The following is a 57,671-nucleotide window of genomic DNA, read 5'->3' on the forward strand; positions in this document are numbered from 1 at the left end:
GAAGGGCTGAGTGAATTTCAGTTATCTTTAAATGAATCAGAAGGTACGGAGATAAACCCCTATCCTTCATCGGATATAGAAGATCCAGCGGAAATAGAGGATTTAGTACTTGAACTAGAAGATGATATAAATAATTTAGGAACTGAATTGGGAGATTTAAATGATTTGTACCTGGCAATGGACGAGGGGATGGAAAACGAAAATAAAGGAGGCCTAGATAAAAAGTTAACTATACCGCGATAAATAAAAAAGGGAATCGTTGTTGATTAATCAGCAGAGATTCCTTTTTTTGTAACTATTTTTTATAAATGGAAAAAATTAAATAATATTCCTTTTGATATATTGTTAATCTTTACTAAAATAGATAAATTTTGTATAATTTAAATATAAAATCTGATTATCTTTTGTTATTTCAACAAGGGATATTACAGAAATGAGGGGAGATATTATTGCAACGTTTAGCCTTTAACGAAGGGACGCTGATTTTTGATTCTAATATAAATGTAATCCTTTATCAGATACCCAAAGATCGTACGCAAGTTTTTTCTGCCATTGAGTTAGAAGAGTTAAAACAGGAAAGAGAATATGGTTTTCCTGTGCGTGATATTACTCTCGGAGATAATGCAATTCGCATTGAGTATGAAATCGAAGAAGGATATGAACCTCTTACTGCTATTCGTCGTAAAGATTTAAGTTTAAAAACGAAGTTGAACATTACGCTATCACTAGTTGCCCTTTCTCAAAATCTCTTTAATGATGAGCGTACAGTTACGGTATTAGATAATGTAAATGTATACTTTAACGATGAAGGCGAAGTAAAGCTATTATACAGAGGCATTTCACAATTACTACCACCCACGGGATACCAAAAGGAATTTATTCTAAATAGTACAAAAAAACTTATTTTCTTTATGTTTACAACGGTTAAGTGGAGAGAACTAAGCTTTCATGGAAATGATTTTGTTATACGTCAAGCCCCTGATAATGCTACGCGCAAGCTGCTACATGAACTAGATCAAGTAAGTTCATTCATTGAGCTTAAGGGTTTTGTAGAATCTAAGATTAATGAAATAGAACAGTTAGAGGCTAAAGATGCAGAGAAAGCTTTGAATACAAAGGGAGGACTACTATTGAAGTTAGGTAGTCTTCAAAAAACCGTTACTAGAGTGAAGCTAAAAGTTAAAGAAAAGAAGAAGCCTTCGGCTCCTGAACTTAAAAAAGAAAGAAAACCTTTAAAAATCAGTGGAATGGCTTTAAAGGTTATCGCGGGTGGTCGAGTTGATCCGCATGTTCTGAAGGCTTTGCAATATGCATCGATCCAAAAATACGCTGATGCTGTAAAAGAATTTGAAAAAGGTGATTATAAACATCTAAAGGATGATGATCAAAAGGCATTACTTTTCTCTTACCTAATGATAGGTGAGATTCAGCGTGCTTTGAGTATACAACCTAACTTTGTTAAAGAAGCTTTTGACTTTGCCAAACAGCAAGGTAATAAAGAACTTATGAAAGAAATAAAGGAAGCTGAAAAGCGAATTGTTGATAAGACAGTTCAAAATTCAGACGAGAAAAAAGCTAAAATGGATGCACTCCAGAAAGAAATAGATGAAATAAAATAAAATCTCAATATTACCAAAACAGGGGGTGAGAATATGACGGTTGAAGAGCTTAATAGTAGTGCAGATATGTTGAGAGTACTAGCACATCCTGCGCGAATCGCACTTGTGAGTTTCATGCTTGAAAAGGGGCCGGTAAATGTAACTTCACTTTATGAGGAGCTTAAAATGCCACAAAGTACAGTTAGTCAGCATCTGGCAAAGTTGAAAGCTGCTAAGATTATCTCAGGTACACGAAAAGGTTTAGAGGTTTATTACGAGGTAAAAGATGCAAGAGTAGAAGGTATTCTTAACGCGGTGATTAGTGCTTAATGTGTAAAAAAGATAAATTTTTAAATAAAAAAAGGCCCAAAGGAAGTGCCTTTGCCTTTGGGCTCTTCGTGAACAAGGTTTTATAATTTCACATACCATACGTTCATTGTATTTTAATCTTAATCTGACCATTAGAGGATTGATACTTAGTCGAGGTTGTTCGCTTGGCTTGGTTTATTGCCTGTTGGGGTTGATAATACTTCTGTATTAAGTCTTGAATTGAAGGTACTTGTAAGATTTTGAATGGCATTACAGGAAGGCTATAGTATGTGTCTGTTAATAGCAAGATCAAAGGGAAAACTTTACGCTCAGTTGGCTGCCATTCTAGAGATTTCCAGTGACCGGAATGGTAATAGTCAAGATACCGATTCATTTTATCGTTCATTACATTTTCTGTATAAGTACTTAGTTGTTTCTCGATAAACCAAGGTGAGCCCTTCCAGATAACGAATAAGTCCGGTTCTACTGAACCTTTTTCGGAAAACCTAGGCTCGATTAGTATATGTTTGGGGGTATCATACTTCAGCAAATCAATGTAGGTATCGACTAAGGAGGTAAAGTGAAGGTTTTTTTGTGAGTGTGAGCTTATTTTACTGTCCTTTAAGCTATAAATAAATGGTGTAAAATCTTTATGAGCTCTCAAAAATCCTCGATCTACCAGTCTTTTTAATGTGAGGTTACAGTTAGAGATTTTTGATTGCTCAGTTTTTAGATGGGAAAAATGGAGGGTACAAATTTGATCTCTACTCATAAAGCGAAACCGTCTTATATCATCTAAAATAGCTTTTTGTCGATTGTTCATTAAGATTCCTCCTCTAGTAATCCGAATATTTTTTCCTGATCAGGATTAGGATCATCGATGACTAATTTATTGTTTTTATGCTCCTGATAAGGAGATATAAGTAAAGACAATTCCTCTTCGGTAAGTAATGGAGCCTTCACATCTTCGACTTCATTTGAGTCTATTTTGAAAAGCATCCGCCCTGGATCTTCTCTGAGGATGTTTTCCGCGCCTGGAATACCAGCTATTTCAGAATTTGTTTGATCCTCTGTTTTGAAGACTAGGCGAGCATTCAGTATGCCTCGCAAAGCTGTATCTAAGCTCTTATTACAAGGTCTTTGCATCGAAATGATTGTATAGCAGCCCAACGCCCGACCAAGCGCTGCCCATCTTAATAAGTCTGCATTAATATCCTTGTGACGACTACCGCTTAAAATTAACATTTCGTCAATCGCAAGAAGGATATATGGAGGTCTTCGATCCTTTGGAAGCTTATTAATATGAGCAACCCCATATTTTCGTAGTAAGTTACTACGCTTTTCTAATTGAGTTTTTAATCTACGCATAATTGGACTGAATTGTTCAGGAGTGATACATACGTCTTTTACATGAGCTACATTTTCAAATAAATGAAATTCTGAGCCCTTTAGATCAACTAGGTACATTTCCAATTCTTCGGGCTTATGTCTTAGGATTAGAGTACATAATAGCTGCCGTAGCATAACACTTTTACCGGATCCGGGAATACCAGCTATAAGAACGTTTGGGTTATTAATTAATGAAAAGACAACCCAATCCCTGTTTCTATTTTGTCCTACTACAACTGGCATTTCCATTTCTTGAATAGGAAAGGTGGAGTACTCGAAAGGGACAGAGTCCATTCGGCTAGGAAATAAGCGGATTGTAAAAGCAAGTAAATCTCCTTCTAGTAACGCTTCCTTACCAAGATATTGCTGAAAAATATAAGCTTTATCGTGTACATTTTTAGGATTGATTCCACGAGGGATAGTAAAAGTAATTTTCCAGTATCCTATGTCGCTTGGATGCTCTATATTTCGGATTGTAGGATACACAAATGAGGAGCCGTAATCGTTGGTGATTTTAAGAAATAACTGAGCGGTATGAAAAGCTTTTTTTACGCTATCCTTTATATTATTGATTTCTTGCTTACGTTGTTGTTGCTCTAAATAGTGCTGCCACTTTTCTTTCAACTTACTGTACATACAAATGCCTCCCTCTAAGATGTTTGAAAATATTTGCAATAAAAACATTTTGTTTTTATGCATAAAAAATTTAAAGGCGGGGCATCTGGTCGCATCCGGCGTTCCCGCCTCCTTGCTCCCAGAAACAAATTTTAATAATCTCTTTATTTTCAAGTATATGAAGGGAAAACATGTGTAATGATGCATATGTAGAAACACATGTAGCAGAATATGTAGGAAACATGCAACTACATAGCATTTACACATGTAGAATGTATGTAGAAGAGGTGGGAAAACATGATAGGACTTGCTGTTATAGTGGGGTCTGTGCTGCTTTTTTATGTGTTGGCCAATATTTTCTCCGGTAATTCAAATGATGAATCTATATCTTATAACCGTAATCGGTGTAAAAATAAGCTGGAAAGAAGAGTGTTTGATTACTTAGTTCGTGTTGGAGTGCTACCTGTGGCTCAAGAGAAAGTAAAGCGAAGGAAAGGCAAACGTACTGTCACCTATAGTCTAGATTTTGCTATATACGGTAGTGATGGAAGGAAAGTCTGCATTGAAGTTGACGGTTATATTTTTCATGCTACAAAGGAAGCCAAAAGTCATGATCGAGAAAGAGATCAGTACCTAAAAAGAAATGGATGGGAGGTAATTCGGCTTCCAGAACAAGAACTAAAAGCAGACTTTAACCATGCTATGCTTAAAACGGAAGTGAAGTTGAATGATATGGGTTTACTACCCAAAAATCACCGATTTATAAATCTTGCTACAGAAACTGAATAAGTAAATTACGATTTTCATTAGGTAAGCAATAAAAATAAGAGGGTTATGTCAATCTGACTCCCTCTTATCAGCAATTAGAATTCAACTAGCATTAGAATTAAGTTCTACAATACTTAATTTTTCAGGAACAAAAAGCTCTAATGACTCTAAGGCACGCTTCGCTTCCTCGTAAGTGCTATATGTCATTTCCTTACCTTGAAAGCCTTGTTCAGTATCTTCAAATATAAGATTTTTCCCCCTGATAACAAACATTTCATGAAACCTCCAGACAATTCAAACTTTTTGAAATTAATTTAATCATCCTTGATTCGTAAAGATGCAGTATATTTTTTAACCAAGGATGAATAGATACCCCATCTAGTTGTGATGAGCTCTTTTCTAAGTAATTTAGAAGATGTTTAATTTCGATGTACAAACCATCTATGTTATCCTCACTCATGTAAATAGGTAAATTGTGAACACAATCATTAATTCGACCGATGTATACATTGATTCTTTCATCAACTTGATTAAAAAGGAGAGCATTTCTAGTCAATACTAGTGTTTCAAATAAGATATTAGTACTGATCTCTTTGAGCTTTTGAGCAGCTTCATTTTGTTTGGTATTCATAATAATCGCTCCTCTTTTCGATAGTCGTTATTTCTCTCCTTTTGACTTATATGTGAATTTCCCTCCTAATAACAAGCATTGCTATATTCCTCTTTATTCAATGATTAATGTATATTATAGCACATTTATGATATAAATGGTATAATTTAACAATAAGTATAAATACCGAAGAATCATGAAACTTAGTACTAAAAAAGCGTTAGGAGTGGAATTCAATGAGCAAATTTAATGATATGAATCCCGAACAATACACTGATTTTCTTTATAGTTATACAATCTTTGATAAAAGTCCTGAGCAAATAGCTAGTGATTTAGAGCTAAGTACGGAGGAAGCTATTTATATTCCAGAAGCTATCCGAGCTTTAAAGTTACAAGCTGTAGAGAGACAGCTAAACGGTCTCCCATCTCCAGATAATGCTTATTTCTTAACAGAATTTATTGAAGAGAGAATGGACGAAATTCCATCTGAAATCAAGAAGATGTTGAGTGGGATTGTAGATGAGACCAAATGAGCTTGAGAATATAAGGACTGGAGATATTGTTTTGGTACGAGATTATCCTAATGCGCATGATCTTAAAGCTGGGAGTGCGGCTACAAAGGATAGGTTTGCGGTTGTAATTGGTAATTTCAAGGAGGGATTCTTTTCAGCCCCGGCGCAATCTATTACAACTAAGGGAAGAAGAACAGAAAGAACGGATTATAGACTTAAGGAAAACGAAGTCCGATTGCCAGAACATATACTAGATAAAAGAGCTGATTTTAATTTAACTGGTGTAATTAAGGCGCATCGTTTTCCTTTAGTGTCGCAAGAACAAATGAGTTACAAAGTTGGTCGGTTACCGTTAGAAACTCGATTGAATTTAGTTAGTGTTCATGACCGGATAAAAAATAGTCCACGACAAATAGCAGAAATGAAAGCTGAGAATCCCCATTACTTGTATATTATGAATTACTTTAAGGAATTAACGGTAGCTGAGAAAATGAACTTTATGCAAGATCCGAAAGGAAACCAATTATATGAGTTTGAACGTAATAAAATGTATAAGGTTACGGCTGCGCAGCTTCTAAGCCAATCACCAAATCTAAATCACATTTCTATTAAGCTTGTAGGAAATGGTAAGGAATTTATACATACATTTGCTACTAGGAAGACTCTAGAGGAAGTTCAAAAAGAATGGAGAAAGCCAAAAATGGCAAAAGACTGGATTAGGGAAGATATGAAGTTTCATGTCCTCCAAAAAAATCCTTTGGCTGCGCTAAGGCCAGATTCAATTCCTCACCCTGATAGATATAAGCCTTTGAGTAAATTGATCGACCATGATCATAAACAAGAGATAAGCGTTAACAGGAACAAAGGGCTACAACTGTAATATTCACTTAGCATATTTTATAGGAAGCCTTCCATTGTTGGAAGGCTATTTGGGATTCTGCCAATAAGTGATTAAACAAACGTTTGTTTAAATGGAGATGGAATTCATCCTATTCTTACAAAATTCGATAGAATGACTGTTGCTTTGAAAAAGGTTTAATCAATGCGTTTAACTAAAATACTTATAGGAACAGTTGTTGTTTTTACATAAATCACCACCATTTACTACGAATAAATACACCTATTACAATCAAACTAGGAATGTAAGACCATTTCATTATCACCAAATAGGAGATGATACAACATGGCAAACAAAAACAACAATAGAAACCAACTAGTGGTTTCTGCAGCAGAACAAGCCCTTGAACAAATGAAGTATGAAATTGCACAGGAGTTTGGCGTTCAACTTGGAGCTGACACTACTTCAAGAGCCAACGGTTCCGTTGGTGGCGAAATTACAAAGCGGTTGGTTCGTATGGCTGAGCAACAACTGGGTGGAACCTTTCGTTAAAAGAGTATTGTTAATATTTAATAATAAGAATGGGACCTTCATTAGTGAAGTCCCATTTTCTTTAAAGGAGTTGCTCCACAATCTAGGCCAGTACATAAAGATGCTTCCCTCGTTTCCTTGTAGCCTGAATCCCTTCCTTTGTCCGTTCAGAAGTTAAATCCCTTTCAAATTGTGCAATGCCGGTAAAAATAGTAAACAGCATTTTTTCATGTGCCGTTGTTGTATCAAGCCACAATTCCTTTAGATTTTTTAAGGGCTGCTTTTTTGTGTTCGAAAAGGTAAGTCTTTAGGAACGATAATGAATTTTTTGGAAGTTAAACCCTAACTTTCCTATGTTAAGAGAACTGGCAGTCTCAAACGAGACTGCTTTCTGTTTTTTAGCGTATTATTACCCTATAACAAACTCTCCATAATTCAATAAAATCAACAAAATTAATGTATACCTATAGGCATTAGTTTACATTCAAAACAAAAAATCCGTGTTCCTTTTTTATTGGAACACGGTCATACAAATTAGGAGGTATAGCGAAAAAAGTACTTATAATATAACGATTATGGTTTAATATATAAATTTTTTTGCCTACAAACAGTAATAGAGACTACCAACCTAGCATCTTTCTTAGTATCTGGAATACCTCAAACTTCTCCTTCATATGCTGTATCAAATACAAGCAGAGGGAAGGATGAAACAAAAGATTTCTCCCTATCAAGTTGAATACGCGATGACCATTGGAAATCGAGTTGTAGGTGAATATATTACACTGTATGCCTCTTCTGAATTCCTTGCTATAGAAAAAGTTAAACAGGAACTTCATCGTCGTTTTGGTTCTGCAAAATCCATTGAGTTGCATGTTTCTTCAAGTGTGGATCATGCCCAAGAATGTATTATTATGGGGATCTAAGTAGTCAGCCCTTCAGATTGTTTAACTGAAGGGTTTTGGGTAATCTCCTAAATATATTGACTCTATATAGGTTCACAATTTGAACTGCCCTCCACTTCGTTTAGTATGAAGTGGAGGGCAGTTCATTGAATCCGCTTCTTATAGATTCAATATATTTATACCTTAATTTATTCGGTTACAAAATCCTTATAACTTGGAGTAACTTTCAGGTTACAAAATCCTTATAACTTGGAGTAACTTTCAGACAACTACGGCAGCAAAAGCCACCTCTTGTCTAAATGAACTTTCATCTCACCCCTAAAGGGGGTGCTGCCGCATCATAGTGGGCTTTCTCGTTCGGAAATTCTGTAATTACTCAAATTATTTTTCTTAGTAAATTATTTATCTTCTTTGAATAATCTTCAGTTAACTGATAAAGCTGAAGATGTACTTCCTTCAGGTTACTCTGATAGCCTATGATAACATCCTTATGATTATTATCTACTATCCAGATGAAATACTTTTTATAAGATCCATCTTTAAAGGAAATCCACATGTTATAGTCTATAAGATCGGCACCCTCTTCATCTAACAGTATTCTGTTCTTCTTTGCTGTTTGCATACCAGTAGCAAATGTTTGGAAGTCACTTGTGTTTGTGAACGTTTTTGATTTCTTCATTTTTATAGATTCAACATGTATGTCCTTTATCTCATTTTGTTCAAATATAACCGGCGCAGCATTTTGGAGTGTTACTGTAGTAACTGCTTCTGGCGAGGATTTAGACTCACTTAATCCATTTGTGCCTGTATACCAGATCAATCCTAAGATAACCAGTAATCCACCTAACAGCAAGAAAGTAACCTTTTTTATATGATTTCCCCCTTCCTATTTGTGTTTTAAATTCTCTTCCCATTTCTTACATCCCTTTACTGTCCATGTAAAAATAAAAGGCAATTAGTCAAAATGACTAATGGCTTTTTTCATATAACATGGATTAGCAGCATTAAAAACCAAATCATTGAGTAGATTTAAAACAATAGTGTTATGTGGGAAATGTTAATCGGACTTTACTCTAGAACAACTAAGATGAACTGCCTCTTTAGGCATACAGATAATTATATAGCGCATAATTTTGGGAGGAAGCCGCGTGAATCTCATGATTTCATTAGGAATCAGATACTACAAAGAGATTTTAATAGGATTATGCTTGTTGTTTGCCATGATATTTGTTTTGTTCCTTGGTGTAGATATGCCGAAAGACAACACGGTTCCTTTAACGGACAGTGGTGTTGCTGTTGTTTCTCCTCTTGTTCAACGATATGAGCCAATCTTACGAAAATATGCTAGGGACCATGGAATTGAATCCTATGTTCCTCTTATGATGGCCCTCATGCAACAAGAATCCGGGGGACGTGGTGGCGATCCTATGCAAAGCTCAGAATCACAGGGACATCCTCCAGGATACTTCCAAAATCCAGAAGAAAGCATTAAATATGGTGTATTGCATTTCAAGAATGTTATTACGAATGCAAAAGGAGACATAAAACTAGCTTTGCAAAGTTATAATTTCGGACCTGGTTTTATAGATTACGTATTAGCCCGTGGTGGGAAATATACAGCAGAGTTAGCAAGAGAATTTTCGGCATATATGTCCGGAAAATTGGGCTGGACGTGTTCTTATTGGCAAACTTCTCCTTTCTGCTATGGGGATATCAAGTACGTTGAGCATGTTTTAAGATATTATCAAGAGGATGCTACTCCAGTAAGTATTGTAAGCACTACAGCAAACGCCTATGGCTTTATTCAACCGATAAGTAATCCAAAGGTGACTTCTCCGTTTGGGTACAGGGTAGACCCATTTGACCCATTAACGGGTGCTCCAGTCATTCATAAAGGTGTAGACTATAGCTGCGGTGGGAAACCTATCCCCATTTATGCTGTAAAGGCAGGTATTGTCTCACGAGCTGGATGGCAAGACCCAAATAATCATGGGGTAGGATATGGACAGCGTGTTTATGTGGATCATGGAAATGGTCAAGTAACCGTATACGGTCATTTATCAAAAATTGATGTGCAAGAAGGGCAAAGAGTTCAACAAGGGCAGCCAGTTGGAGCGTGCGGAACTACAGGAAGTTCTACAGGCATACATCTTCATTTGGAACTTCGACTAAATGGAACGGCTGTAGACCCATTACCGTATATAAAGTAGGGGGGGGAAATCTATGAATAGACCTCTTATAGGCATTGTAGTCGCTTTGCTTTTATTCATCTCATTAGTACTGAATCTAGTATTTTATGGTCTTTGGCAGCGAGAAAAAGAAGTGCATATTTCTATGAAAACAGAATTAAGAGAAGCAAAACTCCGTTTAGAGGCTTCAAAAAAAAATTCTCCAGAACAGCTAACCAAAAAAGCAGAGGAGTTTGCTTTAACATTTCTAACGTATGATAAGGAGCATCAATCAGAACGTAAAAAACGCCTCCTTAGTCTTATGTCTAAAGGATTAGGTACTAAACTGCTTGAAACAAAAAAAGAGGTGTCAGGAGAACAGATAGAGGGCGATAACATAATATCATCTGCTAAGATAAAGGATTCCATATATAATCGAATAAACGAAAAAGAAGGAAAAGTTGTCTTGAAGGTCGAGCAAACATTAACCTCAAATGCAATGAAAGATACAACAAGTTTAGAGCTGACAATCCATTTAGAGCATGACGGAAAGGATTGGAAGGTTGTAAAATTTGACGTTAAATCCATATTGTAAGATTAGATTAATTTAAACAGTAGCGGGTCATAGGAGTCCCTCTAACTTCTAGATTGGGAGCGTATTCTTAAATAGGGCGACTTTGTAATTGAATATCTAAAGGAAAATGTATAACGAATCAGTACTGTTCAAAGACTGATTCGTTTTTTATTTATTTATTGCTTTTAAGGATTATTTAAGTATCTGGTATAGAATCTATTTTTCTTGTCAACTCTTATACTAATAGGAGGGAAAGACATGGAGAAAATAATGATTATTTTTATGCAACTTTTCATGGCTGTTCAAACTGTGTTTACTGGTAATACTGCAGATGTCTTCCCAGAAAACACGACTCATTTTATGAAACAAGAGAATTTTAAAATAGAGGATTGGAAGGTTTATAGTAAGGAGAATTTAGGAACGGTATCTAATGTTCAAGAGCTTGAAGAACTTGTTGGGAAAATTGGAAAACAATCCAAGATTACAGACTGGAGATATGAAAAAGTAGAAAACCATCACTATAAGATAACAGGGCAGCTACATCAGGAAACAAGCCGTAAACTAACCATTATTGTATTTGGTATTTTTAATAATAAGGGCTATGACGTAAGTGTTAATCAAGTTGTTGAGGGACAGACTAATTTTGATAACAAGCCACTAAAGTTATTAGACTTAAGTCAAACAGGTAAGGCTGAAGTATTTTATACGTTTACCGCATCCCGAACAGGGGGATACGAAACTGCAGAAATGTTGGAAATGGTACAGAAATATATGAGCCAGTTATCAGCAAAGGGGGTAGAGAAGTTAGTGGAAAAGAATTTTGTATCTATTTCTGCATATTCCCCAAATCTTAATAATAGCCTCTCGTTAGAAGGTGGCAGGAAAATGAACCTACAGGTAGCTATGAGAAGTCTTGATAATAAAACTACACTAACTATCGGATCTCCAATTATAACTACAGAATATTAGGATTTTAATGTTCAACATCTTTCTGAGTACACATTATAAATGGAATGAACAACTAATCCTAAATGTTTATATACGATTCTTTCTGGTTTTGGTTGTTTTCTCTTGGTAAGTCTAACCTGTTTTAGACATACGTATCACCTCAACTCCTAGTAAACTTCTCCCACTTAGGTTTGCATGAAGTGAGGGAAGTTTACTAGGTCTCCTCTTTATAGATTTATCATCTACAAAGAATATCTTTTCTTAATTCATTTAGTTATAACACCTTTATAACTTCTTCATTCTTGTCTGAAATCTTATCTTTTAATCTCTCTTCCTTTGCCCACTTAAAGAAAACATGACCAATAATGAATCCATAAATGATCTCTTGAACTATCTTCATAATAATTCCACCTAACTGTTGATCAGTTAACGGAGGTAACCATTCAAAGAGCTGTGGTGCAATAGCATAAGTGGTATACATAGGACTATGAGCAAAGATTATTAAAGCACATGCCGGTGTTAGCAAAATACCAGCACCAAATATATAGGCAATTTTCTTAATAGCTGATAAAGAATCTAAGCTTTTTGTTGGAGGAATAATTGGAATCCACATTAGAAATGCTGTAATTGTTAATAGTATGTGGCTAATATTATGAAATATAGCATTTGAAACTAAGGCATCAAATATCATAGGCATATGATAGAACGAAAGTAAAGTATTAAATAATAATAAAGAAACAAGTGGATTCCTTATTATTAATAAAATTTTAAACTTTTTACAAAAGTCCACTGTTGGTGCAACCATTTTTTCTGACAAACCTAACAAAATCAACGGAGGCATTGAAATATAAATTAATGATTGTTCAAGCATGTGAGCACTGAATAAATATTTATCCCCTAGAATATGTAAAGGACTACCTAAGGCAATAAATAAAATTATTAAACCAACGAGGAAAGATACTTTTCTTAAATTACTAACTAAATAAGTTGCTTCTCTACTCCGCATCTTGTAAAGATAGGTTCCAAAAACTAAAAGAATTAAAATAAAAAGCGTCGGGTTCCAAAGGTCAAAAAAGGTATAGGTAGATAAATCATTATGTTGTTCCTTTAAACCTTGAGCATATACCCCCTTCGGGAGACCTGATATAAAAACTATTGTTAAAACTATTATTCCTCTTATGAAATTTGTCATAGAAAAACCTCACTCATTTAGTTTTTACCTATAAGTGAAATAAAATTATTCATGGTCTCATAAGACATAGGACCGATATATTTATCACGAATAATTCCGTTTTTATCAATAATATACGAGGTAGGTATTGTGATTGCACGGTATCGATCTCCAACATTCCCGTTTTCATCAAATAGAACTTTAAACGTTATTCCATTATTATTCACAAAGTTTTTAACTGCATCAGGACTACTTTCCGTATTTGTTAGGTTGACTCCCACAATCTCTATCTGGTTATTCTTATTTTTTTGATAGAACTTTTTCATTTCCGGGATTTCAGCCTTACAAGGAGGGCACCATGAAGCCCAAAAGTTCAGTATGACTGTTTTCCCACGTAAATCAGATAATTTTAGTGTATCTCCTGTGACAGATAGTAATTCAAAGTCAGGGGCTATTTGTCCCTGATTAATACCAACTTCTCTTTTGATGTTTGGAACTGAATGAACTGTTTCTCCCGGCTTCTGGAGACTTGTAAGAATTGAAGTTATAGCAAGGCTACAGATTATGATAAACAAGGCTGCTTGACTTGTTCTATCTTTTGGTTTCTTCTCATTACTCTTATGAGTATTTTGTCTCTCATTTCTCCCCAACCAGCGTAAAATGCATACAAAAGTAATGGTTAATAAACTATAAATGAGTAATTCCTTTGATATCGTATCAGTATATAAAAACCTATTTTTATATAAGGACAGTTCAAACTGAATTACATGAAACCATATAAGAAGTTGTAATAAAGCACCTTTATTTATAAATCGGGAGACCGCTAAAAAGAAGAGAATAGCTATGATACCTTGTATCATCATCGGATATTCGTATGGATTTTGGTATACTTTAAACCATACCAACCAGTTAAAATATCCAAGATATACTGGGACAGCGGCTCTCATAAAGGTATCTAGAGAAATGTTATGTTTTTTTATATATAGTAACGTACGAAAGAGTGTAAATATTCCCCCTATGACTATTCCTGTATATCCTCCGTTGAAGTAAAGGATTGTCATTGGATTTTGAAGAACTGAATTGAAATGTAAGATAGTATAGCTAAATTTCCAAATTAGTACTATAGTAATGAATGCATTTGAAAATAAATCCATAATATCTCGCTCTATCTTTAAAACCCTGATGCCGTAATAAGAAATTAAATAGCTAACGAGTATTCCGCTAATTAATAGAAGGTTTTGCCCTTGATTTATGATATTTGTAATCTGCAAACTTTCATTCCTCCAAGTCCCTAGGTAGTATCTATATTGTAAACAAAAAATGTGCATTTTTTATGGAGAAGTATGCAAGATGGGCAGAGTTCTAATGTGACTTTAAAAGAATTCTAATTTGTCAATCTTCTAGTTGCGGAGGTAAATGTTTAAAGTATATTAATTACTAAGTAAGTTTTGTCTATCACCATAACAAAGGGGATTCTTCTATAATCGTTGATCGTGCCAAAAGTTCACAACAAAATGCTCTTTCTCATCATAAGCCTCAAACTCGTACCCTTGTTCCTTTAATTTCTGAATAATCCCGGGAACTGCTTGAACAGATTGAGCATGAATATCGTGAAGCAAGATTACTTCTTTATCCTTTGTTGATTGAGAAACAACTAAATTCACAATTGCAGGCACTGACTGATTTAGGGGAACTCGATTATATTTCCAATCTAGTGAATCAATCGTCCAATCCCATAGCTTAAGCTGGGCATCTGCTACTTGGTCCCGTAACGCCTTGTTGAGACCTGGCATAGAACCATATGGAGCACGGACAAGATTAGAATGTTGTCCTGTTACATCTTGGATGATTCGTTGACTTTCCTTCATTTCAGGTAGGAAGGTTTGTTGTCCATATAATTTTTTATAATTATGTGTCATGCTATGCATTGCAATATAATGACCTTCATTGACCCCTCTTTTGGCGACATCCTTATAGAGATTTACATTGGAACCTAAAACAAAGAAAGTTGCCTTTGCATCATGTTGCTTTAAAATATCCAACAATTGATTCGTATACTCTCCAGGTCCATCATCAAATGTGAGATACGCTATTTTACGAGTTTTTCCATCATATTTCTGAGGTATTTCTTTTTGCATATTTGTCTGAGGAAGTGTTGAAACCAAATTCACTTCATAGTTAGATGACGGAGCTGCTGCTTGAATTTGAGCACTTACTTTCCAACCACCATATCCGGCTATGCTTAGGGAAAAAACGGTAAAAAAAGTATACTTTATAAAGGGAAGTTTAGAACGTTTTCTATTTAATCTAGTCATAGCCTATAATCCTCTCTCGGAATTTTAAAGTATTGGTAAACTATTCCTAATCCATTGTAGGTGACTCTAATGTCCAATTCAATAAAAAATAATTTACTTATCAAAATTTTATGATTGACTTTTTTATAGTTGATTCAAATATATCGACATGATCTATTTAAGCTTTCAACCGAGTGTATTGTTAAATGTTTCTATTCCTATCTAAGAAAACTCATGGTACACTATTGTTAAAATTCAGAGGGATAGGGAGCATCTATCTATGTTTAATGTAACTACATTTTCACAACTACATCATCATACATAAACCCTTGAACCTTGCGTGAAAAAATTACGCGTAGGTACAAGGGTTATTCCCGTTGTACCTACGTTGCTATCAAGAGCCATGTAGGTATTTTTATATCTACATGGCTCTTTTTGTGTTTTCACAACATTATTCAAGGGTTTATACAAATATCTCAGGTACTACAAATTCGAAAATGATTTTCGTCATATGGATGCATATTAAGTAGAGAGAAAAAATGAGAGGTTATAGATTTTAACAGTATTGTCAGGAAACATTCACCTATGGTTAGAATGCATGATTTTAGTTAGTTTCAAATAAATACGATATTTAAATGCAAGGTATCTATGTGAGGTATCAATAAATAAATTAACAGTCAGAAAGGGTGTGTCGAGTTTGAATTACTTTTCAGTAAACTTACTCCCAAATTATTTTCGAAATTATGATGAATCCTCCAGTTTTCCAGCTCATGATCTAATTTTACAACCGCTACTTTTACGTGCTGAGGATTGCTATGTTTACGGGCTCGAGAACAATTCAGAATTATTGAAACAATGCTCTCGTATACTTTCTCCTACACGTAACAAATATAGAATGGATTTGTATCAAGACGTTATAAAAGGATATGAACAATTATGGAATGTACAGGGATGGGGGAGAGGCTCTATTGTGATTGTAATGGATCCAAGCCAGTTTAAAGGTGCGACTATCTTTTCACATTGTTACGATCCTGGTGTTTGGAACAATATAGACACAGGAGATACGCCAGCTGCTATTAGATATTGTAAGGATGCAACTAAGCGAAATAAGATTGCACTTTGTTTATCAGCTTCCAATGGAATAGAATATATGAAGATTTATGTGCCAGACAATATGCTCAAAGAACTGTTCAACTATGCAAAACAAAGCTGCTTGAAATCAGAGTCTGATACTTTATATAAATTACAGAAAGAACGTAGAAGTTTATCAAGGTAGCAGTTATTGAGTAAGCCCCCAATCAAACAACGCATATAAACACGCAGCGCCTCCTGATACTATGAATGTATTAATTTAAGGAGGTGCTTTTTCATATGCCGCAACAAAAACTGACAATTGTCCCCGTAACTTTACATTCCGAGAATAAAGAGTCAATTAAAGCAACTTCCTCAACCATATCTTCCAATAGTGCTTGCACGATCAAAATGGAAAATGTGGAAATCTCCTTCTTCAATGGCGTGGATGAGCACATCATCCAAACGGTCATGAGGGAGTTGAAAAATCTATGAAACACGACTATACAAGTGTAAAAAACATTTACATCATTTGCGGTAAAACAGATATGAGAAAAGGTATTGATGGTTTAGCAGCACTGATTCAAGATTCTTTCGAACTTGATCCTTATGGCGATTCTATTTTCTTATTTGCAGGGTGGAGTAAGGATCGCTATAAATGTTTGTATTTCGACGGCGATGGTTTCGCCATGCTTTATAAACGTTTAGATAATGGCAAACTCCAATGGCCCAAAAGTGAAAAGGAAGTACGCAATCTTTCACAACAGGAGCTTCGCTGGCTTCTTGAAGGTCTATCTATTCAGCAACCAAAGGCCATTCAACCATCGCCCAAAGGTGTGTTCTAAATTCGTTAAGCCATTTAATTTTATCTTTATTCCTCAGTTCGAGCTAGTTATAATAAGATGAACGAAACCGAACGAAAAGTGGTGAATGATGTGGCAAACGCTTCTTCTACGAATGAAAATCAATACGAGAAATTAATTCGGCTGCTCGAAGAGCAATTGGCTCATTCGAATCAACAAAACAAAGACTTATCGAAACAGATTGAAGCGTTAACCGATCAAGTGCGCCATTTAACCAAGCTTTTGTATGGATCAAAAACGGAGAAATCGAAATATAACGCACCAGACGGGCAAGCGTCATTATTTGGTGATGATCCGTCTTTTAATGATCCTGAGCACACAGGAGAACAAAGCCAACAGACGATTACTTACACTGTTGTCCGAAAAGTTCAAAAGAAAAAACGAAATGACTCATTGCATGATGGTATTGAAGTAGAAGCTGTTCACCATCATCCGGAAAATATAATCTGTGACTGTTGCCAAGCGCAAATGATTGAAATTAGCAGTACAATCGTACGCGAAGAAGCGAAATTTATTCCTGCCAGAATGAAGAAAGTACAGCACATTGAACATGCTTATGAATGTAAAAATTGTAAGAGTGATGCATTTAACCAGGCACAAATTAAACGTGGTAAAGCGCCACAAGCTCCTATCCAACGTAGCATCGCAAGTCCTAGCGTACTTGCCAAAGTAATATATGATAAATTTTCGCAATACTTGCCCCTTTACCGTCAGGTAAAGGAATGGGAACGTTATGGTCTGAACACAAATGATAAGAACCTCTCCAATTGGGTCATTCGTGCATCACATGATTGGCTATTGCCAATTTACGAACGAATGAAGCAATTGATGATGACCAAATCGATTTTACATGTCGACGAAACATATGGACAAATCATCAACCGTTCTGATGGGAAATCCGGTCAAACCAATGCCTATAATTGGGTGTATAGAAGTGTGCCAAGCCAAGGACCAACAATGATTCTCTTTCAAAGCGCATTATCACGGGCTCGATCTGTCCTTGAAAGTTTCATAGAAGGCTATTCCGGAACGATAATTTGCGATGGTTATTCTGCCTATGGTAAGTTGGAAGGCGTTACCTTCGCTAATTGTTGGGCGCATGTTCGTCGTTATTGGCTGAAGGCGGACAGCAAAAATGGCCGTATTGGTGTGAATTTTTGTGACGATTTATATCGACTTGAAAGGAAATTCAAGCATTTGTCTCCGAGTCAGCGCAGAAAAAAACGCCAAAAATACTCAAAGCCAATCGTTGATAAATTCCTTAATTGGGTTGAAACATCACCCTTCTACGGAAAAAATGCCCTCGCGAAAGCAGCTGAATACACATTGAACAGAGCAAATGGACTCAAAGCATTCCTGAATGATGGGCGCATTGAAATTGATAATAATCCGGCCGAAAATGCCATCCGTCCCAACGTTCTTGGAAGAAAAAATTGGCTCTTCAGTGTTAGTGAAGCCGGTGCAAAAGCGAACGCCATATGTTTGAGTATCTCGGAAACAGCCAAAAGTAATGGCGTTGATTTCTACGAATACATAAAGAAACTTTTGACGGACCTACCGAATCTTGGCATCCATCAAAATCCTGAAATTTTAGATCAATTCATGCCCTGGTCAAAAAAGATCCAGCTGGTATGTAGCAAATAGATGAAATTAGCCGTATTTTTGATTAAAAAAATCAGGATATACGGCTATTCGCGATGCGTACCGTGAGGGTACGCTTATTTTTTATTTCGGGCTTACGCTTTACGGAACGCTATACTTAATTTCTCACGTTTAAGAAAGGGACTTGTAACTAATAGCAAATTCGAAATGAAGTGATATTATATAGTGCTGTCTATGCCTTATATCTGATGGAAAAAGGGAATAGGAATTCCCTTTTTTTACTTTCAATTTTGTTTAAAGTCCCATTAAGATAGATGGTAAAAAAGGGATCACCACATACCTATCATAATGATACCGTGAACTTAGAAGATGAATAAATTTCATATGTGCTATGAGAATTTGCGCTACAAAATATCAATATATCGTAGCTTTATCTGGGGGGATTAGTATCAGAATCACCTTACCTTAAGAACAAATATAATAATCGTCTAACCAATGTAAGATTTCCTCTGTTCTGACATCAATGAGGTAAAAATTAACATTTTTATTTCGTTAAATATCAATAATCTACATAACTTGACAGAAAACAACATCCGTTTTAACCTTTTTACTGTTGGAAAATATTTTCTCAAATATATTCATAGAAAGGTAGCTACACTTATGAAGAACATTCTAGCTAGTATGGCAGTAGTTTCTGTTGCAGGAGGCACTGTTATTAGTACTGCGCAAGCAGAAACTCCGATAGCACAGGAGGATTCACAACAAGCCTCAAACTCTTCTCCCGTAGCAGTACATGAAAATCAAACAATAACAAACGAGTATACGGTAAATACAGACGCCCTACGTGTTCGTACAGGTCCTAGCACATCTAACACAATTCTTGGGCTTGTAACAAAAGGACAAATTCTACAAGTAGTAGGGGAAACTGATGGTTGGTACAAAATTCAATATAATAATAGAGATGCCTACGTCAGTAAAGATTATGTCACACCAAATCAAATAATAGTAGATACAACAACCCTACGCGTTCGTACAGGTCCTAATACATCAAATCCTACTTTGGGACTTGTAGGCCAAGGAGAAGTTTTACAAGTAGCAGAGGAAACTGATGGTTGGTACAAAATTCAATATAATGATAGGAATGGCTATGTTAGTAAAGATTATGTCACCACTGATGATGGATCAACTGTAAAATTGAAACAAACAACAGTGCAAGCGAATGAAACTTATACAGTAAATGTATCTTCCCTGCGCGTTCATACAGGTCCTAGTACATCCCATCCAGTATTGGGTGTAGTGAAGAAAGGACAAGATATACAGGTGGTAGGAGAAGTACAAGATTGGTATAAAGTACAATTCAATGGACAATCCGCTTACATAAGCAAAGATTATGTATCACTAGAAAGAGATAATACTTCTACGTCTATACAACCGACAACGACAGAATCTGTACAACAGGACGGAACATACGTTGTAGATGCTGCTGTTCTTCGTGTTCGCACAGGTGCGGCAACTTACTCCCCTGTTATCGGAGGTATACTAAAAGGGCAAGTCTTACAGGTAATAGATGTTGAAAACGGTTGGTATAAAGTCAAATATAACGAACGCATAGGATATGTCAGCAGTGAGTTTGTGAAATTTATTAAAGGAGCCTCCACTCCACAGCAAGAACAAGCTCAGCAACCTGCTCAACAGCAGCCAGTTCAGCAAGAACAAGCTCAGCAACCTGCTCAACAGCAGCCAGTTCAGCAACAACCAGTTCAGCAAGAGCAAGCTCAGCAACCTGCTCAACAACAACCAGTTCAGCAAGAGCAAGCTCAACAACCTGCTCAACAACAACCAGTTCAGCAACCTGCTCAACAACAGCCAGTTCAAGACTTTTATGTTAAACCAAGTACCCTAAATGTCAGAAACGGTGCAGGTATGAACTATGGAGTAATCGGGGTTGTTCAGTCTGGGCAAAAAGTACAAGTAGTTGGACAACAAGCTGGTTGGTATAAAATCATCTATAATGGAAAAACAGGCTTTGTAGGTATGAGCCATTTATCTAAAACAATGATTCCGGTAGCAGAACAACAATCCCCAGTAGTAAGCACGCCTAGCGAAGTCAAAGCAAGTGGCTTTATTAAACCAGCTATAGGGAGGTACACTTCTGGATTTGGAAAACGCAGTGGACAAATGCATTATGGTTTAGATATTGCCGCTTCTGGTACAGTACCAATTGCTGCAGCAGCAGATGGAGTAGTTACTCGTTCTTATTTCTCTGCAAGCTATGGAAATGTTGTGTTTGTTTCTCACAACATGAATGGGCAAACTTACACAACTGTATATGCTCATTTAAGTAGCCGTTCTGTCTCTGCCGGTCAAAGAGTAACACAAGGACAACAACTTGGATTTATGGGTAATACAGGAGAATCTGAAGGGCAGCATTTACATTTTGAAATTCATAAAGGTGGATGGAATGCAGCGAAAAGTAACGCTGTAGATCCAAGATCATATATTGATTAAAGGGCTTATTAAAAGCCCTTTCAGACTGTTGAAAAATAACTTCACCAATAGCCGATTAATTTTTTTCCCTCCTCTTTACGATAGAAGAGGAGGGATTTTTCATATGTATTACGTAGAACAGAATCTAACTATGACAAAAAATAGAAAGCATTATGAAATGATGAATGACTTACTCAATTACCACGAACTTATAGTTATAGTACGGCTCATCTAGATACTTCTAAATACCTTCTTAATTCTGTGTTGCCTCTTCAACATTAATTTAGTTCAGCCTTATGAATCTACTTCTCCCCTTGTCAATACCCGAGCGAATCTGTGCACTGACCCTCTGTTTCCGCATTTCCTCATACAACTAAACTCACCAGTTCTCGATTTGTTGTATTAGAGATGCTTATCGAAAGTCCCTGTTATTCATTTCAATCCTTTAACTCCTTTCATGATTACTAATATTAATGCTGGATAAAATTCCTTACATACAAAAACAGCAATACAAATCCTCCACCAGCCAATAACAAGAAACTGAATACCCCCATCTTTTTCTGTGCTTTTAATAACATTTCATTCACTGTTACATACCCCAAAGTTCCAATCGCCAATCCCATCAGTACACCATTTAAATGGATATGGTCGCTTCTTACCACGCTGCCGAGTACAGTTCCAACTCCTAATACGAGTGATAATAGTGTAATCGTCAAAAGAAAATACACAATACGAAACCGAGCAAATAAGAAGGGGACTGCTAGCGCAAGTCCCTCCGGGATGTGATGAATAACAGCAGCAAACAAAAAGGGTATTGCCGTGTCAAAGCTCTTCATAGATATACCAAATGCTACGCCTGTCGGAACATTGTGGATATAGATTGCCAGAGATAAGAATAGAAAGGATCGCCACGCTTCACCTTCTTGGCCTTCTTGATCGTGCGGATGATGAAAATATATATGAAGCAGTACCATAAACAAAATACCCATACCCACCCCGAGGAGGAGTCCAGTCAGCTCATACTCAGAAAGTGTCTCTGGAATGAGTTCGAAAGTAAGTAGCCCTGCTAACATTCCCCCGCAAAAGGCATACAAACTATACATTTGATTTGTCACTATACTTCGAGCTGTTATAGCCACCGTTCCCCCTACTAGTAATCCGCTAAAGGCAAGTGCAGCTGTCATAATCGGTAACATCATCCCCTCCATCTATGCACCTCCTTCCTATTCCACTTTTTCCATGTGTATGTCTAATTCTTTGGGAATAGTCATGGCACTCGTATAACAGAGATTGATAAGTATAATCTTATAATTTCTATTGAGGATACAGGTTGCAGGATGAATCATAGTGCTTTTAAAGAAGACAACCCCTTTAATATTGCTAACTTTAAGGAGAAATTTATGGTAAATTGAACTACTAGTCATCATAACCTGATAATTATAGTTCAGAAAAAGTAATCCAACATATTCTTGTATCATACCTCATAAAATGGACAAGGAAGACAAGCCTTTAGGGAGGAATGAATGTGGAGGGTATAAGTGATTATTTGAGGAATCCTTTTAGTTACTGATGAGGAGAATCCTATTAACTTATTTTTGTACAGTATTTGGTGCCTTTTTACAAGGTGTATCCATGTCCTTGTTTTTGTTTCCCCACTCTATACCTTCTGGAGGGGCCGCTGGTTTGGCTCTTCTGATAAATCGTTGGTTCCCTTTATCCCTTGGCTTTTCCTTGTGGTTAGCAAATGTTGTTTTCTTATTTTTTGCCTTGAATTATTTTGGATACTCTTGGACGATTCGAACCATCATTTCGGTTGCAACCACCTCGACTACTATTAGCATCCTAACTCCTATGGTTGCTCTTCCGCATGTACATATAGCGTTAGATATTTTGGGAGGAAGTATTCTTTTTGGTATTGGAGTAGGTTTATTGATTCGGGTAGGAGCCTCCAGCGGCGGAATGGTCATCCCGGCACTCATGATTGCCTCCTACAAGAACTGGAGTCCTGGAAAAGTTATAATGGTCATCAACCTTTTAATTTTTCTATTAACCGCCCTTATCATAGATTATAAAGTTATGATTTATGCAGTAATCTGCCAACTCCTCTCGACTAATATCATTGATTTTATTTATACCTTTAAATTTCAAAGAATCCGTACTCTATCTGTAAATTTGAGAAAAAAATGAGAAGATCCTAATCAAAGGAGCTTCTTCAGAGCGTAGACAATCCTCTTTTTGAAAAAGTTATCTGAAGAAAGAGGGACTTTTTTATTTTTAATTTTTATATACAGTTTCAATCATATAAGGAAAACATTCTATACTGACTAGTGAGCAACTATAAAAAACGGATTATAATTTGGATTCATAGCTTTACTTCCGCTTTCAGGAATGTTGTGAACAGAACAAAAATCCCTCAGAACTTGTGAGGGCACTAAAAAAGATCATGATGTTTTAAAATCACAGCCCTTTTCAGTGCTCCCTTGCTATCTTATAAGTAACAAAAAAGCTCTGACACCATAAAATTGTCAGAGCTTTTTTTATTAATTTGTAGTATGTGTTTCAATGCTTTGTTTCCTAGATCGAACACTTACAAAGGCAAAAGTGGCGACTAAAAAAATAAAAAGAATGATTCCCACGATTTCGAAATTGAGTTCTGCCCACGGATTAAAGAAGGTAAATGCCAGATAGAAGGAAACCCCATACGCTAAGACAACAATCACCCAACCCAGGATTCTTGACGCAGACTGGCCGATTTTGCTTGACTGATTCACCATTTTATAGACAATTAATGAATCAATTGTATCTGTAATCATCATGCCAAACATAAAAACTAGTCCTAAAAGTAAAGGTGTATATTCACCTGCATTCCCTGCTGCTAAAGACCAGACAGCCGTTTGACTTACCGTCTCGGCAGCCAAGGCAAACAAAGCCCCTACTAAAATAATAAGTAAAGGATTTGTTGTTCCCTTAGCAACTCTAGGAATAAATTTACCCTTTAATCCACTCAATTGAAATTCTTCCTGATTATTTCTGGTGCGCAATAGATTATAAGTATTTAACGTTCCAATAAGGAATAAAGAAACAATCGACACCCAGGATGCAATATTATCAAAATAAGTTGGGAATGAAAAATTCTCTATCACCATTCCTAAAATACTAGCTATTACAGCTACCATTCCTCCATGACCCAATGCAAATAATGTACCCACCCAACGTGCAAACGGACTGCCCATTCGCCAATTATAACGAGTTTGTCCATCAATAAAAGCAAGATGATCCGCATCTAGTCCATGTCGAAGCCCTAATACAAAAACAAGTAAAAAAAGTGATACAGTTTCCATGTGAAAATTCCCCCTTTTTATAAATAAACAAGACATAAAAAAACCTTAACCTTTAACTGGTTAAGGATTCATGGGTACGCGCAAATAGACGACAAAATGGCAGAATACAATTGTCGCTTCATCTCCGTACACCTCTCCTTTCCGCGAAGGCTGTTTTGGTGTTACAACCTAGGTAGGTCTCCTGGCTTTTGAATCATCGCGCTCTATCGTCTTCCCCAAGATATGGTTGAGTGACATACATGATAGAGAACTCCTCAATTACAGTGGCGGGACCGCTCGGGATTTGCACCCGATTCCCTGTTACCCCTTGCTCTCACAAGGGCACCTAGTTTGCTTACAATATGATGTTGTAACTTGATTATACGTATAATTCTCAAAATGTAAAACTTAATTTTTTATGCTATAACTCTGTATTAGTTTACATCCTAATTGGCTAATAAGAGAATCACAGTATATTTAACCTGTATCCATGTTAGATTACCATAACAGACTTGATATTCAACGTATCTTTAAATCTTAGAAGAACTTCTTTTAGGTCGCTTACTGAAGAAAGTTTTTCTAGACTTAAACTAATTTTATGAAATAAGAAAAATTTACTTCTAATCCAGTGTTTTCATATCAGTAATTACCTGAAATGCTGCTGATTAAGCAATAAAATATGGATATTAAATCCAAATTTGACACTTAGTTTACAGATTGTTTCGGTGACCCTAAAAAATAAACATTGACAAACCTTTCCTTTGAGAATAAATTTTAGCTTAACAACATATTTTTGCGTTAAGGAAACTTTTTTAGGGGGATTAAAAATGTCTGAACAAAACCAATTTTCCAGAAGAGATATATTAAAGTTGGGATCTGCTGGCGCCATAGGCTTGGCAGGGAGTTATTTTCTAAATAGTTTAGCGCCTTTTACCCCTTCGGTTAAAGCGCAATCTCATACCAAAAACCACAGTAATACAGATCATAGTCAGATGATGAATGACAGTATAAAAACTTCAGGATATAAAATGGCAGAAAAACTACTGACTGAATTTGATTATGGGAAGGTCACTAGACTTCCTAACGGTCAAATTTTGCGTGAATATACAGTTGTTGCCATCGATAAAGAAATTGAAATCGCAAAAGGCATTAAATTTCCAGGATGGACATATAACGGAACGATTCCAGGACCTACGTTTCGTTGTACGGAAGGGGATTTGCTTCGATTCTATTTTACAAATAAAGGAAGTCACCCCCATTCCATTCACTTTCATGGCATCCATCCACCAGAAATGGATGGAATTACTCCTATCGCTCCAGGACAAAGCTTTATTTATGAATTTGAAGCCAGACCCTATGGACTGCAATTATACCATTGTCACGTGTTACCTCTCGCTCGCCATATTCATAAAGGGTTATACGGGAATTTTATCATCGATCCGAAAACCCCGAGGGAGCCGGCGTTGGAGTTGAACATGGTAATGAACGGATTCGATTTAGATTTGGATGGTGGAAACGACTTTTACACTATTAATGGATATGCCTTCGCATTCATGAATCATCCAATTAAAGTGAAAAAGGATCAGTTAATTCGTATTTATCTTAGTAATCTTACAGAATTTGATCTAATTAACTCTTTCCATCTTCATTCGAACTATTTTACCTATTATCCGACAGGAAGAAATGATAATCCCTCCCAGTTTACCGATACAATTATGCAATGCCAAGGTGAACGTGGCATTCTTGAAATGAGATTCCCATATAAGGGGAGATACATGTTCCATGCCCATGTTAGTGAATTCGCTGAATTAGGATGGATGGGATTTTTCGAAGTAGAGTAAAGGAGAGGTGACAAAATGAAGACAAAATGGATGATTTCAGGCTTCATCCCTTTAGTAATGCTTATAGGAGTATTAGCATGGGTATTAATAAACGGAGCAGGAATAGAAAAAGATCCTGCTGCACCTATTGAAGTATTGAATATTGAAAGAATTAAAGTAACAAATGGAGGTTTTGAACTTTCAGTAAGTAACACCGGTCCGGAAACACTTACGATTTCACAAGTGATTGTAGATGATTCAGTTTGGAATTTCAATGTTTCGCCTAGTCCTACGCTCAAACGTTTCGAGGAAGGAAAAGTAACTATCCCCTATCCATGGGTTGAGGGAGATCCCCATGCAATTAAAATCATCACTGAAAATGGTATTGTAACAGAAGGAGAAATTGCTGCGGCAACCTTAACTCCTGAGGCTAACTGGAGCAGCTTTTTAAACTATGGTTTTATTGGTTTTTATGTTGGGATTGTCCCTATCACTCTAGGATTATTGTGGTATCCATTTATGAAGCGCTTTAAGCGAAAATGGATTAATACTATCCTCGCACTCACTGTTGGGCTCTTATTATTCCTGTTTGTCGGAACACTTGCTGATGGATTTGAAATTGGTGCCGAAGCTCCCTCTGTATTTCAAGGAAATATGGTAGTTATAATAGGAGCAGCTCTTACCTTCTTGCTATTAATAGGATTTGACCAGTATCAGCAAAGAAAGGGAGAATCCAAAAGTTACTCACCTTTTAAAATAGCACTTCTAATGGCTATAGGCATTGGGCTTCATAACTTTGGGGAAGGACTGGCGATTGGATCCTCTTTTGCTCTTGGAGAGGCAGCTTTGGGAACTTTTTTAATTATTGGTTTTACTTTGCACAATATTACAGAAGGAATTGGGATAGCTGCTCCACTTTTAAAAACCAAGCCTAGTATAAAAGTCTTCTTTATCCTTGGAACCCTCGCTGGCGCACCTGCAATCTTTGGTACTTGGTTCGGTGGGTTTATCTTCTCGCCAATCTTGGGTGCTTTATTTTTAGGAATTGGAGCAGGTGCCATTTTACAAGTAATTTATGTCATTACAAAAATGCTTATTGAAGACCATAGAACACATAAGGAACCATCTGTCTCCTGGTTAAACCTTTCTGGGTTCGCTGTTGGACTGTTAATCATGTACTTTACTGCATTTTTTGTTAAATTTTAAAGAAGAAATTTGAATACTAGGAGGAAGGTATGCTGCAAAGTATCGGGGTTCCAGGCTTAATACTTATTTTAATAATTGCGCTTATGATTTTTGGCCCTTCTAAATTGCCGGAAATCGGAAGAGCATTTGGCTCCACTTTAAGGGAATTTAAAAAGTCCACTAGAGAGATTATGACAGATGATTCAAATGAAGAAACATCTAATAAGCAAGAAAAATCATCTATATAAGTTGAATTAAATAATCTCTTCTCCTCCCTATGTTACAATAAGGATAAACATGAACGAAATAGGGAGAGACGTAAGATGGAAACACAAGCAGCCGAATTAGAAACTGTCCAACAAGCAATGAAACAAACGAAAGATAAGCGAATGTATGAGCGTTATCAAGCGGTCTCTCTCTTCTTAGAAGGCTACACGTATGAACAAATTGCTAAGATTGTTGGTTACAACTAAAAGACAGTGGGCGAATATGTGAGAGCTTATCGTAAGAACGGGCTCGAAGGGCTCATCAGACGTGCTTCCCCAGGTACACCGCATAAACTGACACCAGAACAGGAGAAAGAACTGGTACAAACGGTGGTACATTCTCTTCCTGTTGATGTTGGATTTGCCGCTCGTCATAATTGGACATTAGCACTGATCGTGTCATTTGTAGAACAGAAGTGGCAGAAGAAGTACACCCTCCGTGGGATGTCTCGTCTGTTGAGCAGTCTAGGTCTTAGCTACTCATACTCAAAGGCCACTTACACCTTGGCACAAGGAGATACCGTGAAACAGACTGCTTTTCGTGAAGAAACATTTCCGGCATTAAAAAAAGATTGATTGAAGAAAACATTGACCACTTGTTGTTTCAAGATGAATGCATGATTCGAGACTATCAAGCGGTTCAATACACTTGGTTTTTGCGCGGAAAACAGCGCAAGATTCCAACGTACGGTAAACATCACGGAGTGAAACTGATTGGAATCCTCAATTATGAAACAGGTAAAGTTCACTGCACAGAAGAAGAACGGTACGATGCAGAAGCATTTCTGCGTTTTCTTCAGTATGTTCTGAAGCAATATCCAACCGGCAAAATTGTCATAGTGCTAGACAATGCACGGATTCACCATGCCAGTCTCATCCAGCCTTTTCTAGAAGAACATAAAAATCGATTAGAATTTGTGTTTCTACCACCGTACAGCCCCGAGATGAACTTGATTGAGGGACTGTGGAAGTGGCTTAAAAGTGCTGTTATTTACAATGTTTTTCATGCTTCTGTAAGAGAAATTCGAAAGCATGTGCAAGCATTCATTTCTGCTATTAACCAAACGCCGGAAGAAGTCATTAATAGGCTTTATATCAGGATGTAAAAATTAAATTCAACTTATATAGATTATTGCCATTAGTTAAATATATCTATTAACATTAAAATAACCCACCACAGCAATCCGAAAATATTAAATAGTATAAACAAATATAACAAGATTCTACTAACCTTCAATGTCCCTACTCCTTTACTTATTGATATTAGCGGTTGTTTCTAACAATTATATTCTAGAATAACCTTAAAATTCTACCTATATAAGTTGAACTAAATATTTTCTCATAACCTCATCGCAGCACAAAGTCAGACAGAATACGTTGTCCTACAAAGGCAATTTGAATGATGATTTAGCAACTGAATAAGAAGGTGTAAGAATTAAATTCAACTTATATAAATAAATTAAGGGAGATGTAGGTTTTACTTTACATCTTCTTTTTATGAAGTAGAAGTCATCCTATCTCGTTTGCTTTATGTATATTCGACACAACAAAAGCACCCAGAAGGGTGCCTTTATGGACTGTTTTGCATAAGGTATTTTCTCTTATCCGATTTCTGACTTCTCTAAGCTATCTATATCTGCCGCACGTAATGCACCTTTAATAAGTGGAAGCAAATATTCGGCATCACGCCCGACACCGCAAACAAGCGCCGATCCTCGCTGTCGCTGCCATGGCAAACCGATAAAGAATAGCCCTTTCACAGGACTGACCCCTCTGTAGTGAAGGGGTCTTCCTATCTCATCTAGTGCTCCTCTTATCTCCAACCATCCGTAGTCCGGAACAAATCCTGTTGACCAAATGATATTTTTCACGTCCATGTTTCTACCATCTTGAAAAATCGTTCTGCCTCCCTGTACATCCACCACTCTCGGTTTCACTCGTACTTGTCCATTTCGAATCAAATTCCTAAACTCGAAACCAAAGATGCGATCCCCTTGTTTGCGGAACCAAGCACCCCGTTTTGTATCTGTCCCTGCATATAAAAACCCTAGTGTCTCAAGCCAGAAAAAGATACTCCTTCCAAAGAAGGACAAGGGCAAGAATTTGAATGGGTGACTGATTGCGATGGTGACCTCTCGTTCCATCGCAAGTTCTGTTGCAATTTGTGTTCCGGAATTTCCTCCTCCTACGACCAACACAGGACCTTCTGGAATCTGCTCTGGCGAGGTATACACTGAAGAATGGATTTGAAACACATCCTTCGGGTATTGTTGTGATGCAGGTGGTAGAAACGGAGCCTGAAAGGCACCAGAAGCTATTACGACTTGTTTACTATACAGGGTTCCTGTATTGGTGACTACTTCAAAACCGGTATCGGTTTGCTTTACCTTTTGTACATAGGTACGCAGCTGTATCGGCAGGGAAAAATGCTTCGCGTATGTTTCTAAATAGTCAGCCAGCTCATCTTTTGAAGGAAATGCATCCTGATCCCCTTCAAATGCCATGCCAGGCAATGCACTATATGATTTTGGTGTAAACAATATCAAAGAGTCATATCGCTTTCGCCAACTGTCCCCAACTCGTTCTTCTGCATCTAGCAGTAAGAAGGAAATATCCTGCTGTTTTAGAAAATACCCCATACTAAGCCCGGCTTGTCCCGCACCAATAATGATGACATCTAACATGTTCATGTCTCCTCCTTTGTAAAACTGACTCCCTCACGTATGGAAATGCTCTATATCTTCTATTTGAATCATCACATGTTCAATATGAAACTGTTCTCGAATTTGCTTTATTGTTTCTCCAAGGATTTTTTTACGTATTTGTTTCTTATTCTATTATAAGATGACATGTAAGGGTCGAAAATCAAATGTGACCGTCCATATATGTAAACTGTGAACACCCCGTACAAAGGAAATAGTTACCAAAGCACTTAGGGTTTCCTCTATATTATTATATACTTTCGATTTTCTGCAACAAATTCTGCACAGTTTCTCCATTCTTATTTTTTACAATGTACCTACAATCAAAAGGAGGAGAAACGTATGAAAAAAAAGATTTTACTAGTGATGTCAACAGTAGCTGCTTTATCATTAGCAGCTTGCAGCAATACAACCAACCAAAGTACAACTCAAAAACAGGAACCTTCTGCTCAAACCCAGCAACAAAAATCAGAGGCTCCCGTAGCATTTTACTATACTGCTAATGAAGGCGGAAGCATCTCCAAAATAGATGCCACAACAAATAAAGTAGTTGAAACCATACAAGTAGATGGATCAGTTCATAATGTCCAAATCTCTTCGGACGGCAAAGTTATCGCTGCTACAGTTGTTCCTAATATGGAAAGTGGTGAGCATGATTCCATGGAAATGAATGGTCTCGTCTCATTCTACGATACTTCTAGCAACAAACTCCTGAAAACAGTAGAAGTAGGGGAGCATCCAGCTCACGTGGTATTTACACAGGATGGTAAGTATGTGCTAGTAACAAATAATGAAGGAAATGATGTCTCCATTCTGGATGGTAAAACGTATGAAGCCGTAAAAAATGTTGCAGTAGGAAATGGACCTCATGGATTCCGTATTTCAAATGACAGCCGTTTTGCTTATATTGCAAACATGGGAGCAGACAGTGTCAGTGTGGTTGATTTACAAGAACTGAAGGAAATTAAGAAAATTACAGTCGGTAAGGTTCCGGTTACCACCGGGGTAACAAGCAACGGAAAGACATTGCTTGTGACATTAAATGCTGAGAATGCAGTGGCAATTGTGGACTTAGCAACAGAGCAGGTAGAAAAGGTTCCAGTTGGAAAAGGACCTGCTCAGGTATATATTCAATCAGATGATAAATATGCTTTTGTAGCCAACCAGGGAACAGAAGATGCACCATCTAACAGTATTTCAAAAATAGATTTGAGCACAAAAAAGGTAGTAGCTACGATTGAGACAGGTAAGGGAGCACATGGCATTGTGACAAGTGCTGATAATCAATTTGTGTATGTAACGAATATGTTTGAGAATACCGTCAGTGTAATCGATAACGAGAAGAACCAGGTAATCAAAACCATCCCCGTTGAGGAAAAGCCAAACGGAATTACTTTTCAAAAAGAGATGAAATAAAGAGTAACAGGGTGTCTTAGGTTTTTATCTAGATACCCTGTTCTTCTTTATGTATGAAATCATGGAAAATATTCTTCCTGTTCTTCATTTATACCCTTTCCATAACTGTTATAACTTTAATAAATTTGACTTGATGATGGAACCTATTTTGGGTATTTTCCATTCAGATTATTCTTACAGCATAACACGTGTTCAGGTACAATATAAATACCAATAGGATTTGTATAAATGGGGAGGACTTTCTTGTTTAAACTAGCGTGTATATTAGGAACTGCCATATTATTTGTAGTACCTAGCAGTCAGAATTTATTGGAGAATCATAAGCATTCAATGGAAACACCCAATCAGCAAAACATTCTAACGTCCTTGCCTGAACCTATAAAAGAGGATAAAGTCTTTATAGCGAATGTTCCCTTTTCTCAACAGCTTCCTGAGTTAAAAAGAGGGTGTGAAGTTACAAGCTTAGCTATGATGCTTCGTTATGCGGGAGCCTCGGTGGATAAAATGACACTCGCCAATGAGATATCATATGTTCCATTTCATCAAAATGGAGTATATGGGGACCCTAATGAAGGATTTGTTGGAGACATGGCCGCAAAAACTAAACCTGGTTACGGTGTGTATCATAAGCCCATCCTAAAATTAGCTCGAAAATACTTTCCAGAGAGAGCACTAGACCTAACTGGCCGAAATATTCAAGACATATATACACTCGTTCGATTAGGATCTCCTGTTTGGGTCATTACAAATGTTACCTTCAAACCATTGGATGAAAGCAAGTTTGAAATTTGGAAAACAAATAGTCGAGAAGTGAAAATTACGTATTATGAACATAGCGCTGTGATAGTAGGTTACGACAAGGATTTTGTATATGTAAATGATCCCTTAGCAACTCAGCCAAACACGGCGGTCCCACGCGCGGATTTTGAGGCTGCGTGGGACCAAATGGGGAAGCAGGCTATTGCAATTGTACCGAAATAGAAAAATCAGTGTAGGAGAAAGTTTGTTTAGTGTCTTTTCTTCGCGAAAGATTTCTAGCAGAATTTGAGATGTATTACCTCTTAACTAAATTGTAATACAATATGCACAGTTTCTCGAAAAGTATAGTATATGCTAGAGTTGCACAGGTCCCCTCCTGTCGCATAGGACAGAAATCAAACATAAGAAACTCGTTTTATCTAATAGCAACCTGCCTGTCTACTAGTACATTGTCTTTTAGTGATTCGGTTCTTATGTTTGAGACCCCCTTAGTAGAATAAATATGAAAACACCTGGTTTAATCAAATCAGGTGTTTTTCATATTTTTTATTAAAGTCAATCAGTTAAGTAATTTTATTGTAAATGTTCCTTCCTCACATTTACATTTATTTAACCCTATCTTTAATCATACTTAACGTGTCGAATATAGTATAAACATGTAACAAACTTCGTTAATAATTAACTTATTTAAATAAAGAATTGGGAGTGTAAATATGAAAAAACGTACCGCAGGAATTGCTGCTTTATCTGTTGCAGCGATGACAACATTAGTGTTGGGTACTATGCCTAAATCAGATGTACAAGCTGAAAGTGATTCAAACAGCAAAAAAGCTAAAAATGTTATTCTTTTTAATGGTGACGGTATGGGAGCCGCCCAACGTCAAGCGATTCGCCTTGCTACAGTAGGAAACTATGGTCAGCTTGCTATGGATGATATGCCATATGTAGGATCAGTTCATACGAGTTCAGCAAATGCTCTTGTAACAGATTCTGCAGCAGCTGGTACAGCATTTGCTACAGGTGTAAAAACTAATAATGGCGCAATTGGAGTAGATGTGAACGGCAAACCAGTTCAGAGTGCGTTAGAACTGGCGAAAGAGTCAGGGAGATCAACAGGACTTGTTACAACAGCTCAAGTAACAGATGCAACTCCAGCTGCTTTTGGAGCTCATGTTGCTAACCGAAACGCACAAAGTGATATTGCAAAACAATATCTAGAGAATAGCAAAGTAGACGTTATTTTGGGTGGTGGGGAAGACTATTGGTACCCAGCAGGAAATCCTGGTGCACACCCTGATAATCCAGCGGAGGATACAAGTGAAGCTAGTAAAGGAACAAATGGAAACCTTGTAGAGCAAGCCAAGGATTTAGGTTATACGTATGTTACAAATGCAGATGAGATGAAACTTGCCAAAGGGCAAAAACTTCTAGGTTTGTTTGCTAACGAAGAAATGTTCCAGCAACGTCCAGAGGGACAAGGTGCTGTCTATAATCCCCCTGTTTCTTTATCAGATATGACACAAAAAGCAATCGATACCTTATCTAAGAATGAAAAAGGGTTCTTTTTAATGGTTGAAGAAGAAGCAATTGACGAAATGCCTCACAACAATAATGGTGAACTTACTCTTAAGGCAGGAGAAGAACTAGATAAAGCTGTTGCAATCGCAAAAGAATATGCGAAGAAACACCCTGACACTCTTGTTATAGTTGCTGGAGACCATGAAACTGGCGGCCTTACTATTGAGGACGCAGGCAACAAAGATGAATCTGGAGATGGGGTTTCTAAAGAAGATGGTCCTTTCAATATTGCTAATTCAAAAGAACAATTCATAATGGATTGGACGACTACTAACCATACTGCTGTAGATACACCTCTTACTGCAATGGGACCTGGTGCTGACCTCTTCGCAGGCGTTTATGAGAATACTTACCTCCACGATGCGATGATTGAAGCTATGAAAATTAAAAACACAAAATAGAATTAGACTGATGTTGTAAAAAAGTTGGGGAAATGAACTCCCTAACTTTTTTACATTTCATATGTATACTCTATCTATGTAAGGTTGCCATACACTCACGAAAGTAAAAGGTTCATTACATAATAGATTCCATAACACCGTATGATATAAGCCCTAAAACACAATTCAATTAGTGAAAATAAAACCTTTTACCATACTTTCCCTTTCAAATCACTCAATCCAAATGATTTTCCTTTTTGGTCTGTATAGGAGAACTGTTTCACTTCCTAATTAAGTGGGTCCCTCAGTTTTCTTCCTCCACATGCTGCTAACAGCAGGATGACACTGACTGCGATTAGCATCTTGATTTTGCGATAGCGTTCTATATGTATCCCCTTTCTCCCTGTTGTTCCTTCTATTTTGTATGTAAGGTATGGAGCTACAAAGTAGCCCCATACGAACTTATTTGTTCCGCAACAAACGCATACTGTTGAGAATGACGAGAAGCGCAGCGCCTGTATCACTTAGTACAGCAAGCCAAAGCGTCAACCACCCTGGAAAGATTAAGACAAGCGCAATAAGTTTTATAATAAGAGAGAACCAAATATTCTGTTTGATGATATACAATGCCTTTCGGCTGAGATGTATCGTATACGGCAATTTTTCTAGGTTATCTGCCATCAGAACAATATCCGCCGTTTCCATTGCTGTATCCGTCCCGGCACCACCCATAGCTATCCCCAAGTTCGCCGTAGCAAGTGCAGGTGCATCATTGATACCATCCCCAATCATAGCAACTGTTTTTCCTTCTGCTTGTAGTCGTTCTACGGCACGAACTTTATCCTCCGGAAGCAAATGAGCAAAATATCGATCAATCTTTGCTTGCTGGGCAATATGTTGCGCTGTTCCTTCATTATCACCTGTGAGCATCACTGTTTCTTGAATGCTTGCCCGTTTCAGCTCTTGCACTGTCTCGAAAGTCGTGGAACGGATAGAATCAGCTACTGCAATAATACCCAAAATAATTTGCCTGGTACCAACAATGACAACCGTCTGCCCCATTCGTTGCATGTTTTGTATCGTCTCTTGCCAAGCTTCCGTAGATACACCTTGCTCTGCAAACAAGGCAGCATTCCCAGCGTAGTAGGTTTCTCCTTGAATGGTCACCTGCGCACCTTTTCCTACAATGGTACGGAAATTTGTTCCTTCTTGTAAAGGAATGTTACGTTCTTGTGAATATGCTGCGATGGCTTTCGCAATCGGATGGTTTGAATATTCTTCAATGGTTCGGGCAAGAGATAATAGTTCTTCTTCAGACCCCTCTAAAACGTTCACCCGTACAACCTTAGGCTTTCCCTCTGTCAATGTACCCGTTTTGTCAAACGCAATCGCACGTAAGGCTCCTGCCACTTCTAAAGCGGTACCTCCTTTGATTAACACACCGTTTTTTGCTGCGTTTCCGATAGCAGACACAATCGCAACTGGTGTAGAAATAACCAAGGCGCATGGACATGCGACAACAAGCAGTTCCAATCCCTTATAGATCCACTCCATCCAATCTCCCATTCCTGCAAGAGGCGGAATCACGATGACAGCTAATGCCAACACAAAAACAATTGGTGTATAGATGCGTGCGAACCGGTCTACAAAGGCTTGTGTAGGAGCCTTTTTTTCCTGTGCTTCTTCAACCAAATGAATGATTCGTGCAATGGTTGTATCCTCTACCAGTTTGGTTACACGAACCTCCAGTGAACCCTCTTCATTGATCGTACCGGCATATACAGCGGCCCCGGTTTGCTTATCGACTGGAATGGATTCACCCGTAATCGGGGCTTGGTTGACGGTAGAGTATCCCGCCACAATAGTGCCATCCAGCGGAATCTTTTCACCTGGTTTTACCACTATAACCGTCCCTACAGTAATATCGTCTACGGATGTTTTCACGAGTTCTGTTCCAACTTTGACCCAGGCTTCAGAAGGTGCCAAGTCCATCAAACCACGAATGGATTCACGTGTACGCTCAATAGATCTATTTTGTAACGCTGCTCCAAGCGCGAACAACCATACCACTGTCGCACCTTCTAACCACTCTCCTATGAGGGCTGCGCCAACGGCAGCCATTGTCATGAGAACATTCATATCCAATGATTTACTTCGAATGGCATAAAAGGCACTTTTCGCTGGTTTGTATCCTCCAATGACAATGCTAGCTGCGTAACATAGCGTAATCAGAAGCGGTAACGTGTCTGTAAATGAACCGAGAAATCCGAACGCTAACAATATTCCTGATAAAAGAAGCGGAGCATCCGTTGCTTTCCGAGAAGGGGCGACATTAGATCTTTTCCCTGCCAAAGTAGCATGAAATCCAGCTTTAGATACTTCCTGTACAATATCCTCTACATCACGGGTATGACGAATTTGCATTTTCCCAGTGGAAAAGTTTACTCGAACCTCTTCCACACCGGGAACGTGTTGCAAATGCTTTTCAATCGTTAATGCACAAGCCCCGCAATCCATTCCTCCAATGAGATATGTTTGAACTCCGTCACCTGTAACAGGTAGCTGCTCTGCCAGTTTACTATCCTCACTACAACACGAACTTACCTTTGCAGTAGCCTCTCCTTGTGTAATTGTAGTCGCTGAAGAACAGCAAAAATTTGACTGTGAGGAAACAGGATCACAACAGGATTCAGATGCGGCCAATTCCTGTTCTGTATCATTTGTTTTGCTGCTGCAACATGCATCTTTCTGCTTCACTTCTACAATAGAAACAACAGTAGGTTCTTTAGATGAACAGCAGGATGTTTTCTTTGGTTCCAATGAAGAGGGCATTTCTTGTTCTTCTTTTACTACTGTTTTGACAGGATTACCGCAAGAAGAAGTTTGACAGCAACTTTCTTGTTGCTCCTTCTTATTTAGCAATGGTATTCTCTCCTTTTTGAGACAGGCAGCTATCATTTTTATCACAAGCAGCAACCTCATTTTGTACCTCTTGGAACACTGTATCAAACATAGTAAGAAGTGCTTTAATTTGATTGCTGCGCAAAGAGTAGTGCACGTACTTTCCTTCCTGTCTTCCCTTAATAATTCCGCACCCTTTTAGGCAGCTTAGATGTTGTGATACATTCGATTGGTTGCCCTGGATACGTTCCACAATCTCGGATACGTTTTTTTCTCCATCCATTAGGCACGAAAGAATTCGCAATCGTGTTTTATCAGCAAATCCTTGAATGAATTTTGTTTTTACATCGAGATTAGATGGTAACAAATATACACACCCCCACCATATATTAGTTATTACTAATATACTTATGGTCTATTCACATTAGCAGTAACTAATATATAAGCCGAAATTTTTTAACGAATCAGGAAGAATAGGAGGCAGGGTAATGGAATGGTTGGTCAGCATATTGGTTCTGTTTTTATTTCCTCTCTTCATGTTTATATGGATTAAGAAAACGGCTAAAGACGATTGTTGTGACAACGGAGCGAAATGTAAGAAGCGAAAAATTAAAAACTGGGACGCAAACAAGCTAAAAGATTAGAGACGGTAAACAATGGAATGACATTCGCTTTAACTTCGGGTTCCTGCCGCATGCCTATCAAGCTAAGCATTAGTTATGTAACTACAACCAGCATAACTAGCCATATCACAGGCTTCTGTATAAGCCCTGTGCTTCTTTTTCTTAAAAATAGGCATAACAAATAAGCGTCCAATTTGGGCGTTTTTTTGCTTATTCAGCTGTTTTCATTTTCCTTCTTCGCTCATATACAACACCCCAGAATATCAAAAACGGTTTTCTTCTCATACCAGTGGGATTTTCGCCCGTTTTTCTCCAAGAGCTTGTACAGACGAAGAAGTATGCTTGTTAATTGCTGAACACCCTGTTGAATAGCTTGATACAGAAGCGACAGATAGTCTTGTATCATATAGATCGCTTTGTATTCACTCAGCTCCTTTTTGCGTTTTTGCAGAAGTCACTCCCGCATTCGAAACATGGTTGAGGAGCAGATGAGAATGTCCCTCTTTTGGGTTATGCCAATTCCCTTTAGACGAGTCCATATAAAACGTAATGGGTCTTTCATCATTTTTTCATTAAAGCTTGTTAGTATAATAAAAGAATGTACGTCTAAAAAGGAGATGTTTTGGATGAATATACTTTTAGCAGAAGATGATGTACGTCTTGGAGAGCTCGTTGTTCATATGCTAAAGAAAAAGGGCGGTTATCAAGTAGATTGGGTACAAGAAGCTTGATGTGTTCGGACAACAGGATGTAATCCAAAGCATCCGCGGGGTGGGATATAAAATTGAAGATTAAAAGCTATTTTCAAAACCTCTTTTCGAGGAAGGATGTAGTTTCTCGAACGCAAAACCGGCTAACGCTGCTGTACAGCGGGGTACTCGTGTTGTTCCTCGTCGTGTTCATTGCGATGGTGTACGCATTATTATATAATATCGTGTTTGCACAGCAGGAAAGACAAATGAGACAATTGGCATCAAATGAGCTGCAGGATGAATTTATCCAGAATAAGAAATCGGCTAGACCTGGTTCAGTGAATGAGAATGTGGTTCTTACGAATGAAAGCCTGTTGTTTTATTATGTAGTAGATGCAAACGGCGAACTCTTCATTGGGGATGAGGCGATACGGTGGATGCAGTCGGATTTGCTGCAAACTTTGCGAAACTGGAATCCTAAGGGAGAGGAAATTCGTTACACTGATGTAGGGGTAAAACGCCCAGAGACGGGAAAAGAACGACATATAGAAATTGAAAAAGATCATACGATGCGCGTTATGATGGTAGCGCGTCCCGTGTATTACAAAAATCAACCTGTAGGGATGCTGTATATCGGAAAAGATGTATCCGTGCAGCAAAAAATATTTCATTCGGTCATCTTTATTCTTGGCGGAAGTGGCCTTTTATTTTTTATTGTTGCCTTAGCTATTAGTCATTTTTTATCAAAACGGACGATGATTCCGATTGCAAATGCTTTTGCCAGACAAAGGGAGTTTGTGGCGGATGCTTCCCACGAATTGCGCACTCCTTTAAGTGTTTTGTTATCATCTATCGATACATTGGAGATGGAAGAAGCGGTTGAAGAGGATCCGTTTTCCCGTAATGTTTTAGGAAATATGAAGGACGAAGTAAAACGAATGGCCAACCTAATTGGTGATTTGCTTACGCTGGCACGTTCGGATTCGGGTACGCTTGAAGTGCGACGAGATTCATTTGAGTTTCGTACACATGCGGAAACAATCGTTCACTTATTGGAGCCGATTGCTGCCGCTAAAAATATTAGTCTCCAATTTCAGGCGTTTTCTGACATCCACCTATATGCAGATTTAGAAAAACTGAAGCAGCTGCTTTATATTTTGTTGGATAACGCGATTAAATACACGCCCAATAACGGCCTAGTGCAGCTAAGTTTATCTACGGAAGGAACAGAGCAGAACAAGATGTTCGTCATGCAAGTGCGAGATACAGGAGTTGGTATTCTGCCTGAGGATTGTGAAAAGGTATTTAATCGATTCTATCGGGTCGACAAATCACGCGCACGGCAAATGGGCGGACACGGACTCGGATTATCGATCGCAAAATGGATTGTGGATGCTCATCAAGGAACGATTCATGTGACAAGTCAGTTGAATGAGGGAAGTACATTTACCGTTCGAATCCCTGCGAAATAGGGGCCCCATAATCAGCCATAAATAAACTGCCCCAAAACGATAAACTTGAGCAATTGGCGCAAAGCTTTTGTTTCGGGGCAATTCTAAATTCTTAACTTGATAGGCATGGGTTCCTGCCGACAAAACGCTGGCATCTTATCAGTAATCAACATATCTATGATTCTAACCCCCCCCTTCAGCCTTGGACTGGAGGGATTTGGTATTGTGCCTACCTTTAAATTTCTGGGTAAGGTATATCTATATCACGGTAAACATACCTTGTTATTGGTTTTCCCATAACCAGTAACAGGAGGAGTGTATAAATGGAATATAGACCCGATACTCAACAAATGCATGCAAAAACTATGAAATCTCTTCAAGACTGTGCCATGATGTGTGAACAAATGTGTACGCTATTACTGGAAAAGGCAGATGTGGCATCTAGAAATATTCAACTTCGCTTATTACGTGACTGTGCAGATATCTGTGACTTATGTATGAAATATATGGCACGTCATAGCATGTATGCAAAATCTCTCTGTCATTTTTGTTCCTATATATGTGACGCGTGTGGAAACGAGTGTTTGAAACATGCTGATCATGAATCAAGAATGTGTGGTCAAATGTGTTTGGAGTGTGCAAAAGATTGCCGTAATTTTGCGATGTAAGACTGACGAGAATACAAAATAAGAAAGAGCTGGCATAATGTCAGCTCTTTCTTATTCATCTTAAACTTTCCCAAGTCTATGCTTCTACGATAATCTTACCTGTAAACATTCCCATGCCGCAATTAAATGTATATGTTCCTATTTTATCTGGTGTAAATTCCACGACGTTGTCGCCTTCATCTAAGTTCTTTTGTATATTTAGTTCTTTAATAATCAATTCGGATAAACATCCACCCTTATAATCTTTTTGAAAGCGAAGTTTGACAGGTACCCCTAGTTTGACCTTTACATTTTCATTTTTATATCCAAATTCTTCAACAGTTACAACAGCTTCTTGATATCCCTGTTTTTGTTCTGCTTTCACGGGCTTGGATTCTAGAGTTGTGTCAGCTGAAACTTCCGTATTTGTCGTGCCTGTAAACTTTTGAATGTACCCTGAAATAGGCTGAAAGAACACCACTAGTCCAATAAGCACAAGAGAAACCGCATACAAAATAGCCTTCACCATAGGATTACTTTGAAGTGCTGTATTCTTTTCTTCTGTTGTTTTTGCTTCTTGGCGGATTAATTGCAGTATAAGCATCATGACAATTACAAAAATAATATCCATAAAAATTGTTACCTGGTATGGGTTTTGAGAGTTGATCATGACACCTAACATGGCACCCATCATACCACCCATGATTCCGGATAATACCCCGTCTAAGGAAGCTAGTAAGCTAAATGGACGCCCGACGCTATATCCAATTATCATTCCTACTAACACTGCAATCATGACAGGAATCGTTAATCTCCCGTTCATTATGGCCCCCAATATGGTCCCCACTAATAAACTCGACATCATGGCAACAGCCATGGCAGTCATCATAGCTGTCATATTCGACAACCGCTTTTTTACACGATGGGCTATAATGGTGATATAACCGGTTAGTACTAATACAATGATTAAACTTATTACATATAACACATGTATTCCCCTTTCACCTTAACCAAATATGAACAATCTTACACAAATAGAAATGTATAGTCGACAAGATGATTGCAATTGAATGAATGGGTCATAAAGATAAAGGCTGGTTAGTGCATAACCAGCCTTTATTCTCTAACTTATTTCTATAATTCTAGTTAATATTTATCTTACCTGCAATTTACATTGTTTGTTGCTGCATGTCCTTCATCATTTTCATGCAGTCTTTCACGCTCATACCTTTATCGATACAATCCTTTATCATTTTCGCACAGTCTTTCATAGTCATTGCCATACACTCTACTTGACTTGTCGTCGTTGTAGATTCAGTTGGACTCGCAGCAAAAGCAGTTCCACCAAATGCCATTAATGCAATAAATGATGTACCTAAAATAACCTTTTTCATCATTTCTCTCCTCCATTATCTGGTCATACAGATGGTAAATTGACCATCTACTACACAATTGTAGTAGAAACGAAATCTCCAGTCAATCGTATACTACATGATTGTAGTATTTAAACATCGATAGGAGAGACAATCTTCACAAAAATGACACACATCCTATTAGGAAAACAATAAAAAGACTATAAATGATAGACCTCATCCATTCTAACAGGGAGATGGACGGGCGTTTATATGTTCCTGTTAAAAGAACTTCAATCCTAGTATTCGTATCTTGAAAAGAATGATTTTGAAAGTGTACTGTTGCAGTTGAAGAAGAAGGTACACTTGTCATTAATTTGTATAATGCTGATGCAACAGCTTTCGTTCCCACCTTATGAATCGCAAAAGTATCTGCTTTTATTTCCTTTTCTATCATGTAGCGTTCATACAACCTTCGAGAGATGGGTAAGAAGGAAAATACACGTGCTACACTGAAGCATACTGACAATTTGAACGGATCTCTGTTTTGGCAATGATAATACTCATGTTCCAATACAGCCTCTAATTCATATGGCCGTAATAAGTCGATTAAGCCGGTACTAATTAGAATTTGAGGATGTATGAATCCATACGTGAAAGCTAAAGGTTGAGTAGAATTTATAACCTGTACCTGTATAGCATATTTTTTTTGAAAGAACTCAAGTACACTTGATTCATAACAGTCTGTTCTGTGTAAATTTAATTTGGTGATAAATTTTTTCGTCTTTTTAGACAGACATAAAAAGTACACAGCGGAGCATACAAAAAGAGCCCCTAAAGCAAGCGAGGTAAATATAAGTAATTGATTATGCTGCATAGTAAAGCATTCCAGCATCCAATACATACACCCTGGCATCATGCGAGAATGTAGAATAGAGAAAAATCCGATAATTAGAGTACTTACACCCAACAACCATAAAACATATCGATTTGATGTTTGAAATAATCGAAACATTAATTTTCATCCTGCTCTAATTTTTTGATTAGTTCCTTCAGCTTATTAAGCTGATCAGGCTTATGAACAACAGCATCTACAAACTGTGTAATGGCAATATCTCCGTAATGATGGAGGAGATGCTCCACCTGCTCAGATGAATGTTGTTGAATGAGTTCACTAGGACTGTAAGAAGGCTTATATACGTATCCTTTTCCTAACTTATTACGTGTGAGAATCCCTTTTTTATCTAATCGATTCATGATCGTCATAATGGTGGTGTAGGCATAATTATTTTGTTTATTCAATTCCGTTAGCACATTTTGAACGGTTACTTCTTTTCTAGACCAAATCACTTTCATTACCTCAAGCTCCAGCGGTCCTAAAATTTTTAATAAGGCTTTATTTTCATCGTTACTCATTGTACTCATCCTACTTTCAAAATACCTTATGTGGTTCCACTTAAGTATAAAAAAAATAAAGGAATATGTGAATGTATACATATTCCTTTTGCAAAGAAGGGAAGCGGAAGTTCTCCTAAAACATGGAAAGGAACAGAGTTTTATACATTATTGATATACTGCTACTTTGCACAGACTAGCAGGTACCTCATGGTGTATAGAACCCTGTGCATATCCTTTATAAACTTGAATCATTACACAGAGTTTTCATAGAAGCAATAACCTATTCGAAAACAGCCTGTTTTTAAACTATAAACAAAAAAACAGATCAGCATTTTGTAAGTACTGATCTGTTTTTTATAAGCATAAAAAGGTGCATTTTTAAGTGTAAGTATTCAAATGCATGAAAGGCACAAAGTCCCTTTATTGTATATATAGCGCAGGGTCTACCGCATTAGACTTAGCCGCGTTCCAGCTTCCAACATGAATTTCAAAATGTACGTGTTGACCAAAAGATATCCCCGTGTTACCCATAATTCCGATTTGCTGACCTTGCTGTACAACTTGTCCTTGTTGGACAGCACGGCTGCGCATATGCGCATAAAGAGTCGTGTATGTTTTTCCATTAATATTATGAGAAATATATACTACATTCCCATAGCTTGATGAATATTCTGAACGGATGACAGTTCCTGATGCCGCCGCTACGACTGGAACTGTTCCACCAGATGCAATATCAAGACCTTTGTGATTTTCGCTTCCTCTCATGCCAAAACCTGATGAGTATACACCAGCAGCAGGTTTTATAAACATTCTAGAACCCGTTGGTTTTGGTGATGGAGCTGGGGCAGGTGCGGGTGCAGCCGCTTCAGCATTACTTTGGTTTGTCGATGCAGATGCAGTTTTGTTTGCCTCTGCAGCTGCAGCCTCAGCGGCCGCCGCAGCCTCAGCAGCTGCCGCTGCTTGTTGCTTCTGCATATTTTCAATGGCAGCAGCTTGTGATTCTAATAAGCTTTTTTCTTCCTCTTCATCTAGGATTTCTTGTAGCGTTTGATCTAATTTCTGCTCTAAAGCTGTGATAGCATTAACCTTTTCTTGTTGGCTTTGTTCTAATTGTTGCTGTTTGTCTTGTAAAGCGACTTCGTAAGAACGCAATGCAGCTTCTTTCTCTTCTACGATGCGTTTTTCCTCTTGAAGTTGTTCTTGGTCAGACTGCTGATCTTCTAGAATTGTCTTATCAGACTGAAAAATCAGACTTAACGAATACATGTTATCTAATAAATCAGCGATGCTTGTTGTTTCGAGTAATACATCTGCTACAAGACTTGCTTTTGGCTGTGATTGTAAAGTTACTAATCTCTGTTTGATAATCTCTTGTCTTTGCTGAATTTGTTTTTGCAGTACTTCGATATTTTGCTTTTTTGAAGCAATTAGTTCATTCGTTTCTTGAATCTGTTGAGCGATGGAGTCCAATTCTGCTTGCGTTTCTCCTATCGCTTGGTCAAACTGCTGTAATTGTTGTTTAAATTGTTCAATCTCTGTTTGGAGTTGTTGTTTCTCTGCTTCTTTTTGATTGATTGTATTCGTGCTTTCACTTAATTTATCTTGAAGGACATTTAAATCTCCCGAAATATTTTCAGCGTATGTAGGCAGTGCATAAGCACCCATTATAATACTTGTCAATAAGGCAACCCGAGCTGCTTTTCCTTTCATTCCAATAACCCTCCCCATATTCTCCACTAAAGTTATAACATGTCGGAAAGGGCACAAAAGGATTGTAACAAAAGTGTAAAATATACTTAAAAAAAGAGGTGTTTTTTGTCGTTAAATCTGCAGAATTTCTGCACATTCTCTAATATAAGGGGAAAATTATGTAAAATAAAATCGAGGATGGTAAAAATATGAAAGTTCTTCGAGGGATATCTAAGATTATAACTCCCTTCAAAAGGAAAGACAAATTACAAAGAAAGCATAGCTGTGAATCTAGCACAAGTGAAAACATGGAAAGAAGTAACACATGAATAAAAGGAAACAAAGTTTTCTCTAAAATACAATATTACTATTCAAGATGCAAAAGAAAAGGGACTAGAAAAAAGCTAGGCCCTTTTATATTTGATATATGTGTTTTTCAATTAGAACTTTTATAGATATTGACATACCCGCAACAAATAAAGGAAGAACAATATACCATATACTGAGAAGCATGGCCAAACAAGTTGAGAATAATGTCCAAAGCAGCCACCCTACAGGTTCTTTTGAATGTTGCATGCTATTCCCTCCACAGATTCCATCTTATTGAGGATTACTTACTTTTTCTGCTTGTTTATGATAGGCACTAATGGCTTCAGCTAAAACATCTACAGTTCGGTATAGCTCATCTACATTATTATCAACGCCACCGATTTCTACGAGCATCGCGTTAGGAGAAAGATCTTGATTGTAAACACCGTTTCCTTCTCGACGATCCTTCAAAAAAATCCCTCTACTGATGCCGTAATAGTGCTTGTCCAAGTATTCATTAATCGCTTTGGCGAACTGCAGGTTTTCTTCATAATGCTTATTTTCCTTTCCCACTACAAAGTAAAGTCTTCCATATGGTTTTCCATTAATAACCTTTGTAGTGACCGCTTTACGAGAAGAATCGCGGTGTATATCTATCAGATATCGGAAGTCTTGGTTTTGGCTCACCGCTTCTTGCACTACTTCTCTGGAAACATTATACGAACTCACATAGTTCAAACCACGTTTCAATAGCATGTCTACTATATCTGCATCACTGTCGGTAGCCCCAATTCCCTGTTCTTCGAGCTTCGCTGCCAGTCGTTCTCCTAATATAGAAACATTCACCTTGTCGCTCGAAGCAGCATTAGGCTCTTTTGTACCTGGAAGTAGAGGGAGAAACGACTCACGGCTGTGAGAATAATAGATAAAGGTAATTTTTTGTTCGTTTACTTTGGCTGGAGGTGTAGATTTCTCAGGTGGTAGAACGGTCGTATCCGCCTCCCTTTGTTTCAACAGCTCTTCTAATGGGATATTCGGATCCTGAGGAATATTTGTTTCATCTGTCCCCTCACCTGCTACAACAATTTGTGAATAGTAATTAGAAAAACCCGGTAATTGATTACGCATAAGAGTACGAACATCATTAATTTTGATATTAGTCATCATGGAAAGAAATATAGATGAGAACCGAGGTGAATTCCCTTGCTTTTGAAACTCCTGTGTAAAATAGTGGTTTTCTAGTTGAAAAGCATACATAAACGTATTAAGAGTCTCTGTTGTTGACCATTTATTCAAAGAAGAAGCTTTTAGGCTTGGAAAAAACGATACAAACATTGCAGAGAATACGAACAACAGCTGGACTAAAATAAAGCAAAGCAGCAGTACTTGCTTTATTTTCACACTTTTGATGATATGGTGGCGGTTCAATGCTCTCCCCCTTTCCATACATACATATGTATAAGTCCTATCAAATACTACTATTTTGTGTAAGAAATAAAATAGAATTGATATACAATACAATGTATATATAACTCGTATATATTGAGAGATGAGAAATCTGAAAATAGAGAAGACGTTGGAGTTATAATTATGGGAAGTTCTATAACTAGGATAGCTACAATGAATACCATGGTTCGAACTATATATAACTGATTTAAAGTTTCGACATATGAATCGAATAGTGATAAGAGAACTTAACCAATGCTAGCCGTACAAGTCCTGTAATAAAATGATTAACTCTCGTATCAACGAGAAGTCGAAAAAGTTACTCAATTATATATAGGTTATTCATGAGTCTGATGACATTTGCCTCAGTAACTTGGTCTCTGTTTCAATTAATAAAATATTGGTAGACTATCATTCAAATAGTATTTTCAGCTACTATCTTTATCAGGAGTCCTGCCGACAAAATTGGGCATCATTACGCTAAGAACGAAGAAAAGCAGCTCTAGCTCATAGGGCTGCTTTTAGATTAGTTACTATAACCTCCGTTGTCAGTAATCAATACATTTATAAGACTATTAAAAAATTCTTCAGGTTTCTTGTGTAAGACTCTGAATGTTTTTTATTAAGACCATTTTTCGATGAAATAAGAAATAGTGCCATTTTCTTTTAGAATTAGGATACCTAGTCCAATTAAGAAAAAAGGAACAATGATGTGGCCATATCGTTCTAAAGTCTGTGCAATAATTAAGAATGCGATCAATTTGTAAGCAATATAACACCATACGGTAACAGGTAATAAGAAGAGCATAACAATTATAGCAATTTGCCATCCCCTGTATGTAGCGAAGAAAGGAATATACTCACCTATGTTGTCTCCTGCATTGGCAAATATAACGGCAGCAACCATTACAACAAGTGAAAATCATCAATGGTTAATAGAAAGCGAACTTTCCAAATAAGCTTAGAAAAGCGAAAAGCCGCCTGTTGGCGGCTCAGACTGTTGAAAAACAACTTCGTCAATAGATGATTGATTTTTTCCCCCTCCTCTTTACGATAGAAAGAGGAGGGGTTTTTGGTATGTATTATGTAGAACAGAATTTAACTATGACGAAAAATAGAAAACATTACGAAACGATGTATGACCGCACTCATACTTTAGTGAAGATTGAAAAAGTCATGGATTGAAGTTTGGTGTATCGCTACATCAAGCCCTTTTACTCATCTCACATCGGGCGTCCTACCATTGACCCGCTTATTTTGGTAAAAATTCTACTTATCCAGTACATAGAAGGATTTCGATCGGTCCGCTTTACCTGTAAACAGGTTCAACAGAATATCACCTATCGGTGGTTTCTTGGAATTTCTCCTCATGACCGCATCCCTTGTCACTCTACTATTTCTAAATTTCTACATCGTCGCATCTCTGATCCGTCTATATGGGAGGCTTTGTTTCGTCATGTCGTGAAACTGATCGAACAGGATGGCTATATCTCGCATGATATTTGGATTGCTGATGAGACAGAATTGAAGGCAAATGCAAATAAGCGTAAAAAATGTGTCGTCGTACAAGAAATAAAACAAGAGGAAGATGCGTATACACTAGAAAAGGTCAATCAAAAGAGAATCGCTCATCGCAAAAAGGATCTCTCTTCAAAGGCAGGAAAGGTTGTCACGAAAGAAACAACCCAAAGCCTGACAGACCCAGATGCGGGTCTTTCCGTAAAACACGACAAGTTTGGACGTTTTGCTTATTACGATCATCGTATCGTAGATGGTCTACATAATTTTATTTTAGATTGTTACGTCACACCAGCTACTACACCAGGTCATCGAGTGGTGTTACAGCGATTTGACCAACTTCGTATGTTCCACAATACCTATGCGAAGGAGGTTGCCCTCGATGCTGGTTACTACAATGTTCGTATGGGGGAAGGATTAGAAAAACGGAAGATGTTTGCTTATATTTCTTACCGAAGGTATGCAAGAAATGAACATTCTAAGTGTAAAACGACTCAGTTTCGAAAAGCGGCGGAAGATTTGTATGCATGCCCTTGTGGAGTTCCATTTTCATATAAAAATTCCACAAGACAAGGGTATCATGAGTATCGTCCTCCAAAAGGAAGCTGTGAAGGCTGCCCTTATGCGAAGAAAGGAGATCGAGTTCTTCGTATTTCCGTACATCAAGATGTATATGACCGTCTGCATTCTCAGCGTCTTTCCCCACGGGGGAAAGTTCTGCGTTCTGTTCGACCTTCTACTGTCGAAAGAAGTTTTGCAGAAAGTAAAGAACTCCACGGGTTTCGCTTCGCACGCTACCGTGGAGTTCAGAAAGTCACAATCCAAGTTTTGATGACCGCTATATCACAAAACTTGAAAAAGTGGGCCAAATTGCGTTCGCTGCGCGAATCTGGCATAGATTTAAGTTACCAAAAAAAGAAAAAGAAGAAAAGATAGTCCATAAAAAAATCTCGAAATTCGAGATTTTTTTATGGACTACTTCGTTTTTCAACACCGTGAGCCGCCTGTTGGCGGCTTACTTATACTTTAATGAGAGTGACCATCAGAATTATCATGCTCGTCGTGAGTATGACTTTCAGTATGTTCCACAGTTTTACTCTGACTATGAGTGTGACTTTCTTCCTGTTGTTTGTTAGGCTCGTTAGCACTTGGTTGTTCAGTATGTTCCGCAGTTTCACTGTGGCTATGCGAATGCCCATCTCCTTCTACCTCAAACACGTTTAACAGAATCCCACTATACACAGTTGAACCAAATATAAGTGATAAAATAGATGCTTTGATGATTTGAGACATTGTCTTCACCGTATCCTTTATCTTAAATTAAACATTGCGTAAATCTGCTAAAGACCCTTCTTTTTGACTCAAAGCTGCCAAAAGTCCAACTGTAAATCCAATAACAAGCAGTCCAGCGGAGTATGTTGTATTTATGTTAAAATGAACAATTCCTCCAGCAAACGCTCCTACGCCAAAAGAAAGCAAGAACAAAAGAATAAATTTACGAACAAGATCCTCTACTTTTCGTTTAAAGATAAGCTTTTCTCTGATAACGATAGTGGCAGGTGTTAGAATAGCGCCTATAAGCATTAACCACCAGTGTGTAAACCATTCATTTTGCATATGAACAACTGTTCCTGAAATCAAACTCATTCCAGAAAAAGTACCAATCCATAAGAAATAGTCCAAAGTTGCTGTCTTTATAGGTTTTTCGGTGTACAACAATGTTGTAGCAAAAGACATTACAAATCCACTGATGATAAGATATAGAGCGTATTTAGTATGTTGTTCAAAGTGGGATATTCCACCAGTGATACAACCTGCCATAACTGCCGAAATGAGCGTAATAATAAATTTCCCTAAGAATCCAGCCTGCGGAGGCTTCTTATCAATTACTCTCTCTCTAAGAAGGATAGAGGTTGGGGTTAGTATCATCCCTATAATCATTAGCACATAGTTGTACATGGAGTGATCTAATAAATGGATAACACTCCCTGCAATAAGATTGATTCCAGTAAATGTGCCCAGGTATAACATAAAATCAATAAGTTTTTCCGATACCAAACGATTAGACTTACTTTCTACTACTAACTGCGCCATCTTATACCTCCAAAATATTTATATGTAATAAAATAATTGCTAAATGCAAAATTAAATCTCTAAGTGAATATACAACAATATAGGTGAAGTTTAATGTAATTTTAATATCTTTTAAATCGTTTGGTTGGCTAGCGATTCTACGGTATCGACTAAGAGACATGATAATATAAATGATAATGAATTTCAATATCATTTTTGTTTGTTTTTTGTAAAGAAAATTTCTTAATAGGTATGAAGAACGATGAATATCGTATTCATCGTTCAGTTAACATAACACGACAGTATTGAGAATTCTCTCTGACATAAAATACAGTAACGGCAAGGATTATCCCTTCCTCGCCGTTTTTATCGCACATACAAGATTCTATACATCACCGGCACAGCGACATTTTGCGGGGGATTGGACCACTCAAAACTGCATAACATTCTGCATATCCTTAGCTTATCATTCCCATGTTTTGATAGCGGAACCTCTTAGGAAACACACTAACTGTTTCATTTAAAGTAGATCATTTCACTTCAGAGGCTTTTAAACCGTTTTGAATCAGTTCACAAAACGTGCTTTATTGTTTTTTAATGTAATGGTGAACACAGATCCCTTTCCAAGTTGGCTTGTTGCAGCTATTGTTCCACCATGGAATTCAACAATTTCTTTTACAATCGCAAGCCCTAAACCACTACCGCCGGTTGCTCGTGTACGTGATTTATCGACCCGGTAAAACCGTTCAAAGATATGAGGGAGGTCTTCAGGAGGAATTCCTTCTCCCTGATCTTGAATAGCAATTTGTACGTTCGATTGGTCTCTTTTCACTGTAACAGATATGATGAAGTTTGACTGAGAATGAAAATATGCATTATTCAGTAAGTTTATGATAACCTGTTCAAATCGCTTTTGATCGATAGAGACCATAATATCCTTCGGACAAGATAAATGAATGCGAATCTGTTTATCTTCGTAGGCAAGTTGTACCTTTGTTACGATTTTCTCTAAAAAATCATAGAGGTCCGTTTCTTGCTTTTCAATGATGAAATTATGCTTCTCCATCTGGGCAAGTTCAAATAAATCTTGAACTAAGCCTGTCACATGGTCAGCCTCATCCTTGATGATAGTCAGATACTTATTTCGTTCTTCTAAGGAGAGTGTATCCCGCATTGCGATATCCGCATATCCTCTGACGTAAGTTAACGGTGTACGGAGTTCATGAGCGACGCTCGCTAGAAATTCACTTCTTTCTTTTTTCATGTAATCTAAATCATTTGCCAGCGTCTGAATCGAATGTGCTAATTCTCCCACTTCATCATTGCTTTTAATATTTAAAGAAACCGACAAGTCCCCTTTACTCATCTTTTCTGTGGCTTTCTTCATACGTATTAACGGCTGTGTAAGGCTACGAGATAGAAGGAAAATAGTCACAACCGTTAACAAAAAAGTAATAGCGGCAAGTACTAAAAATTGATTTGTTAACCGCTCTATCAGTTCTTGAATGGAATCTGTTCCTAAAAACATATAGACATAACCCTTAGTCTCTCCTTGCATTTGAATAGGACTGACCGTACAAATATAATTTGACGTTTTCCAATGATTTTCTATGACAGCTCCTTTTTCAGGTATAGTACCCATTGCCTTAGATAGATGCTCTTCCATTGCCACGTCCACATTATTTGACTTTGCAAGTATTTTCCCGTTCTTTGCTGTTATGACCACTTTCGTTTTCGCTTCTGACTCCATTAGTGCTACGTGCATAATCGTTTGTGGGTCGAAATACTTTTCTAACACATCACTGTGACTGTTACCCCGGGCAAGAAGAGAGGAGACTTCTTCGTCAACTCGTGTATTCACTAGACTGAAATACAATAAGGCAAACAATACAGCTTCAATGAATGTTACACAAACTAAAAAATAAAATCCTAATTTAATGGAGATATGCTTCATATTTTCACAATCCTTGTGGTTAAGTAATATTATTCTTCACTCATCCAACGATAACCAATTCCGTATACGGTTTTTAAATGCTGTTCTATTGGAAAGCCAACTTTTCTTAATTTATCACGTAAGTTTCGGATATGAGAATCGACAGTACGACCTTCTGTATCCGATTCGGTTCCCCAAATACGCTCTATCAGTTGCTCACGGCTGAATACATAGGCATTGTTGTTTAAAAAGAGTCCTAGCAGCGAAAATTCGATGGGAGTGAGGGCTAATTCCTTTCCCTGAAAAGATGCAAGATGCTTGAATTCATCCCATAAAAGTCCCTTAAACTCTAATTTTAAGTCACTATGCATTCTGCGCAGAAGCGCTTCAATGCGCGCTAATAACTCCTCTTCATGAAATGGCTTTGTGACGTAATCATCCGCACCTTGCTTCAATCCCTGAACGATATCCGGTGTTTGATTCCGTGCTGTAACCATGATAATGGGAACTCTGCTGAATTCACGAATTTTCCTGCATGTTTCCCACCCATCCATTTCCGGCATCATCACATCTAACAACACTAACCGAAATTCTCTTTGCTCAAGCAAGGAAATCGCTTGCTGCCCGGACGTTGCTTTTACACAGTAATAGCCCCTTGGTGTCAGATATAACGACAATAAGTCCAGCATGCGTGGTTCATCATCGACAAGTAAGATTTCAATCATACGAACCCTCCTAGTAGTATGTTCTATCTAAAGAATAGTTTACTGTAAAAGCGTGCAGAAATTATGCAGTTCTGTTTTTATTTTTTAAACATTTGCATCTCCATAATTTCTCGAAAATGTTGTTGTATAATGAGCGAGACGAAACAGAAGGAGGAGAACATATGAAGAAATCCATTTTGACTGCTATTGCAGTTTCCGCCATATCATTGATTACTGCATGTTCTGCGGCAACAAATGGTACAACGGATAATAAAAATACAAATCAAAACAAATCTAGCGTAAAAGAAACGGCTGTAGAGCCTTTGAAGATTCTAAACGGACCTGACATAACATTGGTTGCCAAAGAAGAAAAACAAGAGATAGGCAATGGTGTTGTTGTGCCTGTTTGGACATTTAATGGTTCAGCACCGGGTCCTGAGATTCGTGTTAAGAAGGGAGAAAAGGTAAAAGTAACCCTAAAAAATGAATTATCAGCCCCAGTTTCTATCCATTGGCATGGATATCCTGTTCCAAATAATATGGATGGAATTCCAGGGGTTACACAAGATGCCGTGATGCCGGGAAAAAGCTTTACGTATGAATTTACTGCTGACACACCGGGCACATACTGGTACCACTCCCACCAAGACTCTGTAAACCAGCTGGATCGCGGTTTATACGGTTCACTTGTGGTGGAAGATCCTGCAGAAAAATATGATAAAGACTATACCTTAATGTTAGACGAATGGGTGACAGATCAAAAAGAAATTGATGAACAAATAAAAGAAATGACCCAAAGCACGAAAGATGAGAAAAGTGATACGGATTCAAGTACGGACACGGGCGGAATGACAGGCGGAGATATGGAAGGCATGGATCATTCCGGTATGAGTATGAACAGTGATAGTGATACAACAGACTCAAATGATATGAATATGGACGGAATGAACATGCAAGGTCACGATATGAGTATGTATGACTTGTTCACCATTAACGGTAAAAGCGGTGATTTAGTTAAAAAGTTACAAGTAAAAGAAGGAGATAAAGTTCGTCTTCGACTTGTGAATGCCGGTTATATGTCCCACAACATCCACATTCATGGTCAAGATATCAAGGTAATCGCAACAGATGGTCAGCCTATCAATAATCCAACAGAAGTAAAAGATCAGCTTTTAACGATTGCACCGGGTGAACGTTATGATGTAGAGTTTACAGCAAACAATCCTGGCCAGTGGTATATTGAATGTCATGGTGACATGGAAGGTTCCAAGGGGATGAAAGCTGTCATTGAATACGAAGGAAGCAAGGAAATGACAGATAAAGCAAACGAGAATGAAAATCTTCCGAAAATCGATTTAACAACCTATGGCACGAAGAAAACAAGTACTTTCACACTAGATCAGCAGTATGATGTAAACTACACCATGGATTTAAACACAGGCATGGATGGAGAAAGTATGGTATACACCATTAATGGTAAAACATTCCCAGACACAGAGTCAATCCAAGTGAAAAAAGGAGATCTTGTCAAAGTGAAGTTGAAAAACAACTCAGCGACAGACGATCACCCAATGCATCTACACGGTCACTTCTTCCAAGTATTAAGTAAGAACGGAAAACCGGTAGAAGGGTCTCCAATTGTGAAGGATACACTCAACTTGAAGCCAGGTGAAGAATATGAAGTAGCGTTCATCGCTGATAATCCAGGTGAGTGGATGTTCCATTGTCATGATTTGCACCACGCTTCTGCCGGAATGGTAACAGAAGTAAAGTATACAGATTATCGATCGGATTATAAGCCAAACCCGAATGTTCCAAACATGCCAGAGTAATAAAAAAGGTCGACCCTGCCGGGTTGACCTTTTTACGTCCAGTATAAAAATGAATCATAAATACCGATTAGAATCATAAACAGACCAGCTGTAATTTGAACATTTCTTCCTATTTTTCTGCTCTTTTTCAATAATGCACCGCTTAAACCTAAGTAAGAAATGATTAAAGTTAAGATAATGACTGGTAGTGCGGTTCCGATAGCGAAAAGAGATGGAAATGCATACCCATATGGTGATGATAAGGCAAAAGGCATAAGTGTTCCGAAGAATAAAACAAACATGGTCGGACAAAAGGCAAGGGAGAAAAGAAATCCCATCAAGAATGAACCAGCTTTCCCTTGCTTAGACACCTGCTCTGACGAACCAAACATAGAGAAGGACCAACGAATTTGAATCACTCCAGTCAATAGAAGACCTGAGACAATCAACAAGGGACCCATAAACTTACGTAACCAAGGAAAATAAACAGGGAGTTCTTGTTGGATTTCCCTTCCGAGTATCCAAACTAACAAGCCAAGAAAAGTAAAAGCAACTATTTTTCCAAGAACAAACAGCCATACATATGTCCAAGGTACCCTTTTTTGCAAGGAACGATTCCCATACAGTGTCATAGCACTGATATTTCCAGTAAGTTGACAGGGTGCCAGTGTACCAACTATTCCAAGAAGTATCGCAAATACTATCGGTATGGATCTCGTAGCATTAGCTATATCCATAATGGGAGCCATAAGCTGATAACTCCATTGGCTAATCGTTGTAAACATAGTATATCCCCTTTGTTATTGAACTGAAAAAGGGCGGAGCTTTTAGAAACACTCTGCCTCTTTGTTGTTTATCTGTGTTATTGGATTGACCCCTTGTTAGCGATTTGTTTCCACGTCTTGCCGTCATCTGTAGTAACAAATATATTGGACTTCATTGTGATGAAGACAATTTCTGATAGATTTTTTGGATTTTGAGCTACGTACATAATAGAGTCATCAGCATTAAGAGCTGGGATTGTAATGTCAACCTTTTCATTTGTAGCAAGAGATTGTTTTATCAATCCTTGCTTTGTATCTTTTGTATAGGAGTAAATTACATCTTCAGCTCCGACCGTTACTGCACTTGTCTCCACTTTATCAGAGAAGGGATTGAACGTATTTCCGTAGTCTGTAGATAAGAATATACCTTCTTTTGTACTGATTGCGATCACACTTTCTTTGTCGGGGTGTACAGCAAACATGCTTGCTGATGCAGAAAGACCGTTCAATTTACTCTTCTTCCAAGATGCTCCCTCATCTGTACTGTAATAAAAACCGGTTTTTAACTTGTCATTGGCTTGTTCATTAAACAGATACATACTGTGGCTGTTATAGCCAACAGCAAGATAATGGAAATCGGACTCACCGTAAAACGCGATGTTTTCAAGCGTTTCTCCGCCATCCTGACTCTTTACTAAGCCTAAAGGATTTTTTAAATCGGAGCCTTGTTCAGGATGTCCACTTGAATAAAAACCATCTTGTACAGCTTGAAAGCCCATATAGTCATTGTTTTGACCTATTGTTGCCATCCATATTCCGTTCTGATACACTTTCAAGCCGTTATGTGTAGCAATCGTAATTCCGGATAAATTGCCCGGATATCCAATCCCATGAATATGTTCAACTTTCCCACTCGTAATCACTTTATAAAAATCTTGCGGATTCACAGTTCCTGTCGCTTCTTGCTTCGACTGCTCTTCTTGTTTAGGAGCAGCTTCTTGTCTATTTGAACATGCGGTGACTGTAAGTAGAGATGTCATGACAATTCCACTTGTTAACCATTTTTTCATGTTAGTTTGTATCCCCCTCTCCGGCACGCAATCGTAACGTTCATTATAACAAAGAAATGTCGAGAAATTATGGAGAACCCAAAACACAGGGTCATTTTTTAACTTTTTGCTTATGCATGTTCCAAATGTATATGAAAATCCCCAGAGCCACTGCCACTAATATGACTTTCCCTATTAGCGACCCGTTCATTACTTCATTTACAGAATAAACTTCAACTAATAGGGCTGGAATTTTGCCAATTGTACTAGCAATCGCAAATGTAATCCACGACACTTTCCCTAATGCGGCAAATAGAGTTACAAGACTGGATGGAGCAAAAGGCATAAGCCGTAGGAAAAGAATGAGAAAAAATGCTTCTTTTCCTGTTACATGCAATAATTTCTGAACCTTTGGATAACCAGAAGCTTTTTTCTGTGCAAACTTTTGAAATCCTAGCCTGTACAATCCAAAGGAAACGATGGCTCCTAATGCTTCACCTATAATGGATACTACAATTCCCCCCAATACTCCAAATAACTTTACATTCAGCGCAGTAAGGAAAACACTTGGCATAAAGCCAATAATACTGATTCCTATGTTAATGAGAATACTTAAGAGAATGGCAAACTCGTTA

At 37.6% G+C, this 57,671-nt stretch carries 55 protein-coding genes, 4 pseudogenes and 1 riboswitch (2 of these 60 cut by a window edge); of the genes and pseudogenes, 30 read left to right on the forward strand and 29 right to left on the reverse strand.

Annotated features, from left to right (window positions below; all coding sequences use genetic code 11):
• The 3 genes from AC6HZ4_RS27470 to AC6HZ4_RS27480 all read left to right on the forward strand — a co-directional run.
• Positions 1-243 carry the 3' end of a VirD4-like conjugal transfer protein, CD1115 family gene (locus AC6HZ4_RS27470; protein ID WP_497495978.1) on the forward strand. It extends 2,496 nt beyond the left edge of the window, so the window shows 243 of its 2,739 coding nt (coding positions 2,497-2,739); the start codon falls outside the window, past its left edge; it ends in the stop codon at positions 241-243.
• Between the two features lie 206 nt (positions 244-449).
• A complete protein-coding gene (locus AC6HZ4_RS27475; RefSeq protein ID WP_497495979.1) occupies positions 450-1,619 on the forward strand; it encodes a type VII secretion protein EssB/YukC in 1,170 nt (389 codons plus the stop codon).
• Between the two features lie 33 nt (positions 1,620-1,652).
• A complete protein-coding gene (locus AC6HZ4_RS27480; protein WP_497495980.1) occupies positions 1,653-1,928 on the forward strand; it encodes an ArsR/SmtB family transcription factor in 276 nt (91 codons plus the stop codon).
• 103 nt (positions 1,929-2,031) lie between these two features.
• Here the strand turns inward: AC6HZ4_RS27480 and AC6HZ4_RS27485 are convergent, their stop codons facing one another.
• Complete coding sequence (locus tag AC6HZ4_RS27485) at positions 2,032-2,730, reverse strand: replication-relaxation family protein (protein WP_497495981.1); 699 nt, start codon at positions 2,728-2,730, stop codon at positions 2,032-2,034.
• Complete coding sequence (locus tag AC6HZ4_RS27490; RefSeq protein WP_497495982.1) at positions 2,730-3,932, reverse strand: FtsK/SpoIIIE domain-containing protein; 1,203 nt, start codon at positions 3,930-3,932, stop codon at positions 2,730-2,732. Before AC6HZ4_RS27490 ends, AC6HZ4_RS27485 begins: the two co-directional genes overlap by 1 nt.
• Positions 3,933-4,208: 276 nt before the next feature.
• Between AC6HZ4_RS27490 and AC6HZ4_RS27495 the strand changes: the two genes are divergently transcribed.
• Positions 4,209-4,700, forward strand: a complete 492-nt coding sequence (locus tag AC6HZ4_RS27495) for a PDDEXK-like endonuclease domain-containing protein (RefSeq protein ID WP_497495984.1) — start codon at positions 4,209-4,211, stop codon at positions 4,698-4,700.
• Between the two features lie 81 nt (positions 4,701-4,781).
• Here the strand turns inward: AC6HZ4_RS27495 and AC6HZ4_RS27500 are convergent, their stop codons facing one another.
• Both AC6HZ4_RS27500 and AC6HZ4_RS27505 read right to left on the reverse strand, forming a co-directional pair.
• A complete protein-coding gene (locus AC6HZ4_RS27500) occupies positions 4,782-4,952 on the reverse strand; it encodes a hypothetical protein (RefSeq protein WP_497495985.1) in 171 nt (56 codons plus the stop codon).
• 1 nt (position 4,953) lies between these two features.
• Entirely contained in the window at positions 4,954-5,310 is a 357-nt protein-coding gene (locus tag AC6HZ4_RS27505; protein ID WP_497495986.1) for a hypothetical protein, read from the reverse strand.
• A 215-nt stretch (positions 5,311-5,525) separates the two neighbouring features.
• Between AC6HZ4_RS27505 and AC6HZ4_RS27510 the strand changes: the two genes are divergently transcribed.
• From AC6HZ4_RS27510 to AC6HZ4_RS27520, 3 genes are all read left to right on the forward strand, one after another.
• The gene (locus AC6HZ4_RS27510; protein ID WP_497495987.1) at positions 5,526-5,822 is read left to right on the forward strand and encodes a hypothetical protein; all 297 of its coding nucleotides are present in this window, start codon (positions 5,526-5,528) and stop codon (positions 5,820-5,822) included.
• Positions 5,809-6,681 (forward strand): hypothetical protein, encoded by an 873-nt coding sequence (locus tag AC6HZ4_RS27515; RefSeq protein ID WP_497495988.1) that lies wholly within the window; start codon positions 5,809-5,811, stop codon positions 6,679-6,681. Before AC6HZ4_RS27510 ends, AC6HZ4_RS27515 begins: the two co-directional genes overlap by 14 nt.
• A 303-nt stretch (positions 6,682-6,984) precedes the next feature.
• Entirely contained in the window at positions 6,985-7,191 is a 207-nt protein-coding gene (locus AC6HZ4_RS27520; RefSeq protein WP_497495989.1) for an alpha/beta-type small acid-soluble spore protein, read from the forward strand.
• Between the two features lie 100 nt (positions 7,192-7,291).
• On the opposite strand, the pseudogene AC6HZ4_RS27525 reads toward AC6HZ4_RS27520, so the two are convergent.
• A pseudogene (locus tag AC6HZ4_RS27525) lies at positions 7,292-7,444 on the reverse strand (recombinase family protein); the annotation flags it as partial.
• 430 nt (positions 7,445-7,874) lie between these two features.
• Between AC6HZ4_RS27525 and AC6HZ4_RS27530 the strand changes: the two are divergent.
• Positions 7,875-8,093: a DUF3903 domain-containing protein gene (locus tag AC6HZ4_RS27530; RefSeq protein WP_497495990.1), complete on the forward strand. Its 219-nt coding sequence runs from the start codon at positions 7,875-7,877 to the stop codon at positions 8,091-8,093.
• 355 nt (positions 8,094-8,448) lie between these two features.
• Here AC6HZ4_RS27530 and AC6HZ4_RS27535 read toward each other — a convergent pair whose 3' ends face one another.
• Positions 8,449-8,925, reverse strand: coding sequence for a YhfM domain-containing protein (locus AC6HZ4_RS27535; RefSeq protein WP_497495991.1), 477 nt, complete (start codon positions 8,923-8,925; stop codon positions 8,449-8,451).
• A gap of 304 nt (positions 8,926-9,229) precedes the next feature.
• On the opposite strand from AC6HZ4_RS27535, the gene AC6HZ4_RS27540 reads away from it, so the two are divergent.
• The 3 genes from AC6HZ4_RS27540 (at position 9,230) to AC6HZ4_RS27550 (ending at position 11,783) form a co-directional block, all read left to right on the forward strand.
• Positions 9,230-10,282, forward strand: a complete 1,053-nt coding sequence (locus AC6HZ4_RS27540) for a lysozyme family protein (protein ID WP_497496005.1) — start codon at positions 9,230-9,232, stop codon at positions 10,280-10,282.
• Positions 10,283-10,295: 13 nt separating this feature from the next.
• Positions 10,296-10,835, forward strand: coding sequence for a YddI family membrane protein (locus tag AC6HZ4_RS27545; protein ID WP_497495992.1), 540 nt, complete (start codon positions 10,296-10,298; stop codon positions 10,833-10,835).
• Positions 10,836-11,072: 237 nt separating this feature from the next.
• Positions 11,073-11,783 carry a YwmB family TATA-box binding protein gene (locus tag AC6HZ4_RS27550; protein WP_497495993.1) on the forward strand — a complete coding sequence of 237 codons (711 nt, stop codon included), beginning with the start codon at positions 11,073-11,075 and terminating at the stop codon, positions 11,781-11,783.
• A gap of 253 nt (positions 11,784-12,036) precedes the next feature.
• Here AC6HZ4_RS27550 and AC6HZ4_RS27555 read toward each other — a convergent pair whose 3' ends face one another.
• The 3 genes from AC6HZ4_RS27555 to AC6HZ4_RS27565 all read right to left on the reverse strand — a co-directional run bounded on the left by AC6HZ4_RS27555 (position 12,037) and on the right by AC6HZ4_RS27565 (position 15,248).
• Entirely contained in the window at positions 12,037-12,954 is a 918-nt protein-coding gene (locus AC6HZ4_RS27555; protein WP_497495994.1) for a cytochrome c oxidase assembly protein, read from the reverse strand.
• A 17-nt stretch (positions 12,955-12,971) separates the two neighbouring features.
• Positions 12,972-14,204 (reverse strand): peroxiredoxin family protein, encoded by a 1,233-nt coding sequence (locus AC6HZ4_RS27560; RefSeq protein ID WP_497495995.1) that lies wholly within the window; start codon positions 14,202-14,204, stop codon positions 12,972-12,974.
• 207 nt (positions 14,205-14,411) lie between these two features.
• Positions 14,412-15,248 carry a polysaccharide deacetylase family protein gene (locus AC6HZ4_RS27565; RefSeq protein ID WP_497495996.1) on the reverse strand — a complete coding sequence of 279 codons (837 nt, stop codon included), beginning with the start codon at positions 15,246-15,248 and terminating at the stop codon, positions 14,412-14,414.
• A 676-nt stretch (positions 15,249-15,924) separates the two neighbouring features.
• On the opposite strand from AC6HZ4_RS27565, the gene AC6HZ4_RS27570 reads away from it, so the two are divergent.
• From AC6HZ4_RS27570 to AC6HZ4_RS27590, 5 genes are all read left to right on the forward strand, one after another.
• On the forward strand, positions 15,925-16,503 hold the full coding sequence (locus AC6HZ4_RS27570; RefSeq protein WP_497495997.1) for a hypothetical protein: 579 nt from the start codon (positions 15,925-15,927) through the stop codon (positions 16,501-16,503).
• A gap of 95 nt (positions 16,504-16,598) precedes the next feature.
• Positions 16,599-16,793 carry a hypothetical protein gene (locus AC6HZ4_RS27575; protein WP_497495903.1) on the forward strand — a complete coding sequence of 65 codons (195 nt, stop codon included), beginning with the start codon at positions 16,599-16,601 and terminating at the stop codon, positions 16,791-16,793.
• Complete coding sequence (tnpB, locus tag AC6HZ4_RS27580; RefSeq protein WP_497495902.1) at positions 16,790-17,143, forward strand: IS66 family insertion sequence element accessory protein TnpB; 354 nt, start codon at positions 16,790-16,792, stop codon at positions 17,141-17,143. Before AC6HZ4_RS27575 ends, tnpB begins: the two co-directional genes overlap by 4 nt.
• Before the next feature lie 90 nt (positions 17,144-17,233).
• Positions 17,234-18,805: an IS66 family transposase gene (gene tnpC / locus AC6HZ4_RS27585; RefSeq protein ID WP_497496002.1), complete on the forward strand. Its 1,572-nt coding sequence runs from the start codon at positions 17,234-17,236 to the stop codon at positions 18,803-18,805.
• A gap of 618 nt (positions 18,806-19,423) precedes the next feature.
• Positions 19,424-21,271, forward strand: a complete 1,848-nt coding sequence (locus tag AC6HZ4_RS27590; protein WP_497495998.1) for an SH3 domain-containing protein — start codon at positions 19,424-19,426, stop codon at positions 21,269-21,271.
• 449 nt (positions 21,272-21,720) lie between these two features.
• Here the strand turns inward: AC6HZ4_RS27590 and AC6HZ4_RS27595 are convergent, their stop codons facing one another.
• Entirely contained in the window at positions 21,721-22,458 is a 738-nt protein-coding gene (locus tag AC6HZ4_RS27595) for a ZIP family metal transporter (protein ID WP_497495856.1), read from the reverse strand.
• Between the two features lie 361 nt (positions 22,459-22,819).
• On the opposite strand from AC6HZ4_RS27595, the gene AC6HZ4_RS27600 reads away from it, so the two are divergent.
• Positions 22,820-23,437: a YitT family protein gene (locus AC6HZ4_RS27600; protein ID WP_497495857.1), complete on the forward strand. Its 618-nt coding sequence runs from the start codon at positions 22,820-22,822 to the stop codon at positions 23,435-23,437.
• Positions 23,438-23,790: 353 nt separating this feature from the next.
• Here the strand turns inward: AC6HZ4_RS27600 and AC6HZ4_RS27605 are convergent, their stop codons facing one another.
• Positions 23,791-24,591, reverse strand: coding sequence for a HoxN/HupN/NixA family nickel/cobalt transporter (locus AC6HZ4_RS27605; RefSeq protein ID WP_497495858.1), 801 nt, complete (start codon positions 24,589-24,591; stop codon positions 23,791-23,793).
• A gap of 154 nt (positions 24,592-24,745) precedes the next feature.
• Positions 24,746-24,935: riboswitch (cobalamin riboswitch) on the reverse strand.
• A gap of 462 nt (positions 24,936-25,397) precedes the next feature.
• On the opposite strand from AC6HZ4_RS27605, the gene AC6HZ4_RS27610 reads away from it, so the two are divergent.
• The 4 genes and pseudogenes from AC6HZ4_RS27610 (at position 25,398) to AC6HZ4_RS27625 (ending at position 28,947) form a co-directional block, all read left to right on the forward strand.
• Entirely contained in the window at positions 25,398-26,411 is a 1,014-nt protein-coding gene (locus tag AC6HZ4_RS27610) for a multicopper oxidase domain-containing protein (RefSeq protein WP_497495859.1), read from the forward strand.
• A 15-nt stretch (positions 26,412-26,426) separates the two neighbouring features.
• Positions 26,427-27,596, forward strand: a complete 1,170-nt coding sequence (locus tag AC6HZ4_RS27615) for a ZIP family metal transporter (RefSeq protein WP_497495860.1) — start codon at positions 26,427-26,429, stop codon at positions 27,594-27,596.
• A gap of 29 nt (positions 27,597-27,625) precedes the next feature.
• Positions 27,626-27,823 (forward strand): twin-arginine translocase TatA/TatE family subunit, encoded by a 198-nt coding sequence (locus tag AC6HZ4_RS27620; protein ID WP_497495862.1) that lies wholly within the window; start codon positions 27,626-27,628, stop codon positions 27,821-27,823.
• Positions 27,824-27,898: 75 nt separating this feature from the next.
• Positions 27,899-28,947 (forward strand): annotated as a pseudogene (locus AC6HZ4_RS27625) (IS630 family transposase).
• Positions 28,948-29,442: 495 nt separating this feature from the next.
• On the opposite strand, the gene AC6HZ4_RS27630 reads toward AC6HZ4_RS27625, so the two are convergent.
• The gene (locus AC6HZ4_RS27630; protein WP_497495999.1) at positions 29,443-30,525 is read right to left on the reverse strand and encodes a flavin-containing monooxygenase; all 1,083 of its coding nucleotides are present in this window, start codon (positions 30,523-30,525) and stop codon (positions 29,443-29,445) included.
• 360 nt (positions 30,526-30,885) lie between these two features.
• On the opposite strand from AC6HZ4_RS27630, the gene AC6HZ4_RS27635 reads away from it, so the two are divergent.
• The 3 genes from AC6HZ4_RS27635 (at position 30,886) to AC6HZ4_RS27645 (ending at position 34,697) form a co-directional block, all read left to right on the forward strand.
• Positions 30,886-31,959, forward strand: a complete 1,074-nt coding sequence (locus tag AC6HZ4_RS27635; protein ID WP_497495863.1) for a YncE family protein — start codon at positions 30,886-30,888, stop codon at positions 31,957-31,959.
• 330 nt (positions 31,960-32,289) lie between these two features.
• Entirely contained in the window at positions 32,290-32,940 is a 651-nt protein-coding gene (locus AC6HZ4_RS27640; RefSeq protein WP_497496000.1) for a C39 family peptidase, read from the forward strand.
• A 491-nt stretch (positions 32,941-33,431) separates the two neighbouring features.
• Positions 33,432-34,697 (forward strand): alkaline phosphatase, encoded by a 1,266-nt coding sequence (locus AC6HZ4_RS27645; RefSeq protein ID WP_497495864.1) that lies wholly within the window; start codon positions 33,432-33,434, stop codon positions 34,695-34,697.
• Between the two features lie 441 nt (positions 34,698-35,138).
• Here the strand turns inward: AC6HZ4_RS27645 and AC6HZ4_RS27650 are convergent, their stop codons facing one another.
• Positions 35,139-37,598: a heavy metal translocating P-type ATPase gene (locus AC6HZ4_RS27650; RefSeq protein WP_497495865.1), complete on the reverse strand. Its 2,460-nt coding sequence runs from the start codon at positions 37,596-37,598 to the stop codon at positions 35,139-35,141.
• Positions 37,588-37,944 carry an ArsR/SmtB family transcription factor gene (locus AC6HZ4_RS27655; protein ID WP_497495866.1) on the reverse strand — a complete coding sequence of 119 codons (357 nt, stop codon included), beginning with the start codon at positions 37,942-37,944 and terminating at the stop codon, positions 37,588-37,590. Before AC6HZ4_RS27655 ends, AC6HZ4_RS27650 begins: the two co-directional genes overlap by 11 nt.
• 121 nt (positions 37,945-38,065) lie before the next feature.
• Between AC6HZ4_RS27655 and AC6HZ4_RS27660 the strand changes: the two genes are divergently transcribed.
• Positions 38,066-38,221 carry a hypothetical protein gene (locus AC6HZ4_RS27660; protein WP_497495867.1) on the forward strand — a complete coding sequence of 52 codons (156 nt, stop codon included), beginning with the start codon at positions 38,066-38,068 and terminating at the stop codon, positions 38,219-38,221.
• Between the two features lie 220 nt (positions 38,222-38,441).
• On the opposite strand, the pseudogene AC6HZ4_RS27665 reads toward AC6HZ4_RS27660, so the two are convergent.
• Positions 38,442-38,696: pseudogene (locus tag AC6HZ4_RS27665) on the reverse strand (IS4 family transposase); the annotation flags it as partial.
• 130 nt (positions 38,697-38,826) lie between these two features.
• Here AC6HZ4_RS27665 and AC6HZ4_RS27670 point away from each other — a divergent pair.
• The 3 genes and pseudogenes from AC6HZ4_RS27670 to AC6HZ4_RS27680 form a co-directional block, all read left to right on the forward strand.
• Positions 38,827-38,925: pseudogene (locus AC6HZ4_RS27670) on the forward strand (response regulator transcription factor); the annotation flags it as partial.
• A 59-nt stretch (positions 38,926-38,984) separates the two neighbouring features.
• Positions 38,985-40,364 (forward strand): sensor histidine kinase, encoded by a 1,380-nt coding sequence (locus AC6HZ4_RS27675; RefSeq protein ID WP_497495868.1) that lies wholly within the window; start codon positions 38,985-38,987, stop codon positions 40,362-40,364.
• Positions 40,365-40,693: 329 nt separating this feature from the next.
• Positions 40,694-41,011, forward strand: coding sequence for a four-helix bundle copper-binding protein (locus tag AC6HZ4_RS27680; RefSeq protein ID WP_497496001.1), 318 nt, complete (start codon positions 40,694-40,696; stop codon positions 41,009-41,011).
• A 76-nt stretch (positions 41,012-41,087) separates the two neighbouring features.
• Here AC6HZ4_RS27680 and AC6HZ4_RS27685 read toward each other — a convergent pair whose 3' ends face one another.
• From AC6HZ4_RS27685 to AC6HZ4_RS27715, 7 genes are all read right to left on the reverse strand, one after another.
• Complete coding sequence (locus AC6HZ4_RS27685) at positions 41,088-41,978, reverse strand: cupredoxin domain-containing protein (protein ID WP_497495869.1); 891 nt, start codon at positions 41,976-41,978, stop codon at positions 41,088-41,090.
• A gap of 181 nt (positions 41,979-42,159) precedes the next feature.
• Positions 42,160-42,387, reverse strand: a complete 228-nt coding sequence (locus AC6HZ4_RS27690) for a hypothetical protein (protein ID WP_497495870.1) — start codon at positions 42,385-42,387, stop codon at positions 42,160-42,162.
• Positions 42,388-42,520: 133 nt separating this feature from the next.
• Positions 42,521-43,357 carry a M56 family metallopeptidase gene (locus AC6HZ4_RS27695; protein ID WP_497495871.1) on the reverse strand — a complete coding sequence of 279 codons (837 nt, stop codon included), beginning with the start codon at positions 43,355-43,357 and terminating at the stop codon, positions 42,521-42,523.
• On the reverse strand, positions 43,357-43,758 hold the full coding sequence (locus AC6HZ4_RS27700) for a BlaI/MecI/CopY family transcriptional regulator (protein WP_497495872.1): 402 nt from the start codon (positions 43,756-43,758) through the stop codon (positions 43,357-43,359). Before AC6HZ4_RS27700 ends, AC6HZ4_RS27695 begins: the two co-directional genes overlap by 1 nt.
• A 402-nt stretch (positions 43,759-44,160) precedes the next feature.
• Positions 44,161-45,450 (reverse strand): murein hydrolase activator EnvC family protein, encoded by a 1,290-nt coding sequence (locus tag AC6HZ4_RS27705; protein WP_497495873.1) that lies wholly within the window; start codon positions 45,448-45,450, stop codon positions 44,161-44,163.
• A 579-nt stretch (positions 45,451-46,029) separates the two neighbouring features.
• Positions 46,030-47,166, reverse strand: coding sequence for a stage II sporulation protein P (locus AC6HZ4_RS27710; RefSeq protein ID WP_497495874.1), 1,137 nt, complete (start codon positions 47,164-47,166; stop codon positions 46,030-46,032).
• A gap of 640 nt (positions 47,167-47,806) precedes the next feature.
• Positions 47,807-48,091, reverse strand: a complete 285-nt coding sequence (locus AC6HZ4_RS27715) for a cadmium resistance transporter (protein WP_497495875.1) — start codon at positions 48,089-48,091, stop codon at positions 47,807-47,809.
• Positions 48,092-48,375: 284 nt separating this feature from the next.
• On the opposite strand from AC6HZ4_RS27715, the gene AC6HZ4_RS27720 reads away from it, so the two are divergent.
• Entirely contained in the window at positions 48,376-49,638 is a 1,263-nt protein-coding gene (locus AC6HZ4_RS27720; RefSeq protein WP_497495876.1) for an IS1182 family transposase, read from the forward strand.
• A gap of 90 nt (positions 49,639-49,728) precedes the next feature.
• Here the strand turns inward: AC6HZ4_RS27720 and AC6HZ4_RS27725 are convergent, their stop codons facing one another.
• From AC6HZ4_RS27725 to AC6HZ4_RS27740, 4 genes are all read right to left on the reverse strand, one after another.
• Positions 49,729-49,995, reverse strand: coding sequence for a hypothetical protein (locus AC6HZ4_RS27725; RefSeq protein WP_497495877.1), 267 nt, complete (start codon positions 49,993-49,995; stop codon positions 49,729-49,731).
• Positions 49,996-50,022: 27 nt separating this feature from the next.
• A complete protein-coding gene (locus AC6HZ4_RS27730) occupies positions 50,023-50,796 on the reverse strand; it encodes a hypothetical protein (protein ID WP_497495878.1) in 774 nt (257 codons plus the stop codon).
• Between the two features lie 544 nt (positions 50,797-51,340).
• Positions 51,341-52,729 (reverse strand): sensor histidine kinase, encoded by a 1,389-nt coding sequence (locus AC6HZ4_RS27735; protein ID WP_497495879.1) that lies wholly within the window; start codon positions 52,727-52,729, stop codon positions 51,341-51,343.
• A 29-nt stretch (positions 52,730-52,758) separates the two neighbouring features.
• On the reverse strand, positions 52,759-53,433 hold the full coding sequence (locus AC6HZ4_RS27740) for a response regulator transcription factor (protein ID WP_497495880.1): 675 nt from the start codon (positions 53,431-53,433) through the stop codon (positions 52,759-52,761).
• A gap of 161 nt (positions 53,434-53,594) precedes the next feature.
• Between AC6HZ4_RS27740 and AC6HZ4_RS27745 the strand changes: the two genes are divergently transcribed.
• Positions 53,595-55,244, forward strand: coding sequence for a multicopper oxidase family protein (locus AC6HZ4_RS27745; protein ID WP_497495881.1), 1,650 nt, complete (start codon positions 53,595-53,597; stop codon positions 55,242-55,244).
• 32 nt (positions 55,245-55,276) lie between these two features.
• On the opposite strand, the gene AC6HZ4_RS27750 is transcribed toward AC6HZ4_RS27745, so the two are convergent.
• From AC6HZ4_RS27750 to AC6HZ4_RS27760, 3 genes are all read right to left on the reverse strand, one after another.
• Positions 55,277-56,008 (reverse strand): urease accessory protein UreH domain-containing protein, encoded by a 732-nt coding sequence (locus tag AC6HZ4_RS27750; protein ID WP_497495882.1) that lies wholly within the window; start codon positions 56,006-56,008, stop codon positions 55,277-55,279.
• A gap of 77 nt (positions 56,009-56,085) precedes the next feature.
• Positions 56,086-57,057 carry a F510_1955 family glycosylhydrolase gene (locus AC6HZ4_RS27755; RefSeq protein WP_497495883.1) on the reverse strand — a complete coding sequence of 324 codons (972 nt, stop codon included), beginning with the start codon at positions 57,055-57,057 and terminating at the stop codon, positions 56,086-56,088.
• 91 nt (positions 57,058-57,148) lie between these two features.
• On the reverse strand, positions 57,149-57,671 hold the 3' portion of the coding sequence (locus tag AC6HZ4_RS27760; protein WP_497495885.1) for a TVP38/TMEM64 family protein. Its footprint extends 35 nt past the window's final position; only the last 523 of its 558 coding nucleotides appear in the window; the start codon falls outside the window, past its right edge; it ends in the stop codon at positions 57,149-57,151.

It is taken from the genome of Ectobacillus sp. OTK, assembly GCF_059698935.1.

What these genes read in the sequence shown, in the direction of transcription:
- AC6HZ4_RS27605 (WP_497495858.1), bottom strand. Translation starts at nt 24,591, where the DNA reads ATGGAAACTGTATCACTTTTTTTACTTGTTTTTGTATTAGGGCTTCGA.
- AC6HZ4_RS27555 (WP_497495994.1), bottom strand. Translation starts at nt 12,954, where the DNA reads ATGACAAATTTCATAAGAGGAATAATAGTTTTAACAATAGTTTTTATA.
- AC6HZ4_RS27490 (WP_497495982.1), bottom strand. Translation starts at nt 3,932, where the DNA reads ATGTACAGTAAGTTGAAAGAAAAGTGGCAGCACTATTTAGAGCAACAA.
- AC6HZ4_RS27725 (WP_497495877.1), bottom strand. Translation starts at nt 49,995, where the DNA reads ATGTCTCAAATCATCAAAGCATCTATTTTATCACTTATATTTGGTTCA.
- AC6HZ4_RS27700 (WP_497495872.1), bottom strand. Translation starts at nt 43,758, where the DNA reads ATGAGTAACGATGAAAATAAAGCCTTATTAAAAATTTTAGGACCGCTG.
- AC6HZ4_RS27480 (WP_497495980.1), top strand. Translation starts at nt 1,653, where the DNA reads ATGACGGTTGAAGAGCTTAATAGTAGTGCAGATATGTTGAGAGTACTA.
- AC6HZ4_RS27500 (WP_497495985.1), bottom strand. Translation starts at nt 4,952, where the DNA reads ATGTTTGTTATCAGGGGGAAAAATCTTATATTTGAAGATACTGAACAA.
- AC6HZ4_RS27730 (WP_497495878.1), bottom strand. Translation starts at nt 50,796, where the DNA reads ATGGCGCAGTTAGTAGTAGAAAGTAAGTCTAATCGTTTGGTATCGGAA.
- AC6HZ4_RS27620 (WP_497495862.1), top strand. Translation starts at nt 27,626, where the DNA reads ATGCTGCAAAGTATCGGGGTTCCAGGCTTAATACTTATTTTAATAATT.
- AC6HZ4_RS27680 (WP_497496001.1), top strand. Translation starts at nt 40,694, where the DNA reads ATGCATGCAAAAACTATGAAATCTCTTCAAGACTGTGCCATGATGTGT.
- AC6HZ4_RS27635 (WP_497495863.1), top strand. Translation starts at nt 30,886, where the DNA reads ATGAAAAAAAAGATTTTACTAGTGATGTCAACAGTAGCTGCTTTATCA.
- AC6HZ4_RS27600 (WP_497495857.1), top strand. Translation starts at nt 22,820, where the DNA reads ATGAGGAGAATCCTATTAACTTATTTTTGTACAGTATTTGGTGCCTTT.
- AC6HZ4_RS27595 (WP_497495856.1), bottom strand. Translation starts at nt 22,458, where the DNA reads ATGGAGGGGATGATGTTACCGATTATGACAGCTGCACTTGCCTTTAGC.
- tnpB (WP_497495902.1), top strand. Translation starts at nt 16,790, where the DNA reads ATGAAACACGACTATACAAGTGTAAAAAACATTTACATCATTTGCGGT.
- AC6HZ4_RS27515 (WP_497495988.1), top strand. Translation starts at nt 5,809, where the DNA reads ATGAGACCAAATGAGCTTGAGAATATAAGGACTGGAGATATTGTTTTG.
- AC6HZ4_RS27590 (WP_497495998.1), top strand. Translation starts at nt 19,424, where the DNA reads ATGAAGAACATTCTAGCTAGTATGGCAGTAGTTTCTGTTGCAGGAGGC.
- AC6HZ4_RS27550 (WP_497495993.1), top strand. Translation starts at nt 11,073, where the DNA reads ATGGAGAAAATAATGATTATTTTTATGCAACTTTTCATGGCTGTTCAA.
- AC6HZ4_RS27610 (WP_497495859.1), top strand. Translation starts at nt 25,398, where the DNA reads ATGTCTGAACAAAACCAATTTTCCAGAAGAGATATATTAAAGTTGGGA.
- AC6HZ4_RS27640 (WP_497496000.1), top strand. Translation starts at nt 32,290, where the DNA reads ATGGAAACACCCAATCAGCAAAACATTCTAACGTCCTTGCCTGAACCT.
- AC6HZ4_RS27735 (WP_497495879.1), bottom strand. Translation starts at nt 52,729, where the DNA reads ATGAAGCATATCTCCATTAAATTAGGATTTTATTTTTTAGTTTGTGTA.
- AC6HZ4_RS27755 (WP_497495883.1), bottom strand. Translation starts at nt 57,057, where the DNA reads ATGAAAAAATGGTTAACAAGTGGAATTGTCATGACATCTCTACTTACA.
- AC6HZ4_RS27695 (WP_497495871.1), bottom strand. Translation starts at nt 43,357, where the DNA reads ATGTTTCGATTATTTCAAACATCAAATCGATATGTTTTATGGTTGTTG.
- AC6HZ4_RS27750 (WP_497495882.1), bottom strand. Translation starts at nt 56,008, where the DNA reads ATGTTTACAACGATTAGCCAATGGAGTTATCAGCTTATGGCTCCCATT.
- AC6HZ4_RS27645 (WP_497495864.1), top strand. Translation starts at nt 33,432, where the DNA reads ATGAAAAAACGTACCGCAGGAATTGCTGCTTTATCTGTTGCAGCGATG.
- AC6HZ4_RS27565 (WP_497495996.1), bottom strand. Translation starts at nt 15,248, where the DNA reads ATGACTAGATTAAATAGAAAACGTTCTAAACTTCCCTTTATAAAGTAT.
- AC6HZ4_RS27690 (WP_497495870.1), bottom strand. Translation starts at nt 42,387, where the DNA reads ATGATGAAAAAGGTTATTTTAGGTACATCATTTATTGCATTAATGGCA.
- AC6HZ4_RS27705 (WP_497495873.1), bottom strand. Translation starts at nt 45,450, where the DNA reads ATGAAAGGAAAAGCAGCTCGGGTTGCCTTATTGACAAGTATTATAATG.
- AC6HZ4_RS27615 (WP_497495860.1), top strand. Translation starts at nt 26,427, where the DNA reads ATGAAGACAAAATGGATGATTTCAGGCTTCATCCCTTTAGTAATGCTT.
- AC6HZ4_RS27740 (WP_497495880.1), bottom strand. Translation starts at nt 53,433, where the DNA reads ATGATTGAAATCTTACTTGTCGATGATGAACCACGCATGCTGGACTTA.
- AC6HZ4_RS27745 (WP_497495881.1), top strand. Translation starts at nt 53,595, where the DNA reads ATGAAGAAATCCATTTTGACTGCTATTGCAGTTTCCGCCATATCATTG.
- AC6HZ4_RS27530 (WP_497495990.1), top strand. Translation starts at nt 7,875, where the DNA reads ATGAAACAAAAGATTTCTCCCTATCAAGTTGAATACGCGATGACCATT.
- AC6HZ4_RS27540 (WP_497496005.1), top strand. Translation starts at nt 9,230, where the DNA reads ATGATTTCATTAGGAATCAGATACTACAAAGAGATTTTAATAGGATTA.
- AC6HZ4_RS27520 (WP_497495989.1), top strand. Translation starts at nt 6,985, where the DNA reads ATGGCAAACAAAAACAACAATAGAAACCAACTAGTGGTTTCTGCAGCA.
- AC6HZ4_RS27660 (WP_497495867.1), top strand. Translation starts at nt 38,066, where the DNA reads ATGGAATGGTTGGTCAGCATATTGGTTCTGTTTTTATTTCCTCTCTTC.
- AC6HZ4_RS27545 (WP_497495992.1), top strand. Translation starts at nt 10,296, where the DNA reads ATGAATAGACCTCTTATAGGCATTGTAGTCGCTTTGCTTTTATTCATC.
- AC6HZ4_RS27575 (WP_497495903.1), top strand. Translation starts at nt 16,599, where the DNA reads ATGCCGCAACAAAAACTGACAATTGTCCCCGTAACTTTACATTCCGAG.
- AC6HZ4_RS27510 (WP_497495987.1), top strand. Translation starts at nt 5,526, where the DNA reads ATGAGCAAATTTAATGATATGAATCCCGAACAATACACTGATTTTCTT.
- AC6HZ4_RS27485 (WP_497495981.1), bottom strand. Translation starts at nt 2,730, where the DNA reads ATGAACAATCGACAAAAAGCTATTTTAGATGATATAAGACGGTTTCGC.
- AC6HZ4_RS27495 (WP_497495984.1), top strand. Translation starts at nt 4,209, where the DNA reads ATGATAGGACTTGCTGTTATAGTGGGGTCTGTGCTGCTTTTTTATGTG.
- AC6HZ4_RS27715 (WP_497495875.1), bottom strand. Translation starts at nt 48,091, where the DNA reads ATGGTTGCTGCCGTTATATTTGCCAATGCAGGAGACAACATAGGTGAG.
- AC6HZ4_RS27630 (WP_497495999.1), bottom strand. Translation starts at nt 30,525, where the DNA reads ATGTTAGATGTCATCATTATTGGTGCGGGACAAGCCGGGCTTAGTATG.
- AC6HZ4_RS27505 (WP_497495986.1), bottom strand. Translation starts at nt 5,310, where the DNA reads ATGAATACCAAACAAAATGAAGCTGCTCAAAAGCTCAAAGAGATCAGT.